Here is a 57671-nt window from a genome sequence, read left to right as displayed (position 1 = left end):
TGACTAAAGATAAGAACCTGACGGCAGACCCGAACGATCCGACCGGACTGTTCAGCGTACAAACCGGCGAAATCCGCTCCCGCGGCTTTGAGCTGGAGGCGAAGGCGGCGGTCAATGCCAATATCAACCTGACCGCGGCATACAGCTATACCGATGCCGAATACACTCACGACACCGTCTTCGAAGGCAAGCGTCCGGCGGAAGTGCCGCGTAATATGGCGTCACTGTGGGCGGATTACACCTTCCACGAAACCGCGCTTAGCGGGCTGACGATTGGCGCGGGCGCGCGTTATATCGGTTCGACGGTCAGCTACTACAAAAATGACACCAGCACCGGTAAGAAAAATGACTCCTTCAATGTGGCCGGTTATGCGCTGATGGATGCGACGGTGAAATACGATCTGGCGCGCTTTGGTCTGCCGGGATCCTCGGTCGGCGTCAACGTCAACAACCTGTTTGACCGCGAATATGTCTCCAGCTGCTATAGCGAGTACGCATGCTACTGGGGAGCGGAACGTCAGGTTGTTGCTACCGCAACCTTCCGCTTCTAACTACTCACGGGCGCGGTTCGCCGCGCCCAATATCAGGTTGTTGCTATGCAGGAACAGACTCCGCACTCTGAGACGACGTTTGCGTTAAATCGCGTGACCTTTCGCGTGCCTGGCCGCACGCTGCTTCATCCCCTCTCGTTGACCTTCCCGGCAGGAAAAGTCACTGGCCTGATTGGCCATAACGGTTCCGGCAAATCCACGTTACTCAAAATGCTTGGCCGCCATCAGCCGCCTTCCGAGGGCGATGTGCTGCTTGACGGCCAGCCGCTGGACAGCTGGAGCAGCAAGGCGTTTGCCCGCAAAGTGGCCTATCTGCCGCAACAACTGCCGGCGGCGGAAGGGATGACGGTGCGCGAACTGGTGGCGATTGGCCGCTATCCGTGGCACGGCGCGCTGGGGCGCTTCGGCGTGGCGGATCGCGAAAAAGTAGAAGAGGCCATTGCGCTGGTGGGGCTGAAACCGCTGGCGCATCGGCTGGTGGACAGCCTTTCCGGCGGCGAACGCCAGCGCGCGTGGATCGCCATGCTGGTGGCGCAGGATAGCCGCTGTCTGCTGCTCGATGAACCGACGTCGGCGCTGGATATCGCCCACCAGGTCGATGTGCTGGCGCTGGTGCATCGTCTCAGCCAGCAGCGTGGCCTGACGGTGATCGCGGTCCTGCACGATATTAATATGGCCGCCCGCTATTGCGATTATCTGGTGGCGCTGCGCGGCGGCGAAATGATCGCCCAGGGGACGCCGGCGGAACTGATGCGCAGCGAAACGCTGGAACAAATCTACGGCATCCCGATGGGGATCCTGCCGCATCCGGCGGGCGCAGCGCCGGTAAGTTTTGTCTATTGATGGAAAATTCGAACTTCTTCTCACGCCGACGCCTGTTGACGGCAATGGCGCTGTCGCCGCTGCTGTGGCAGATGCGCGGCGCGCAGGCGGCGAACGTTGACCCGCAGCGCGTCGTCGCGCTGGAGTGGCTACCGGCCGAGCTGCTGCTGGCGCTCGGCGTTACGCCCTACGGCGTAGCCGATATTCCCAACTACAACCTGTGGGTCAATGAGCCGGCGTTACCCGCTTCGGTGATTGATGTCGGCCTGCGCACTGAACCCAATCTTGAATTACTGACGCAGATGAAACCGTCGTTTATCGTCTGGTCGGCAGGCTATGGCCCGTCGCCGGAAAAGCTGGCGCGCATTGCGCCCGGTCGCGGCTTCACCTTCAGCGACGGCAAACGGCCGCTGGCGATGGCCCAGCGTTCGCTGCTGGAAATGGCCGACCTGCTGGGTAAGCAACAGCAGGCGAAGCGTCATCTGGCGGAGTTCGACGCGTTGATGGAAAGCCTGCGTCCGCGATTTGCCGAGCGTGGCGATCGCCCGCTGCTGATGATTTCGCTACTTGATGCTCGCCATGTGCTGGTCTTCGGCGAGAACTGCCTGTTCCAGGAAGTGCTCGATCGTTTTGGCATCAAAAACGCCTGGCGCGGTGAAGCGGCATTCTGGGGCAGTATCACCGTAGGCATCGATCGGCTGGCGGAATTTAAAGAGGCCGATGTTATCTGTTTCGATCACGGCAACGATCGGGAGATGGCCCAGATGATGGCGACCCCGCTGTGGCAGGCGATGCCTTTCGTGCGCGCGGGGCGTTTCCAGCGTCTTCCGGCGGTGTGGTTCTATGGCGCGACGCTGTCGGCGATGCATTTCGCCCGCGTACTGGCCGATGCGCAGGGGAGGGCGGTATGAAGGCGCGTTTCTCGCCGTTAGCCATTATCCTGTTGGTCGTGTTGCTGGTTGCCGCTTTCGCGCTGAGCATCATCAACCTTCAGGTTGCTTTACCTTACGCGCAGTGGCGTCAGGCGCTGTGGCAGCCGGATAGCGATAATATCGCCCAGATGCTGTTCCATTACAGCTTGCTGCCGAGGCTGGCTGTATCGTTGCTGGTCGGTGCCGGACTGGGGCTCGTCGGCGTACTGTTCCAGCAGGTGCTGCGTAACCCGCTGGCGGAGCCGACCACGCTCGGCGTTGCCACCGGCGCGCAGCTCGGAATGACGGTGACGACGCTATGGGCGATCCCCGGCGTGCTGGCGTCGCAGTTTGCCGCGCTGGCAGGCGCTTGTCTGGTCGGCGCGCTGGTGTTCGGCGTTTCGTGGGGCAAACGTCTGTCGCCGGTGACGCTGATTCTGGCCGGTCTGGTGGTGAGTCTCTATTGCGGCGCGGTCAATCAGCTGATGGTGATTTTCCATCACGACCAGCTGCAAAGCATGTTCCTGTGGAGTACCGGGACGTTGACGCAGACCGACTGGAGCGTGGCGCAGCGCCTGTGGCCGCAGCTGCTTGGCGGCGCAATATTGACGCTGCTGTTGCTACGCCCGTTAACGTTGATGGGGCTGGATGATGGCGTGGCGCGAAATCTCGGGCTGGCGCTTTCTCTGGCGCGCCTTGGCGTCTTGACTCTGGCGATAGTAATAAGCGCGCTGCTGGTCAACGCGGTCGGTATTATCGGCTTTATCGGTCTGTTCGCGCCGCTGCTGGCGAAAATGCTCGGCGCCCGCCGCCTGCTATCGCGACTGGTACTGGCGGCGCTACTTGGCGCGCTGATCCTGTGGCTTTCCGACCAAATTATTCTCTGGCTCAGCCGGGTATGGCGGGAAGTGTCGACCGGGTCAGTCACCGCGCTGATTGGCGCGCCTTTATTACTGTGGCTACTGCCGCGGCTGCGTAGTATCAGCGCGCCGGTGATGAACGGCGGCGATAAGGCGTTGATTGAGCGCCGCAACGTGCAGTGGTTCGCGCTGGGCGGACTGGCGCTGATGTTGTTGGCGGTAACCGCCGCGCTGACCTTTGGCCGTGATGCGCAGGGGTGGCAATGGGCCAGCGGCGATCTGCTGGAGCAATTAATGCCATGGCGCTGGCCGCGGGTGCTCTCGGCGCTGTTCGCCGGGGTGATGCTGGCCGTCGCGGGTTGCATTATTCAACGCCTGACCGGTAATCCGATGGCCAGCCCGGAAGTGCTGGGTATCAGCTCTGGCGCGGCGTTCGGCGTGGTGTTGATGCTATTCTTCGTACCAGGCAACGCTTTTGTCTGGCTGCTGCCAGCCGGCAGTCTTGGCGCGGCGGCGACGCTGCTGGTCATCCTGGTCGCCGCCGGGCGCGGGGGGTTCTCGCCGCACCGGATGCTGCTGGCGGGGATGGCGCTGAGCACCGCTTTCACCATGCTATTGATGATGCTACAGGCCAGCGGCGATCCGCGAATGGCGCAGATCCTGACGTGGATGTCCGGTTCGACCTATAGCGCGACGCCGGAGATGGTGCTGCGTAGCGGGGTGGTAATGTTGGCGCTATTGGCGCTGGCGCCGCTCTGCCGCCGCTGGCTGACCATCCTGCCGCTCGGCGGCGAGGCGGCGCGGGCGGTGGGGATGGCATTAACGCCGTCGCGTATCGGGTTGCTGCTGCTGGCGGCGAGCCTGACGGCGACGGCGACGCTAACCATTGGGCCGTTAAGTTTCGTTGGTTTAATGGCGCCGCATATTGCGAGGATGATGGGCTTTCGTCGGACGATGCCGCATATGGTCATTTCCGGACTAACTGGCGGGATGCTGCTGGTGTTCGCCGACTGGTGCGGGCGAATGATCATGTTCCCCTACCAAATCCCGGCGGGGCTGTTATCGACGTTTATCGGCGCGCCGTACTTTATCTATTTGCTGAGAAAGCAGAGCCGCTAACGATCCCGAATGGCCTCAACATCCCCGGTGGCGCTAGCGCTTACCGGGGCTACAAGGCTGCGCGATTTGCTAGCCCGGACAAGGCGCAATGCGCCGCCTCCGGGAAAATCCCCGGTGGCGCCAGCGCTTACCGGGGCTACAAGGCTGTGCGATTTGGTAGCCCGGACAAGGCGCAATGCGCCGCCTCCGGGAAAATCCCCGGTGGCGCCAGCGCTTACCGGGGCTACAGTGCTGCTCGATTTGGTAGCCCGGACAAGGCGCAGCGCGCCGCCTCCGGGAAAATCCCTGCGCCACCAGGCATTCAAGTACCTTACAGTTTGGCAAACACCCGGCGTGCGGCGTCGATAGTGTTGTTGATATCCTCTTCGCTATGGGCGACGGACATAAAGCCGGCTTCAAACGCCGACGGGGCGAGGTAAACCCCTTCTTCCAGCATCAGGTGGAAGAAACGCTTGAATCGCTCAACATCGCACTTCACCACGTCCTGATAGCAGGTGACGGTTTCGGCATCGGTAAAGAAGATACCGAACATGCCGCCGACATTATTCACCACCAGCGGGATCCCGGTTTCGCGCGCCGCGTTCAGCAGGCCATCCGCCAGTTGATTGGTCAGCTCGGTCAGGGTTTCATGCACGCCCGGCTGCGCCACTTCGCTTAAGCAGGCGAAGCCTGCGGCCATGGCGATAGGGTTGCCTGACAGCGTACCGGCCTGGTACACCGGACCAGTCGGCGCCAGCGCGTCCATGACCTCGCGGCGACCACCGAAAGCGCCCACCGGCATACCGCCGCCGATGATTTTACCCAGACAGGTCAGATCCGGCTCCACGCCGTAATAGGACTGAGCGCCCGCCAGCGCGACGCGGAAGCCGGTCATCACTTCGTCAATAATCAGCAGCGCGCCAAACTCGTCGCACAGCGCGCGCAGGCCCGGCAGGAACTCCGGCTGTGGCGGAATGCAGTTCATATTGCCGGCCACCGGTTCGACGATGATACAGGCGATATCCTGCGGATACTGTTCAAACGCCGCGCGTACCGAGGCAAGATCGTTATAGGTGCAGGTCAGGGTATGCTTCGCGAAATCGGCCGGTACGCCCGGCGAGTTCGGCTGGCCGAGAGTCAGCGCGCCGGAACCGGCTTTCACCAGCAGGCAGTCGGCGTGACCGTGGTAGCATCCTTCGAACTTGATGATTTTGTCGCGGCCGGTGAAGCCGCGCGCCAGGCGAATGGCGCTCATGGTGGCTTCGGTGCCGGAGTTCACCATGCGCACCATATCCATGGTCGGTACCAGTTCAGTAACCAGTTCCGCCATTTTGACTTCCATTTCGGTTGGCGCGCCGAAGCTTAACCCGCGCTCTGCCGCTTCAATCACCGCGTTACGAATGGCCGGATGGTTGTGACCCAGCACCATTGGCCCCCAGGAACCGACATAATCGATATAAGCTTTACCATCGACATCGTACAGGTAGGCGCCATCCGCACGTTCAATAAACAGCGGGGTGCCGCCGACGCCCGTAAAGGCGCGGACCGGCGAGTTGACGCCGCCGGGGATAAGTTCGCGGGCGGCGTTATACAGATTTTCAGATTTGCTCATGGCCAGGATCCTGGTTCGTGAATAAAGTTATCGGGCTATTCTAAGTTATTCCATGAAGGTTATGAAAGTTTTGCCCAATTGAAACATTAAGCAGACGAAACAATTTTTTGACGACGCGCGGCGCGGAGGCGGCTAGAATGCCTCTCTTCTCATTTGTATTACCAATAAATGATAATGGCATGAAATCAGAAACTCCCTCTTTTGAAGCACATCAGTTTGTTCGCGTGCGCCGTAGCGATGCGGTCCGCCGGTTAATTCAACGCGATAAAACGCCGCTGGCGGTATTGTTGATGGCGGCGGTGGTCGGCACGCTGGCCGGGCTGGTGGGCGTGGCGTTTGAAAAGAGCGTGAACTGGGTACAGAACCAACGTATCGGGGCGCTGGTGCAGGTGGCGGACCACTGGTACCTCGTCTGGCCGCTGGCCTTCATCCTGTCGGCGCTGCTGGCGATGGTCGGCTATTTTCTGGTGCGCCGCTTTGCGCCGGAAGCCGGCGGTTCCGGGATCCCGGAAATCGAAGGCGCGCTGGAAGAGCTGCGTCCGGTACGCTGGTGGCGCGTGCTGCCGGTAAAATTCATCGGCGGCATGGGGACGCTGGGCGCCGGGATGGTGCTGGGGCGCGAAGGGCCGATGGTACAGCTTGGCGGTAATATCGGGCGCATGGTGGTGGATGTGTTTCGTCTGCGTAGCCCGGAAGCACGGCATACGCTGTTGGCCACCGGTGCGGCATCGGGCCTCTCCGCTGCCTTCAACGCGCCGCTGGCGGGCATTCTGTTTATCATCGAAGAGATGCGCCCGCAGTTCCGCTACAACCTGATTTCGATTAAAGCCGTGTTTACCGGCGTGATCATGTCGAGCATCGTGTTCCGTATTTTTAACGGCGAAGGGGCGATTATCGAAGTCGGCAAGCTGAGCAATGCGCCGGTGAATACCCTGTGGTTGTACCTGGTGCTGGGCATGATTTTCGGCTGTTTCGGGCCATTGTTTAATACCCTGGTGCTGCGGACGCAGGATATGTTCCAGCGCCTCCACGGCGGCAATATCAAAAAATGGGTGTTGATTGGCGGGCTTATCGGCGGGCTGTGCGGCCTGCTGGGTCTGATGCAGCCGACCGCGGTGGGCGGCGGTTTTAACCTTATCCCGATCGCCGCTGCCGGCAACTTCTCGGTTGGGCTGCTGCTGTTCATTTTTATTGCCCGCGTCATCACCACGCTGCTGTGCTTCTCTTCCGGCGCGCCGGGGGGGATTTTTGCCCCGATGCTGGCGCTCGGCACGCTGCTGGGGACGGCATTCGGCATGGCTGCCATTCCGCTGTTTCCGTCCTATCATCTGGATGCCGGTACCTTCGCTATCGCAGGGATGGGGGCGCTGCTGGCGGCTTCGGTGCGCGCACCGCTCACCGGGATTGTGCTGGTGCTGGAGATGACCGATAACTATCAGCTCATTTTGCCAATGATTATTACCTGCCTTGGGGCAACACTATTGGCACAGTTCCTCGGCGGTAAACCTTTGTATTCGACCATTCTGCAGCGTACCCTGGCAAAGCAGAAGGCCGAAGAGGCGGCGAAAGCGCAGCAGGTACCCCGGGAGAATACTTGAACGATTTACCAGGGTATTAGATAATGGCTCAAAAGGTCCGGTTATTCTTTAATCGGCCGGAAGTATCAATGGGAGCAAAAAATGAGTGATGACGTAGCGTTGCCGCTGGAGTTCACCGAAGCCGCAGCGAACAAAGTAAAACATCTGATTGCGGATGAAGACAATCCGAACCTGAAACTGCGCGTGTACATCACCGGCGGCGGTTGCAGCGGTTTCCAGTATGGCTTCACCTTTGACGATCAGGTTAACGAAGGCGATATGACCATCGAGAAACAGGGCGTCGGCCTGGTGGTTGACCCAATGAGCCTGCAGTATCTGGTTGGCGGCGCCGTCGATTATACCGAAGGCCTGGAAGGGTCACGTTTCATCGTGACTAACCCGAACGCGAAAAGCACCTGCGGCTGCGGCTCCTCGTTCAGCGTTTAACGCAAGCGACTCAAGCCCTCTTCCACAAAGAGAGCGGCAAACACGAAAAACGGTAACCTCAGGGTTACCGTTTTGCTTTTATGACCGTCCGTTATCATCCAACGCAAAGGTCGGCAGCTTCAGGTGCCAGCGAATCGCCGCCAGGCGTATCCCCAGCGTCACCACCATGCCTAACATCGCCGAGTTTTCCAGCGACAGCTGAAAGGTGTAGTGCGCCGTTGCGTGCACGATACCGCCGACAATGCAGGCGGTGGCGTAGATTTCGGTGCGCAGAATCATCGGTACTTCTCGCGCCAGCACGTCGCGGATAATCCCTCCGCCGACGCCGGTGACCACGCCCATACAGATAGCCACCAGCGGGCCGGTATGGGCAATAAAGGCTTTATTCACGCCGATGCCGACAAACACCGCCAGGCCGACGGCATCCAGTACCGGCAGTACCCATTTCGGCATGCGCCGCGGTTGGCGGACCAGCAGAATCGTTAACATACTGGTGACCATCGCCACGACCAGATCGGTAGGGTCCTTAACCCAGAACACCGGGCCGTTGGCCAGCGCCATATCGCGAATCGTCCCGCCGCCCACGGCGGTCACTACGCCTAATACCAGCACGCCGAAAGGGTCCATGCGTAATTTCCCCGCCAGCAATACGCCGGAGATAGCAAATACGGCTGTGCCAATAATATCCAGCCAATAGACAAGCATCGTCAGTTCCCGCTAAAAGCCTGCTGCCAGGCGGTTATTTTACCTGCTCAAGCGCAGTACAGAGTTGTTTTGCGGCAAGGATAATACGTGGGCCCGCGCGTTCAAACCAGTCGCTATGTAAGGCGATGAGCGAAATTGTGAGCTGATTTTGCCAATAGCGGTCCACGGCGGGAATTTTATCCGGATCGCCGGTGATGACGATTGCCTGCGGATGCCGTGACAGCACCTGTTCGCGGCTAACCTGCGGCCAGGGAACGCGGCTGGCGGCAAAAATATTTTCTCCGCCGCACAGGCGTAATACTTGATTCTGGATCGAGGCGCTGTTGCTGGTGAACAGCGGGTTGGCGCCAAACTGCAGAAATACGCGTTTTTTCGGCGCGTTGGCATAGCGGGCTTTTAGCGCCTCGTAATCGTCTTGCATCGCCTGCGCAGCCTGCCGGGCTGTTTCCGGCTGCGGGCTCCACGGCGCAAGCATCTGCAAAGCATGGATGATTTGCTCAATCGAACCGGTTTCAACCCAGATAACCTTGATTCCCAGCGAGCTGAGCTGATTCACCTGGCGTTCGGCATTGCCGCCGCGCCACGCCAGTACCAGATCGGGTTTCAGGGCGACGATACGTTCAAGGTTCATTCCCTGCCAGCTGGCGACTTGTTCGATTTTAGCCGCGGCGGGAGGGTAATCGGAATAACTGCTGACGCCGACCGGCGTAATGCCGGCAGCAAAGGCCAATTCAGTGTTGGCCGGGGAGAGCGTCACCACCCGCGGCGCGGCGAAAAGCCACGCCGGGGCGAGCAACAGCAGGGCGGTTAACGCCTTCTGTAACGACTTAGCCACGCGCCAGGTTCTGCACCAGATTTTCCACCATCAGGGTGGACTGCTTGGCGGCGACGGCGAGGAACTCGTCGAAGCTGAGATGCGACTGCTGGTCAGCGACGTCAGAGATTGCGCGCACCACCACAAAAGGAATGCTGAAGTTATGGCAGACGTGGGCGATGGCGGTGGCTTCCATTTCAACGGCAACGGCCTGCGGGAAGTTATGGCGAATTTTCGCCAGCCCTACCGAGCCGTTGATGAAAGCGTCGCCGCTGACGATCAGCCCGCGAACGGCGTTGAGGTTCAGCGCTTTGATGCAGGTTTCCGCCGCGGCAACCAGTTTGTCGTCAGCTTTGAAACCGGCCGGACAGCCCGGCAGTTGGCCGTATTCGTAGCCAAACGCGGTGACGTCGGCATCATGGTAGCGCGCTTCGTCAGAGACCACGATGTCGCCGACTTTCAGCGTCGGCGCCAGCCCGCCGGCGGAACCGGTATTGATAATCACATCCGGCTTGCAGCGCTCCAGCAACAGGGTGGCACCCATGGCGGCGGCCACTTTACCAATGCCGGATTTCAGCAGAGCAACCTCGGTACCGTGAAGTTGGCCGGTATAGATTTCGCTACCGCCGATAGAGATAGTCTGGCGGTTCTCGATTTTGTCGCGCAGAAGGGTAACTTCTTCTTCCATGGCGCCAATAATGCCAATTTTCATAGATTTACTCGCGATGTGTCAGGATTAGCTGCATAGTCTATCATGCGCTTAAGGGGAAGCGTATTGCTCGCGCGGGAGAGGCTATGGCAAATATTGATTTTCGCAACAAGATTCACTGGCGTCGGCGCTACCGTTCGCCGCAGGGGGTAGAGACGGAACGCGAGATCCTGCGGGTGTTTGAAAGCGATCGCGGACGCATTATCAATTCACCGGCCATCCGCCGCCTGCAGCAAAAAACCCAGGTCTTTCCACTTGAGCGCAATGCGGCGGTCCGCACCCGGCTCACCCATTCGCTCGAAGTCCAGCAGGTCGGGCGCTACATCGCCAAAGAGGTATTAAGCCGTCTAAAGGAGCAAAAGCTGCTGGAACGCTACGGACTGGATGAACTGAGCGGCCCGTTTGAAAGCGTCGTGGAGATGGCCTGCCTGATGCACGATATCGGCAATCCGCCATTTGGCCATTTTGGCGAAGCGGCAATTAACGATTGGTTCAGCAAACGGCTGGCGCCGAAAGATGCCGCCAGCCAGCCGTTAAGTCAGGATCGCTGCCAGGTTGACGCGCTGCGTCTGCACGATGGCGAAGGGTTGCTCAACGAACTGCGGCGTAAAGTGCGTCAGGATTTGTGCTGCTTTGAAGGCAATGCGCAGGGGATCCGTCTGGTGCACACGCTGATGCGTATGAACCTGACCTGGACCCAGGTCGGCTGCATTCTGAAATATACGCGACCGGCGTGGTGGCGGGGAGAGACGCCAGCCAGCCATAGCTATTTAATGAAAAAGCCTGGTTATTATTTAGCCGAAGAAGAGTATATCGCGCGGCTGCGTAAAGAATTGGATCTGGCGCCTTACAATCGCTTTCCATTAACGTGGATTATGGAAGCTGCCGATGATATCTCATATTGCGTTGCTGACCTCGAAGATGCGGTAGAAAAACGGATATTCAGCGCGGAACAATTGTATCAGCATCTGTATGACGCATGGGGTGCTCATGAAAAAGGATCGTTGTTCGCTCAAGTCGTAGAAAATGCCTGGGAGAAATCGCGCGCTAATTCACTCAGCCGCAGCACTGAAGATCAGTTCTTTATGTATTTACGGGTCAATACGCTGAATAAACTGGTGCCTTATGCGGCGCATCGATTTATCGAAAACTTACCGGCCATTTTTAGCGGCGACTTTAATCACGCGCTGTTAGAGGATGATAGCGATTGTAGTCAGCTACTTGAACTTTATAAAAACGTCGCCATAAAACAGGTGTTTAGCCATCCTGATGTTGAACAGCTGGAATTACAGGGTTACCGCGTTATCAGCGGGCTGCTTGATATCTACGAGCCGCTACTGAAATTATCGCTGGAGGAGTTCAGCCAATTGGTGGAACAAGAGCGGGTACGCAGTTTACCTATTGCCTCGAGGTTGTTCCAGAAACTCTCGACCCGACATCGGTTGGCCTATGTGGAGGCGGTAAATAAGCTTTCGCGCGATACCGAAGAATATCCCGTGCTGGAGTATTATTACCGCTGTCGATTGATTCAGGACTATATCAGCGGAATGACGGATTTGTATGCGTGGGATGAATATCGCCGTCTGATGGCGGTGGAATAAGTCTGAGTTTTGTAAAGACGGACAATAAATTTTTACTTTTACCGAAACTTAACTCTGGAACTTCGCGCTATAAAATGACTCTGAGAGTGCGTACACAGCAACTTTTTCGTTATCCGAAATTTGAAATTGAGATTGAAACCTATGAAAAAAACCACGTTAGCAATGAGTGCTCTGGCTCTGAGTTTAGGTCTGGCGTTGTCCCCGCTCTCTGCGAGCGCGGCTGAAACGGCTTCCTCGGCGACCACTGCGCAGCAGATGCCGAGCCTGGCGCCGATGCTGGAAAAAGTGATGCCGTCGGTGGTGAGCATCAACGTTGAAGGCAGCACGACTGTTAACACGCCGCGGATGCCGCGTAACTTCCAGCAGTTCTTCGGTGACAACTCGCCGTTCTGCCAGGACGGTTCGCCATTCCAGAGCTCCCCATTCTGTCAGGGCGGCGGCCAGGGCGCGCCTGGCGATAATGCGCAGCAGCAGAAATTTATGGCGCTCGGTTCCGGGGTCATCATTGATGCGGCCAAAGGCTACGTAGTGACCAACAACCACGTGGTCGATAATGCCACCACGATTAAAGTTCAACTGAGCGATGGTCGTAAGTTTGACGCGAAAGTCGTAGGTAAAGATCCGCGCTCCGATATCGCGCTGATTCAAATTCAGGATCCGAAAAACCTGACGGCGATTAAGCTTGCCGACTCTGACGCGCTGCGCGTCGGCGACTACACCGTGGCGATCGGTAACCCGTTCGGCCTCGGCGAAACCGTGACTTCCGGTATCGTCTCCGCATTGGGCCGCAGCGGCCTGAACGTGGAAAACTATGAAAACTTTATCCAGACCGATGCGGCTATTAACCGCGGTAACTCCGGCGGCGCGCTGGTGAATCTCAACGGTGAGTTGATCGGTATCAACACCGCGATCCTTGCTCCGGACGGCGGCAACATCGGTATCGGTTTTGCTATTCCGAGCAATATGGTGAAAAACCTGACCGAGCAGATGGTCAAGTTTGGCCAGGTGAAACGCGGCGAACTGGGGATCATGGGTACCGAGCTGAACTCCGAGCTGGCGAAGGCGATGAAAGTCGATGCCCAGCGCGGCGCGTTCGTAAGCCAGGTGATGCCGGGCTCGGCGGCGGCGAAAGCGGGTATTAAAGCCGGCGACGTGATTACTACCCTCAACGGTAAGGCGATCAGTAGCTTTGCGGCGCTGCGTGCGCAGGTTGGTACGATGCCTATCGGCAGCAAAGTCGAGCTGGGACTGCTGCGCGACGGCAAGCCGGTTAACGTTACCGTTGAACTACAGCAGAGCAACCAGAACCAGGTTGACTCCAGCAGCATCTTTAACGGTATTGAAGGCGCGGAAATGAGCAATAAAGGCCAGGATAAAGGCGTCGTGGTGAGCAACGTGAAAGCGGGCACCCCGGCGGCGCAAATTGGTCTGAAGAAAGGTGACATTATTGTCGGCGCTAACCAGCAGCCGGTGAAAAACATCGCCGACCTGCGCAAAATCTTCGACGCGAAACCGTCCGTGCTGGCGCTGAATATTCAGCGTGGTGATACTTCTATCTATCTGCTGATGCAGTAACTGATACTAGCGTGAATGCCCCTTCCCGGTAAGGGAAGGGGGCTTTTTTATTCTGCCCGCCGGTTCTGTGATTCCCGCCACAACTCCATACTTCTTTGTCATGCTTTGTGCATATGCACAGTGCGTCCTCTTCGTCACTCTTTTATGCTGATGCCCTGCTCAGGGGAGGGGTTTATGGCTGGCTGGCATCTTGATACCAAAATGGCGCAGGATATCGTGGCGCGTACGATGCGCATCATTGATACCAATATTAACGTAATGGATGCCCGCGGGCGCATTATCGGCAGCGGCGATCGCGAGCGTATTGGTGAATTGCACGAAGGCGCGCTGCTGGTGCTGTCGCAGGGACGGGTGGTTGATATCGATGATGCGGTTGCTCGCCATCTGCACGGCGTGCGCCAGGGGATCAACCTGCCACTGCGTCTCGAAGGGGAAATCGTCGGCGTAATCGGGTTAACCGGCGAGCCCGAATCGCTGCGCAAGTACGGTGAGCTGGTGTGTATGACCGCTGAGATGATGCTCGAGCAGTCGCGGCTGATGCATTTGCTGGCCCAGGATAGCCGCCTGCGTGAAGAACTGGTTATGAACCTGATTCAGGCGGAAGAGAATACCCCGGCGCTGAACGAATGGGCGCAGCGACTGGGTATCGATCTCAATCAACCGCGGGTGGTGGCGATGATTGAGGTCGATAGCGGTCAGCTCGGCGTCGATAGCGCGATGGCGGAGCTGCAGCAGCTGCAGACGGCGCTGACCACGCCGGATCGCAACAACCTGGTGGCGATTGTCTCGTTGACCGAAATGGTGGTGCTGAAACCGGCGTTAAACGCCTTTGGCCGCTGGGATGCCGACGACCACTGCAGACGCGTTGAGCAACTGATTGCCCGTATGAAAGAGAATGGCCAACTGCAGTTCCGCGTTGCGTTAGGCAATTTCTTCACCGGCCCCGGCAGTATTGCGCGTTCTTACCGGACCGCGCGTACGACAATGATGGTTGGTAAGCAGCGGATGCCGGAGAGCCGCTGCTATTTTTATCAGGATCTGATGCTGCCTGTGCTGCTGGATAGTCTACGGGGCGGCTGGCAGGCTAACGAGCTGGCGCGCCCGCTGACGCGGCTAAAGGCGATGGATAACAATGGTCTGCTACGGCGTACTCTGCAGGCGTGGTTTCGCCATAACGTGCAGCCGCTGGCGACCTCAAAGGCGTTGTTTATTCATCGTAATACGCTGGAGTATCGGCTCAATCGGATTTCGGAACTGACCGGGTTAGACCTCGGTAGTTTTGACGACCGCTTGTTGCTGTACATTGCGCTGCAGCTGGATGAGCAACGCTAAAACTCCCGCCGCAGGCGGCGGGAGAGGAAATGGCGGGCTACAGGCGCTGTAGTCCGCGAGCGGTCACTTGCCAGGTAACAGTATTGGGCTGGTGCCAGCTATTGCCATTGAGCGGATTAATAATGACGGAGCGATTCCCCGCTTCGGCATGGAAGACTTCAATGGTATAGCCCTCATCCAGGATAGCGGTATCAATATAGTCGCCAAGCTGCGACGATCCTTTAATCGACTGGCGATACACCACCGAACCACGCGTATTGTAGATATTGACCGTGGCGTAAGTGGTCGTGAAGTGCTTGTTCGGCACCACTGGACTCGCGGTAAAGGTCAACGCGCCGCTGCCAATATCCATCTCCATCGCGGCAAAGCAAACATCACCATCGCCAAGCAGTTGCCAGCTGAAGCTATCGCCATACAGTGCGGTGGCATCCTGAGTGTCCTCTTCTGTATCAGCGGCTTCCTCATCCGGTTCATCAGGCGCGAGCGCAAAGGCTTCGAGGCCCGTTTTCACCACGCGCCAGCGGTTGTGCTGCTTAAGGGGAACGGCGTTTTGGCTCGTGCCATTCGTGGCGCTGGAGCGGAATGGTTCATCATGGAAAATATCGATGATCATTCCCTCTGCGAGGGCGATAGTTTCACTGTTTGCCAGATTGCTGGTGGCGCCGGCGTAGCTGCGTTGATAAACAACCGTATCGTCCGCGCCGGTAACCATAATGCTGGCGTAGGTATGGGAGGTGTAATACGAGTGCGGCGTGCCGGCGCGCGTGGCGACCGTCATCGCACGTTGTTGATTATCAATAACGATCTGGCAAAACTCGTTATTGTCCTGACCGCGGAGATTGAGGGTTACGCTCTTGCCCGTCAACTCCCCCGGATCGCTATTATCCTGAGGCAGGACATCGGCATAGGTTTTCCGCAAGCTGCTGCGTTGGGGTTCTTCAATATGGGGGAGCATCAGCCAGAGGTCGTTTTTACAGACGCACTCTTCCTGCGCGAGCAGCGAGGGCTGAGTACGGATCGCCTGAGCGTTATGCTCGAAAATAGCCTGTAAATCAGCCGCCGGATTATTATTGAGGATAAAGTTATACACGCCATTATCATCAATGCGTATCAGCTGGTATTTCTCGCGAGCGACTAACGTTAAATATCCGAGAGAGGCTTTCAGCCGTCCAGGCTCCACGTGAGTGATGTATAGGTGATAGTGGGGGCTGAATGGAATGACCACTTTTCCGGTAGCGCAATTGGTGCCGGTCATTTTGCGTTCAAATACTTTTTCCCCACTGGCGGAAAGTACGTTTACTGCGGCATACAACGCGCCTGGGTAGTAGGTGTGCGGCGTGGCGCTGGTGACATTAAGAATAAGCTGCTGATTTTCGTAGTCGATATCAAGGCGCGCGAAAGGCGCATCATTCAGCCCTAAAAAGGTGATCGTCACGTTACGTTCGCTGGTATCGTTTTGCCGAGCGTAGTTAACGGCAACCGCATTGGCGCCTTCTTTTACGGTGATATAGTTGATATCCGGGCGATATTTTTGCGAACGACCTTTAGGCAGTACGAGCTGGTATACACCCATTGGCATGTTATTCAGGACAAAAGTGTCACCATCAACAATCAGTGAATAATGCGTACCGCAATTATCCTGAATAGTCAGCGTTTGTCCGTAAATTTGTTGCAGCTGATCGATATTCAACGTCAGGGTCAGGTTACCCGTTTTGTTCAATTTCGCCAGTTCGCTGTTATCCACCAGCCAGAAGAAGGAATCCAGCCCTAACTGCTGGCGCGCGCTATCCCATTCGCTTTGTGGCAGAAAGCGATACAGTGGATAGAGCGGTTTTGTCGTCAGCGAGACGATATTTTCCCGGGTGGCATGTTTCAGCGTTAAGCCGCAGAGCTCGATAAACGGCGTGACATCATATCCAGCGGTAGCGGCAATAGCGGTTGCCAGCATATCGGCAAGCTGATGATCGGTCGGCTGGAAGCCCTCGCTATTGGCGAGTTGGCGATAATTCTGGTTAAAGACGCGGAAGGATGCGACACCAGCTTTCAATAACATCAGCATCAGGAATTGCAGGCGAGGACGTAAACCCCAGCTGGTGACCGGCGTCTGCTCGGTAATGTAGTTTACCAACTGCGCTTCCTGGGCGGCCAGCTTGCCATAGTTGTACAGCCAGCCATCGGTATACAGATGATTATCCTGACCCAGCGTGAGCTGCTGATAGAAAGAGGCGTAAATGTTGTTCCACACTTCGCTGACCGACAGCGTGGAGTCCTGCATAAATTTACCCTGATAACCGTGGCCAATTTCATGCAGGATAACCCACTGCGTGGCAACGTTATCCAGCCAGCCTTCGCCAACGGTTGCGGCGCTCTGTGCGCACCAGTTGGTATTATAATAAGCTGAACCGACGCCATGTTTATCCGCCCGCAAAAAGTAGCGGTTGGCAACGTTCTGATTCCATTGCGAATCGGGATTATCGCTTAGCCCGGCCCAATCGTTATAGCTGGTGAAAAGGTGGTTATAAAAACGGTGTAACGACGCTAATCCCGCTTTCATCGCATTGTCGCGGTCGGCATAAGGCAGCAGCAGGTTGATAACATCCAGATCCACCAGTGCGAACGACGATTTATTATTCTCCCAGTCGAGGAAAAACGTCTCTTCAGACTGTCCTGATTTCCAGCTGGGGAGCGGTTTCGTCGCCGCAGGTTGTTGGTAAATCACGGAGAACTCGCAGGGGCTGTCGGTAAACAACGTATCGACAAACGGCACAGAATCGACGGTGGTGCTAATCGTTGTCCAGGAGGTGGTCAGAGCGCTGGTTTTCTCCAGAGCGCTATCATCACACATCAGGCGCAGGGTCGAGATGCCGTTACTGAGGTCCGTTTGCCGAATTTTCAGCACCGTATTGGCGGGCAGAATAAAGCCAAGCGCCTGACGATCGTGTTTTCGTCCTTTTTCAAAGCCTGCGTTATCCAGCCAGGTTGCGGATTGCAGGGTATAACATTTTTGTTCAATTTCCTGTGTCATAGAGCTATCTCCTTTTTCGCGGAAACTGAACATAAACGAAATAAAATAGTAAGTAATTCATATGGATAGAGTTGTGATGTGAAATGATATCAGTGAGGGATAACTGAGGTTTGCTGATGGCGAAGATGATCTATGGCTGAGGAAATAGAGGTTGCGGCAGGGTAAGAGGGCCAGTAGCTGGCCCGTAGCAGTCTGGGTTATTTACGCGTTAGCTTTTCCAGATCGGCTTCAATTTCGCTGATCTTATTGGTGACAACGCTTTCCAGATGGCGTAAATCGTCAAGGATCTTACGCTTGAGGTCGATTTCGGTACGGTCGCGCTGGCAGAGCTGGTCCAGCTCGTCGATCACATAGCGCAGGTTTGGGCTTATCTCCTGCACTTCTTTGTAACCCTGACCGACGCCGTCGGCGACCACGGTTTTACGCTGGCGTGGGTATTTAAACTTCACGCTTTTGGCGAAGAACTCGCCCTTATCTTTCTGGAAATAGATCTTCAGGATGTCGTTGTTAGCTTCCTGGCGCAGGCTATAGCGATCGATTTCATCAGGATTGGTAATGCCAAGACTTTTCAGATTATCGTACATAACGGTACCTTTGATATCATCATAACCATTGAATAATTAACGAAAAAATCCATCTTCGCCAGCGTCAGATATAAAAAAAGCGGGATATCTCCCGCTTTTTGTTCTGCTTAGTCGATGGTACGCAGCAGTTCGTTGATGCCGACCTTACCGCGGGTCTTCGCATCAACCTTTTTCACGATCACCGCACAGTACAGGCTGTATTTGCCATCTTTCGACGGCAGGTTGCCGGAAACGACAACCGAGCCCGCCGGCACGCGGCCGTAATGGACTTCGCCGGTTTCGCGATCGTAAATTTTGGTGCTCTGGCCGATGTACACGCCCATGGAGATCACCGCGCCTTCTTCAACGATAACGCCTTCAACGATTTCAGAGCGCGCGCCGATGAAGCAGTTATCTTCGATGATGGTCGGGTTAGCCTGCAGCGGTTCGAGAACGCCGCCGATGCCGACGCCGCCGGACAGGTGAACGTTTTTACCGATCTGCGCGCAAGAACCGACGGTGGCCCAGGTATCAACCATGGTGCCTTCATCAACGTAAGCGCCGATGTTGACGTAGGACGGCATCAGCACGGTATTGCGTGCGATGAACGCGCCCTGGCGAACGGCCGCCGGCGGCACTACGCGGAAGCCTTCTTTCTGGAAGCGCGCTTCGTCGTAGTCGGCGAATTTCATCGGAACTTTATCGAAGTAGCGGCTTTCCGCACCATCGATAACCTGGTTATCGTTAATACGGAAAGAGAGCAGTACCGCTTTCTTCAGCCATTGATGCGTCACCCATTGACCATCGATCTTCTCAGCGACGCGCAGCGCGCCGGAATCCAGCAGGGCAATAACCTGGTTCACCGCTTCGCGGGTGACGGTATCCACATTTGCCGGCGTGATGTCGGCGCGACGCTCAAAGGCGGACTCAATAACGTTCTGTAACTGCTGCATTGTTTCTTTCCATTCACTTAAAAAAAATACGTTACCCTTTATCGTTTGGATTGAGGGCCTCTGTCAACCGTTGTTGCACTTCTTGTTGCAGCTCATTATTAAGGGCACGCCGGTCGGCGGTGGCGATTATAAATAAATCTTCTACTCGCTCACCAATTGTCGTAATTCGCGCTCCGTGAAGCGATATTCCGAGGTCGGCGAACACCTGACCGACGCGGGCGAGCAGCCCCGGCTGATCGAGCGCAATGAGCTCAAGAAATGATTTCCGGTCGGTGTGGGTCGGCAGGAAATTCACCTCAGTAGCGACAGAAAAGTGACGCAGTTTCGCCGCCTGACGACGCGGGGCCGGCGGCTCCCAGCTGCGCTGCGTTATCGTCTGCTCCAGACCGTGGCGAATCGCCTCGTGGCGATCGGCGGAAAGCGGGCTGCCGTCGGGTTCAAGGACAATAAAGGTATCCATCGCCATGCCGTCGCGGGTAGTAAATATCTGCGCATCATGAACGCTGAGGTTGCGGCGGTCCAGTTCGCCGCAGACGGCGGCGAACAGGTAAGGGCGGTCCGGGCTCCAGATGAAGATCTCGGTGCCGCCGCGGGTGGCCCGCGAACTCAGCAGGATCATCGGTTTACTGAGATCGTGTTTCAGCAGGTTGCGGGCGTGCCAGGCGAGCTGATTCGGCGTATGCCGCACAAAGTAGTTCGCCCGGCAGCGGTTCCAGATCTGATGCAGCGCCTCTTCATTGATATTGTCCATGCGCAACAGCGCCAGCGCCTGCAGCTGATGGTGGCGTACGCGTTCGCGCATATCCGGCGTGCTCTGCATACCGCGACGCAGCTGTTTTTCGGTGGCGAAATAGAGCTCGCGTAGCAGGCTTTGCTTCCAGCTATTCCACAGCGTTTCGTTGGTGGCGCAGATATCGGCGACGGTCAGGCATACCAGATAGCGCAGGCGATTTTCCGTCTGTACCTCTTCGGCGAACTGTTTAATTACCTCCGGGTCCTGAATGTCGCGGCGCTGGGCGGTTACCGACATCAATAGATGCTGGCGTACCAGCCAGGCGACCAGCTGCGTCTCCCGCGAATTGAGCCCGTGGAGCTCGGCGAATTTCAGCACGTCTTCGGCGCCGAGAATCGAATGGTCGCCGCCGCGGCCTTTAGCGATATCGTGAAACAGGGCGGCGATGAGGATAAGTTCAGGATGGGCCAGCCGCGGCCACAGCTCAACGCACAACGGATGGCGGCTGCGGGTCTCTTCTTTCGCGAAGCTTTCCAGTTTTAACAAGACGCGTATGGTGTGTTCGTCGACGGTATAGGCGTGAAACAGGTCGAACTGCATCTGACCGACAATATGCGACCACTGCGGCATATAGGCCCACAGCACGCTGTGGCGATGCATCGGCAGCAGACCACGACTCACCGCGCCCTGATGACGGAGCATGCTGAGGAAGAGGGTTCGTGCCTCCGGGATATAGCACAGCGGCTGCGTCAGGTGGCGGCGCGCGTGGCGCAGGTGGCGCAGGGTGGTGGAGTAAATACCGGTGATGCTGCTGTTACGCACCATGATAAAGAACATCCGCAGAATCGCCTGCGGCTCGCGAATAAACAGGGTGTCGTCGCGCAGGTCTATCAGAGTACCGCGCAGTTGGAAATCATCATCAATAGGCCGCGGCTTTTCATTCTCGGTGAGAGCGAGGATCGCCTCATCAAACAGCTGCAGCAGCATATTGTTGAGTTCGCTTACCCGACGGGTAACGCGGAAGAAATCCTTCATCATATGTTCGATCGGCTGATTGCCTTCGCCTTCATAGCCGAGGCGATGGGCGACATTCAGCTGACGATCGAAAAGCAGGCGGTTATCGTAGCGATTCACTTCAAGATGCAGGGCAAAACGGATGCGCCAGAGCTGGTGCAGGCACTCGTTAAGCTCATTGCGCTCGGCTTCGGTGAGGAAGCCGAAACCGACCATTTCATCAAGCGAGGTTGCGCCGAAGTGGCGGCGAGCCACCCACTGCAGGGTATGTATATCGCGCAGGCCGCCGGGGCTGCTTTTGACGTCCGGCTCCAGGTTGTAACTGGTGCCGTGGTAGCGCTGGTGGCGGACATTCTGCTCTTCAACCTTGGCGGCGAAGAACTTCTCCGACGGCCAGAAGCCGTCGCTAAAAATATGTTTTTGCAGTTCAAGGAACAGCGCGACGTCGCCGATCAGCAGGCGGGATTCGATTAAGTTGGTGGCGACGGTGAGATCCGAAAGCCCTTCTAGCAGACACTCTTCGAGGGTGCGCACGCTATGGCCCACCTCCAGCTTGACGTCCCACAATAGCGTCAGCAGTTCGCCGACCTTTTGCGCCTGCTCGTCCGGCAGCTTTTTACGGCTCAGAATCAGCAGGTCGACGTCGGAGAGCGGGTGCAGCTCGCCGCGCCCATAGCCGCCGACGGCTACCAGCGCCATATCGCTCTGCGCGCCAAAACCGTAGTCGACCCACAGCCGCTGCAGCAACTGGTCGATAAACTCGGTGCGCGCCGCTATCAGCCGTTCCGCGGCGATACCGCGATCGAAAGCCTCGCCCAGCCAGTATTGGAAGGTATCGAGATGCGTCTTGATGGCGGCACAGTTCAGATCGCCCTGCGGCCAGCTCACGGGATGTTCCGGCGGGATGGGCAGAAGAGGGGAGGCTGTGTCAGGTAAAGAGTTGCTCATCGCGTCACCATAAGAAAAAACTATCTAATAAAAAAGCCGGCGGGCGCCGGCTTTTCATTATGCTTCGTGCGAGATTATCGCCGGGATGGTGTCATCCTTGCGTAGCGTCAGAATTTCGCAGCCGTTATCAGTTACCACAATAGTATGCTCATACTGCGCAGACAAGCTACGGTCTTTGGTTTTCACCGTCCAGCCGTCCTTCATGCTGCGGATCTCTTTCTTACCGGCGTTGACCATCGGTTCGATAGTGAAGGTCATACCCGGCTTGAGCACCACGTCGGTTTCCGGCGAATCATAGTGCAGTACCTGTGGTTCCTCGTGGAAGCCGCGGCCGATACCGTGGCCACAGTATTCACGTACCACGGAGAAACCTTCCGCTTCGACGAATTTCTGGATCGCCGCGCCGATCGCACGCAGGTTAATCCCCGGCTTGACCATCTTCAGCGCCAGATAGAGGCTTTCCTGGGTGATGCGGCACAGGCGCTCGCCGAGGATAGTCGGTTTGCCGACGATGAACATTTTTGAGGTATCGCCGTGGAATTCATCTTTAATCACGGTCACGTCGATATTGACGATGTCGCCGTCTTTCAGCAGTTTGCCGTCATCCGGGATGCCGTGGCACACCACTTCATTAATAGAGATACAGACCGATTTCGGGAAGCCGTGATAGCCGAGGCAGGCGGAGACCGCTTTCTGTTCATTAACAATGTAGTCGTTGCAGATGCGATCCAGTTCGCCGGTGCTGACGCCCGGTTTAACGTAGGGTTCGATCATTTCCAGCACTTCGGCGGCCAGGCGGCCGGCAACGCGCATTTTTTCGATGTCTTCAGATGTCTTGATAGAGATAGCCATGGAATATGTCCAGCAGTGTCGATTTTTTCGACAATAATAGATTAAGTCCTGTCAATGGTAACAGTCCGGGTACGCTGGTGCCAAATTGAGAATCATTAACAGCACGCGACGTCAACAAGAGTTGGTGTCTGGCCAGGTTTTGTGGTATAAAGCGCGCCGGACTTCCGTTCCATCTCAGATACACAAGGATGGACGTAAGCGACATACTCATATTGTGTAAATAACACACACGTATCGGCACATATTCCGGGGTGCCCTTTGGGGTCGGTAATATGGGATACGTGGAGGCATAACCCCAATTTAATCTATAGAGGTTTTAAACATGGCAACTGTTTCCATGCGCGACATGCTCAAGGCTGGTGTTCACTTCGGTCACCAGACCCGTTACTGGAACCCGAAAATGAAGCCTTTCATCTTCGGCGCGCGTAACAAAGTTCACATCATCAACCTTGAGAAAACTGTACCGATGTTCAACGAAGCTCTGGCTGAGCTGAACAAAATCTCTGCCCGTAAAGGCAAGATCCTGTTCGTTGGTACTAAGCGCGCTGCAAGCGAAGCGGTAAAAGAAGCTGCTAACAGCTGCGACCAGTTCTTCGTGAACCATCGCTGGCTGGGCGGTATGCTGACTAACTGGAAAACCGTTCGTCAGTCCATCAAACGTCTGAAAGACCTGGAAACTCAGTCCCAGGACGGTACTTTCGAGAAGCTGACCAAGAAAGAAGCGCTGATGCGCACTCGTGAGCTGGACAAGCTGGAAAACAGCCTGGGCGGTATCAAAGACATGGGCGGCCTGCCGGACGCACTGTTCGTTATCGACGCTGACCACGAGCACATCGCTATCAAAGAAGCAAACAACCTGGGTATCCCGGTATTTGCTATCGTTGATACCAACTCTGATCCGGACGGCGTAGACTTCGTTATCCCGGGTAACGACGATGCAATCCGCGCAGTTAGCCTGTACCTGGGCGCTGTTGCTGCTACCGTTCGTGAAGGTCGCTCTCAGGACCTGGCTTCTCAGGCGGAAGAAAGCTTCGTAGAAGCTGAATAATAAGGTTTAAGCCCTTATTAGTACCGTGTATGAATAGGGGCCAATTTTAGGCCCCTTTTTTCAATTTATGCTGTTTGGCCGCAGGCCGGGCAGTTTCCACATCTCCCGAGGATTTTAGAATGGCTGAAATTACCGCTTCCCTGGTAAAAGAGCTGCGCGAACGTACTGGCGCAGGCATGATGGATTGCAAAAAAGCACTGACTGAAGCTAATGGCGACATCGAGCTGGCAATCGAAAACATGCGTAAATCCGGCGCGATCAAAGCGGCGAAAAAAGCAGGCAACGTTGCTGCTGACGGCGTGATCAAAACCAAAATCGACGGCAACTACGGTTACATTCTGGAAGTTAACTGCCAGACTGACTTCGTTGCTAAAGATGGTGGTTTCCAGGCATTTGCTGACAAAGTACTGGACGCCGCTGTTGCTGGTAAAATCTCCGACGTTGAAGTTCTGAAAGCGCAGTTCGAAGAAGAACGTGTTGCCCTGGTTGCTAAAATCGGCGAGAACATCAACATCCGTCGTATCGCTATCCTGGAAGGCGACGTTCTGGGCAGCTACCAGCACGGTGCTCGCATCGGCGTTCTGGTTGCCGCTAAAGGCGCTGACGAAGAGCTGGTTAAGCAGCTGGCAATGCACGTTGCTGCAAGCAAGCCGGAATTCGTTAAGCCGGAAGACGTTTCTGCTGAAGTAGTAGAAAAAGAGTACCAGGTTCAGCTGGACATCGCGATGCAGTCCGGTAAGCCGAAAGAAATCGCAGAGAAAATGGTTGAAGGCCGCATGAAGAAATTCACCGGCGAAGTTTCTCTGACTGGTCAGCCTTTCGTTATGGAACCGAGCAAATCTGTTGGTCAGCTGCTGAAAGAGCACAACGCCGACGTTACTGGCTTCATCCGCTTTGAAGTGGGCGAAGGCATCGAGAAAGTTGAGACTGACTTTGCAGCAGAAGTTGCTGCGATGTCCAAGCAGTCTTAATTTTTAAAAAAAGGAGCCGCCTGAGGGCGGCTTCTTTTTGCGCCTCTCTTGTAAAATCAGCCAATCGCTTATAGTGACTGCGCTGAACGATGACATACAATGTCGTCAGAATTAACTCATCTCAATCGTTGACAGTCTCAGGAAAGAAACATGGCTACCAATGCAAAACCCGTCTACAAACGTATTCTGCTGAAGTTAAGTGGCGAAGCTCTGCAGGGTTCAGAAGGCTTCGGTATTGATGCAAGCATACTTGACCGTATGGCTCAGGAAATCAAAGAACTGGTTGAACTGGGTATTCAGGTTGGCGTAGTGATTGGTGGCGGTAACCTGTTCCGTGGTGCTGGTCTGGCGAAAGCGGGTATGAACCGCGTTGTGGGCGACCACATGGGCATGCTGGCAACGGTCATGAACGGTCTGGCAATGCGTGATGCGCTCCATCGCGCCTATGTGAACGCTCGCCTGATGTCCGCAATCCCGCTGAACGGCGTGTGCGACAACTACAGCTGGGCGGAGGCGATTAGCCTGCTGCGTAACAATCGCGTGGTGATCCTCTCCGCGGGTACCGGCAACCCATTCTTTACCACCGACTCCGCAGCCTGCCTGCGCGGTATTGAAATCGAAGCCGACGTGGTACTGAAAGCGACCAAGGTTGACGGTGTGTTTACCGCTGACCCGGCGAAAGATCCTTCCGCTACCATGTACGATCAGCTCACCTACAGCGAAGTGCTGGATAAAGAGCTGAAAGTGATGGATCTTGCCGCCTTTACCCTGGCGCGCGACCACAAACTGCCGATTCGCGTATTTAACATGAACAAGCCAGGCGCGCTGCGTCGCGTGGTCATGGGCGAAAAAGAAGGCACATTGATTACGGAATAATTCCCGTCGGCGCTAATTCCGGGTAATATTCCGCTTTACTTTAGCGGGGAAGTTGCCCGGTTAATAGAATTAATCCGGACTATACTTAGCTCACTTTTGCAGTGGGCGACCGTGTGGTCTGTCTGAGACAAGTTTTCAAGGATTCGTAACGTGATTAGCGATATCAGAAAAGATGCTGAAGTACGCATGGAAAAATGCGTAGAAGCATTCAAAAACCAAATCAGCAAAATTCGCACGGGCCGTGCTTCTCCAAGCCTGCTGGATGGCATCATCGTGGAATACTACGGCACGCCGACCCCGCTGCGCCAGCTGGCAAGCGTTACGGTAGAAGATTCCCGTACGCTGAAAATCAACGTCTTCGACCGCTCCATGAGCCCGGCCGTTGAAAAAGCGATTATGGCGTCTGACCTGGGTCTGAACCCGAGCTCTGCGGGTAGCGATATCCGCGTTCCGCTGCCGCCGTTGACTGAAGAACGTCGTAAAGATCTGACTAAGATCGTGCGTGGCGAAGCTGAGCAGGCGCGTGTTGCCGTGCGTAACGTTCGTCGTGACGCGAACGACAAAGTTAAAGCTCTGCTCAAAGAGAAAGAGATCAGCGAAGATGACGATCGCCGTTCTCAGGACGACGTGCAGAAAATGACTGACGCCGCCATTAAGAAAGTTGATGCGGCGCTGGCAGAGAAAGAAGCGGAACTGATGCAGTTCTGATTTTCTGCCGCTACGCAGGCCCAGGGCATTCGGGGCTGCGTAAAGTCTGAAACGCCGTACAGAAGACCGTACGCTCAATATTTGGGATTGCGTTAAAATAGCTGGCCTTGTAGCCTTCCGGTTTATACCGAAGGTCATTCGCCGCCGTTTTAGCCCCGAGAATTGATGCGTAAAGGGCTTGCTGGCGGCGTTTTGCTTTTTATCCTGTCACAATTCTTCTGGACGTCTCATGAAGCAATTAACCGTTCTCGGTTCGACCGGTTCAATCGGCTGCAGCACGCTGGACGTGGTGCGCCATAATCCCGAAAGCTTTTCCGTCGCCGCGCTGGTCGCGGGGAAAAATGTCGACCGTATGGTTGAACAATGTCTGGAATTTTCCCCCCGATTCGCGGTGATGGATGACGCGCAAAGCGCTGAGCGTTTACGTACGCTGCTGCGCGAACAGGGCTGCCGCACGGAAGTGCTGAGCGGCAAGCAGGCGGCGGCCGACGTCGCGGCGCTGGATGAGGTCGATCAGGTGATGGCGGCCATCGTTGGCGCGGCAGGCCTGGCGCCGACGCTGGCGGCAATTCGCGCCGGCAAAACGGTATTGCTGGCGAACAAAGAGTCTCTGGTGACCTGCGGCCGCCTGTTTATGGATGCGGTTCAGCAGTATGGCGCTCGCCTGTTGCCGGTTGATAGCGAACATAACGCGATTTTTCAGAGTATGCCGGAAACAATTCAAAATCATCTGGGATACGCTGACCTGACGCAGAACGGCGTCTCGTCGATTCTGCTGACCGGTTCCGGTGGTCCTTTCCGGGAAACGGCGATTTCAGAGCTGGCGGCAATGACGCCGGATCAGGCTTGCCGCCATCCGAACTGGTCAATGGGACGCAAAATTTCCGTTGATTCCGCCACGATGATGAATAAAGGGCTGGAGTACATCGAAGCCCGCTGGCTGTTTAATGCTTCTGCTCGGCAGATGGAAGTCATAATTCATCCGCAATCGGTGATTCACTCCATGGTTCGCTATCAAGACGGCAGCGTGCTGGCGCAATTGGGCGAGCCGGATATGCGCACGCCGATCGCCCATACCATGGGCTGGCCGCAGCGCCTGAACTCTGGCGTTAAACCGCTGGATTTCTGCCAGTTGAGCAACCTGAGCTTCTCGGCGCCGGATTACGATCGCTATCCGTGCCTCAAGCTGGCGATGGACGCTTTTGATGTCGGCCAGGCGGCGACGACGGCGTTGAATGCCGCTAACGAAGTCTCAGTGGCGGCGTTTCTGAATAGTGAAATCCGCTTTACCGATATTGCGGCGGTGAACCAGGCAGTGCTGGATAGTATGGCGCTCAATGAACCGCAAAGTATTGATGAAGTGGTTGCAATTGATGCCGAAGCGCGCGTCGCCGCACAGCGACAACTTCGATAACACATGGCGCAGGGGAGCCCCTACAACGCATTGTGATATTTGTGGGCGCTGGGCTTCAGTGATATAGTCTGCGCCACCCGATCGTTGCATTTTGTTGTGAAAGATTACGGTGGCCGTGGCAAGACACGGCTTTTTTGCGTAAAGCTTTTGGTTGTTCTCTGCGATTGGCTGTAGCTCCGGCGCCGGATAAAAATGCGTATTCAGCGCTGCCCGGCGGCGTGTGTGATGTGGCTTAGCTAATCCTTATTATGGACTTAAAACGCGTTATGTTGTCTGCTAATCAAACTGTCAGCAAAATGTCGCCTGCACATGGTTGTCGCCATGTCGCCATTATCATGGACGGCAACGGTCGTTGGGCGAAACAACAAGGTAAAATTCGCGCCTTTGGCCATAAAGCTGGAGCGAAATCTGTTCGTCGCGCGGTCTCCTTCGCGGCGAATAATGGTATTGAAGCATTAACGCTTTACGCATTCAGTAGTGAAAACTGGAACCGTCCGGCGCAGGAAGTGAGCGCGCTGATGGAACTGTTTGTCTGGGCGCTGGATAGCGAAGTCAAAAGCCTGCATCGTCACAATGTCCGCCTGCGGATTATCGGCGAGACGACGCGCTTTAATGCTCGGCTGCAGGAGCGTATCCGTAAGGCGGAAGCGCTAACGGCAAACAATACCGGGTTAACGCTGAATATCGCCGCTAATTACGGCGGCCGCTGGGATATTGTCCAGGGCGCGCGTCAACTGGCCGAACAGGTACAAAACGGGTTGTTAAAACCTGAAGAGATCACGGAAGAGATGCTTAGCCAGCGGGTGTGTATGCATGAACTGGCTCCCGTTGATTTAGTTATTAGGACCGGGGGAGAGCACCGAATAAGTAACTTTTTGATTTGGCAAATTGCCTATGCCGAACTTTACTTTACGGATGTTCTTTGGCCCGATTTTGCTGAACAGGACTTTGAAGGTGCACTCCATGCATTCGTTAGTCGAGAGCGTCGTTTTGGCGGCACAGAAGAGCCGGGTGGCAGTCATGCCTGATGGGGGTCACTTTTGCTGAAGTATCGCCTGATTTCCGCTTTCGTTTTAATTCCCGTCGTTATTGCGGCGCTTTTTCTATTGCCGCCCGCGGGTTTTGCCATCGTCACCCTGGTCGTTTGTATGCTCGCCGCGTGGGAGTGGGGGCAATTAAGCGGTTTTACCTCAACGACGCAGCGCGTGTGGCTTGCGGTACTTTGCGGCCTGCTGCTGGCGCTGATGCTCTTTATGTTGCCTGAATACCACTATGACGCGCATCAACCGATGGTTGAAGGATCGTTATGGGCCTCATTTGGCTGGTGGATTGTCGCGCTGTTGCTGGTGCTCTCTTATCCGGCCTCGGCGGCGCTGTGGCGTCATTCCAAAGCGTTACGTCTGATCTTCGGCCTGCTGACTATCGTCCCGTTTTTCTGGGGCATGCTGGCGCTGCGCGCATGGCATTATGCCGATAACCACTACAGCGGCGCGGTGTGGCTGCTGTACGTCATGATTCTGGTGTGGGGCGCGGATTCCGGCGCCTACATGTTTGGTAAAATGTTCGGTAAGCATAAGCTGGCGCCGAAGGTTTCTCCGGGTAAAACCTGGCAGGGTTTCTTCGGCGGCCTGTTGACGGCAGCTGTTATCTCCTGGGCTTATGGCGTGTGGGCTCATCTGGATGTCACCCCAACCGTGTTGCTGATCTGCTCGGTGGTGGCGGCGCTGGCTTCAGTGCTGGGTGATTTGACGGAAAGTATGTTTAAGCGTGAAGCCGGCATCAAGGATAGCGGGCATCTGATCCCTGGACATGGCGGTATTTTAGACCGTATCGACAGCCTGACGGCTGCGGTACCGGTGTTCGCTTGTCTGCTGTTGTTAGTCTTCAGGACGATTTGACGGAAGGTTTTATGCTGAGCGTTCTCTGGAATTTGGCCGCTTTTATTATTGCGCTTGGCGTACTGATCACCGTGCACGAGTTCGGCCATTTCTGGGTGGCTCGTCGCTGCGGCGTGCGCGTTGAACGATTCTCCATTGGTTTTGGTAAAGCGCTGTGGCGCCGCGTGGATAAGCAGGGGACCGAGTTTGTTATCGCGCTGATCCCGCTCGGCGGTTATGTGAAGATGCTCGACGAACGCGTCGAACCGGTGGCGCCGGAAATGCGTCACTACGCTTTCAATAATAAAACCGTCGGTCAGCGCGCGGCCATCATCGCCGCAGGCCCTATTGCCAACTTCATTTTTGCCATCTTTGCCTACTGGCTGGTGTTTATCATCGGCGTCCCTGGCGTGCGTCCGGTTGTTGATGAAATATCGCCCAATTCCATCGCTGCGCAAGCACAAATTGCAAAAGGAATGGAACTTAAAGCGATAGATGGCATCGAAACGCCTGATTGGGATGCAGTACGTATGGCGTTAGTCGCGAAGATTGGCGACCAACAAACAATACTTACCGTCGCCCCTTTCGGGACGAACCAACGTCAGGATAAAATTCTCGATCTGCGGCACTGGGCGTTTGAGCCGGATAAGCAAGATCCGGTGACCTCGTTAGGCATCAAGCCGCGTAGCGCGCAGATTGATACCGCGCTGGCTGAGGTTCAATCTCAGTCGGCCGCGCAGAAAGCAGGTTTGCAAGCGGGAGACAGGATCGTTAAAGTCGATGGTCAACCGTTAACGCAGTGGATGACGTTTGTTAATCTGGTGCGTGATAATCCGGGCAAGGCGCTGGCTCTGGAGGTCGACAGACAAGGTACGCCGCTGTCGTTGACCCTGACTCCGGATACGAAGTCGGTGAAAGGCAAGGCTGAAGGGTTTGCAGGGGTAGTGCCAAAAGTTATCCCGCTACCTGATGAATACAAGACAGTGCGTCAGTACGGGCCGTTTGCCGCCATCGCCGAAGCCACGGATAAAACCTGGCAACTGATGTCGTTAACGGTCAGGATGCTGGGCAAATTGATAACCGGTGATGTCAAACTGAACAACCTCAGTGGGCCGATTTCTATCGCTCAGGGGGCTGGAATGTCAGCGGAATTTGGGTTGATTTACTATCTGATGTTCCTTGCGCTGATTAGCGTGAACCTTGGAATAATCAACTTGTTCCCGTTACCCGTCCTCGACGGGGGGCATCTGCTGTTTTTGGCGATTGAAAAGCTGAAGGGCGGGCCGGTATCCGAGCGAGTTCAAGACTTTAGTTATCGCATTGGCTCAATACTGCTGGTGCTGTTAATGGGGCTTGCACTTTTCAATGATTTCTCTCGGTTGTAAGAGAGTTTGTTAGGAAGAACGCATAATAACGATGGCGATGAAAAAGTTGCTCATAGCGTCGCTGCTGTTTAGCAGCGCGACTGTATACGGTGCTGAAGGGTTCGTGGTGAAGGACATTCATTTCGAAGGCTTGCAGCGTGTCGCTGTTGGTGCGGCCCTCCTCAGCATGCCAGTGCGTCCTGGCGATACGGTGACCGATGATGATATCAGTAACACCATTCGCGCTCTGTTTGCCACTGGCAACTTTGAGGACGTCCGCGTCCTGCGCGATGGTGATACCCTGCTGGTGCAGGTGAAAGAGCGCCCAACAATTGCGAGCATTACCTTCTCCGGCAACAAGTCGGTGAAGGATGACATGCTCAAGCAAAACCTTGAGGCATCCGGCGTTCGCGTTGGGGAATCTCTCGATCGCACCAAGCTTGCCGATATCGAAAAAGGGCTGGAAGATTTCTACTACAGCGTCGGTAAATATAGCGCCAGCGTAAAAGCTGTCGTAACGCCGCTGCCGCGTAACCGCGTCGACCTGAAACTGGTGTTCCAGGAAGGCGTCTCGGCGAAAATCCAGCAGATTAACATTGTCGGTAACCACGCGTTCACCACTGACGAACTGATCTCTCACTTCCAACTGCGCGATGAAGTGCCGTGGTGGAACGTGGTCGGCGATCGCAAATACCAGAAACAGAAACTGGCGGGCGACCTTGAAACCCTGCGCAGCTACTATCTGGATCGCGGTTACGCGCGTTTCAACATCGATTCGACGCAGGTTAGCCTGACGCCGGACAAGAAAGGCATCTACATCACCGTTAACATCACCGAAGGCGAGCAGTACAAGCTCTCTGGCGTGCAGATAACGGGCGATCTGGCGGGCCATTCTGCGGAAATCGAATCGCTGACCAAAATTGAGCCGGGCGAGCTGTATAACGGCACCAAAGTGACCAAAATGGAGAATGACATTAAGAAACTCCTCGGTCGCTATGGTTACGCTTATCCGCGCGTCCAGTCGCAGCCGGAAATCAACGACACGGATAAAACCGTGAAGCTGCACATTAACGTTGATGCTGGTAACCGTTACTACGTGCGTAAAATTCGCTTCGAAGGTAACGACACCTCCAAAGATTCCGTTCTGCGCCGCGAAATGCGCCAGATGGAAGGGGCGTGGCTGGGCAGCGACCTGGTTGACCAGGGTAAAGACCGTCTTAACCGTTTAGGTTATTTCGAAACCGTCGATACCGATACCCAGCGCGTGCCGGGTAGCCCGGATCAGGTCGATGTCGTTTACAAGGTGAAAGAGCGTAACACCGGTAGCCTGAACTTCGGTATCGGTTACGGTACCGAAAGCGGCGTCAGCTTCCAGGCGGGCGTACAGCAGGATAACTGGTTAGGTACCGGCTACTCCGTTGGCATCAACGGGACCAAGAACGACTACCAGACCTACGCTGAACTGTCGGTCACCAACCCGTACTTCACCGTAGACGGCGTGAGCCTCGGCGGCCGCCTCTTCTATAACGACTTTGATGCGAATGACGCGGATCTGTCTGACTATACCAACAAAAGCTATGGTACAGACGTCACCCTCGGCTTCCCGATCAACGAATACAACTCGCTGCGCGCAGGCTTAGGTTACGTTCATAACTCCCTGTCCAACATGCAGCCGCAGGTGGCGATGGATCGTTACCTTGACTCTGTAGGTTCAGACAGCACCGGCAGCTTTACCGCGAATGACTTCACCTTTAACTACGGCTGGACCTATAACAAGCTGGACCGTGGTTACTTCCCGACGGAAGGTTCGCGCGTCAACCTGAACGGCAAAGTGACCATTCCGGGGTCTGACAACGAATACTACAAAGCGACGTTGGATACCGCGACGTACGTGCCGATCGATGACGATCACCAGTGGGTTGTGCTGGGACGTACCCGACTGGGCTATGGCGACGGTATCGGCAGCAAAGAGATGCCGTTCTATGAAAACTTCTACGCCGGTGGTTCAAGTACCGTGCGTGGCTTCCAGTCGAACACCATCGGTCCGAAAGCGGTCTATAAATCCGGGGCTTATGCCGGAGATAATAACGACTACGAAGAATGTTCCAACTCTGACGGTTCATACTGTAAATCAGACGATGCGGTCGGCGGTAACGCCATGGCGGTCGCCAGTCTTGAGCTGATTACCCCGACGCCGTTTATCAGTGATAAATACGCGAACTCGGTACGTACCTCCATTTTCTGGGATATGGGTACCGTATGGGATACAAACTGGGAAAATACTGCGGCGACTCGAGCAGCAGGCGTGCCTGACTACAGCGATCCGAACAACATTCGTATGTCTGCGGGTATCGCGGTACAGTGGATGTCGCCGTTGGGGCCGTTGGTCTTCTCCTACGCCCAACCGTTTAAAAAGTACGATGGAGACAAAGCCGAGCAGTTCCAGTTTAACATTGGTAAAACCTGGTAATTGTTGGCAACAACGGAATGTAAGTGCAGTATAGCGCTGACTGTAGGCGATAGCGGATGCTATCGCCTGGCCACGCAAATAACGGTACCCCTGGGTACTCATGGGATGGTAAGGAGTCAATTGTGAAAAAGTGGTTATTAGCTGCAGGTCTGGGTTTAGCAATGGTAACTTCCGCTCAGGCGGCAGATAAAATTGCAATGGTTAACATGAACAACCTGTTCCAACAGGTAGCCCAGAAAACTGGCGTTTCCAACACGCTGGAAAACGAGTTCAAAGGCCGCGCTAGCGAACTGCAGCGTATGGAAGGCGATCTGCAGTCCAAAATGCAGCGTCTGCAGTCTATGAAACCGGGCGCAGATCGTAGCAAGCTGGAAAAAGACGTGATGTCTCAGCGTCAGTCCTTCGCGCAGAAAGCACAGGCTTTTGAGCAGGATCGCGCACGTCGTTCCAACGAAGAACGTGGCAAACTGGTTACCCGTATCCAGACCGCCGTTCAGAGCGTAGCGAAAGATCAGAGCATCGATCTTGTTGTTGACTCTAATGCCGTGGCATACAACAGCAGCGATGTTAAAGACATCACCGCTGATGTACTGAAACAGGTTAAATAAGTAATGCCTTCAATTCGACTGGCTGACTTAGCACAGCAGTTGGATGCAGAGTTACACGGTGATGGCGATATCGTCATCACCGGCGTTGCGTCCATGCAGAGCGCTAAAGCAGGCCAAATTACTTTCATGGTAAATCCTAAATACCGTGAACACCTGGCCGCTTGCCAGGCCTCCGCCGTTGTGATGACGCCGGACGATTTACCCTTTGCCCATAGCGCCGCGCTGGTAGTGCGTAATCCCTACCTGACCTACGCGCGCATGGCTCAAATTTTAGATACCACGCCGCAGCCGGCGAAAGACATCGCGCCAAGCGCGGTGATCGATCCCACGGCGAAGCTGGGTAACAACGTCTCCGTTGGCGCGAACGCCGTTATCGAATCCGGCGTGGTGCTGGGCGATAACGTGGTTATCGGCGCGGGCTGCTTCGTTGGCAAAAATAGTAAAATCGGCGCCGGCTCGCGTTTGTGGGCTAACGTTGCTGTTTACCATGAGATTGAGATCGGTGAAAATTGCCTGATCCAGTCCAGTACGGTGATCGGCGCGGACGGTTTCGGTTACGCTAACGATCGCGGTAACTGGGTGAAGATCCCGCAGCTTGGTCGCGTTATTATTGGCGATCGCGTGGAGATCGGCGCCTGTACCACTATCGATCGCGGCGCGCTGGACGATACCGTGATCGGTAACGGCGTTATCATTGATAACCAGTGTCAGATTGCGCATAACGTGGTGATTGGCGACAATACCGCCGTCGCTGGCGGCGTGATTATGGCCGGCAGCCTGAAAATTGGCCGTTACTGCATGATTGGCGGCGCCAGCGTAATTAACGGCCATATGGAAATCTGCGATAAAGTCACCGTTACCGGGATGGGGATGGTTATGCGTCCTATCTCTGAACCTGGCGTCTATTCCTCAGGTATTCCGCTACAGCCGAACAAGGCGTGGCGTAAAACCGCGGCGCTGGTGATGAATATTGACGAGATGAGCAAGCGCCTGAAAGCCGTTGAGCGCAAGGTTAATCAACAAGACTAATTTCTCATTTGGTCACGTACATTCCCGGCCTGTTGCATTCGTTAATAAGATTGCCGCAGGCCGTGTTATTATTGCCTTTTAGTATATTTAGACAGGAAGAGTATTTTGACTACTGACACTCATACTCTGCACATTGAAGAGATTCTGGAACTTCTGCCTCACCGTTACCCGTTCCTGCTGGTAGACCGCGTGCTGGATTTTGAAGAAGGTCGTTTTCTGCGCGCAGTAAAAAATGTTTCCGTAAACGAGCCGTTTTTCCAGGGGCATTTCCCTGGTAAGCCGATTTTACCTGGCGTTCTGATTCTGGAAGCGATGGCGCAGGCCACCGGTATTCTGGCATTTAAAAGCGTTGGAAAACTTGAGCCGGGCGAGCTGTACTACTTCGCGGGTATCGATGAAGCGCGTTTCAAACGTCCGGTAGTACCAGGCGATCAGATGATTATGGAAGTCACTTTCGAGAAAACCCGCCGCGGCCTGACCCGTTTCAAAGGCGTTGCGCTGGTTGACGGTAAAGTGGTTTGCGAAGCGACGATGATGTGTGCGCGTAGCCGGGAGGCCTGATACGTGATTGATAAAACCGCCTTTATTCATCCTACCGCCATTGTAGAAGAAGGTGCCGTTATTGGCGCTAACGTTCACATTGGTCCGTTTTGTATCGTGGGCGCCAACGTCGAAATTGGCGAGGGCACCGTACTGAAGTCTCATGTCGTTGTGAATGGCCACACTAAAATTGGTCGCGACAATGAGATCTATCAGTTCGCTTCTATCGGCGAAGTTAACCAGGATCTGAAATATGCTGGCGAGCCGACCCGAGTGGAAATTGGCGATCGCAACCGCATTCGCGAAAGCGTGACCATTCATCGCGGTACAGTACAGGGCGGTGGATTAACGAAGGTGGGCAGCGATAACCTGCTGATGATCAACGCCCACGTGGCGCATGATTGCACGCTTGGCGACCGCTGTATTCTGGCCAACAACGCGACGCTGGCCGGTCACGTATCTCTGGATGATTTCGTCATCATCGGCGGCATGACTGCAGTACATCAGTTCTGCATCATCGGCGCGCACGTAATGGTTGGCGGCTGCTCCGGCGTCGCTCAGGACGTTCCGCCGTTCGTGATTGCCCAGGGCAACCACGCCACGCCGTTTGGCGTCAACATCGAAGGGCTGAAACGCCGCGGCTTTAGCCGTGAAGCGATTACCGCGATTCGTAACGCCTATAAACTGCTGTACCGCAGCGGCAAAACGCTGGACGAAGCCAAACCGGAAATTGCCGAACTGGCGGCTCAGCACCCTGAAGTTCAGCCGTTTGTCGATTTCTTCGCCCGTTCAACTCGCGGCTTGATTCGTTAATGGCCGAACAGCGTCCCCTGACGATTGCCCTGGTCGCCGGAGAAACTTCCGGCGATATTCTTGGCGCTGGTCTCATTCGCGCCCTCAAAGCTCGCATCCCTGATGCGCGCTTTGTCGGCGTGGCGGGGCCGCTGATGCAGGCGGAAGGATGCGAAGCCTGGTACGAAATGGAAGAGCTGGCGGTGATGGGCATTGTTGAAGTGCTTGGTCGCCTGCGCCGCTTACTGCATATTCGCGCCGATTTAACGCGCCGCTTCGGCGAGCTGCGTCCCGATGTCTTCGTTGGCATCGACGCCCCTGATTTCAATATTACCCTCGAAGGTAATCTGAAAAAGCAGGGCATCAAAACCATTCATTACGTCAGCCCGTCCGTTTGGGCATGGCGACAAAAACGCGTTTTCAAAATTGGCAGATCCACCGATCTGGTCCTGGCATTCCTGCCTTTCGAAAAAGCGTTTTACGACAAATTTAACGTCCCCTGCCGCTTTATCGGCCATACCATGGCGGATGCGATGCCGCTGGATCCTGATAAAGGCGCGGCGCGCGATCGTCTGGGCATCCCGCATGATGTTCACTGTCTGGCTTTACTGCCCGGTAGCCGCGGCGCGGAGGTCGAAATGCTCAGCGCCGACTTCCTGAAAACCGCGCAGCTTCTGCGTAACACCTATCCCGACCTGCAGGTCGTGGTGCCGCTGGTCAACGCCAAACGGCGGGAACAGTTTGAGCGAATTAAAGCTGAAACGGCGCCCGACATGACGGTGCATATGCTGGATGGTCAGGCACGCGATGCGATGATCGCCAGCGATGCCGCGCTGCTGGCCTCGGGGACGGCGGCGCTGGAGTGCATGCTGGCGAAATGCCCGATGGTCGTTGGCTACCGCATGAAGCCGTTTACCTTCTGGCTGGCGAAGCGGCTGGTGAAAACCGATTATGTCTCCTTGCCAAATCTGCTGGCCGGGCGCGAGCTGGTGAAAGAGCTGCTGCAGGATGAATGCGAGCCGCAGGCGCTGGCCGCCGCGTTGAAGCCGCTGCTGGCCGACGGCAAAACCAGCCACGATATGCATGATACTTTCCGCGCGCTGCATCAGCAGATCCGCTGCAACGCGGATGAGCAGGCGGCGGACGCAGTACTGGAGTTAGCAAAATGATGGAGTTCGTCTATCCACATACCCATCTGGTCGCCGGCGTCGATGAGGTTGGCCGTGGGCCGCTGGTCGGCGCAGTGGTCACTGCGGCGGTGATCCTTGATCCGCGTAAGCCGATCGTAGGCCTCAACGACTCTAAAAAATTAAGCGAAAAGCGCCGCCTGGCGCTGTTCGATGAAATCAAAGATAAAGCGCTGTGCTGGAGCCTGGGTCGCGCCGAGCCGCATGAAATCGACGAGCTGAACATCCTGCACGCCACGATGCTGGCAATGCAGCGCGCCGTCGCTGGCCTGAGTATTACCCCCGAGTTCGTGCTTATCGATGGCAACCGCTGTCCATCGCTACCGATGCCGTCGCAGGCGGTGGTGAAAGGCGATAGCCGGGTGGCGGAAATCAGCGCAGCGTCTATTCTGGCTAAAGTCACTCGCGACGCCGAAATGGCTACGCTGGATATCGCATTTCCGCAATACGGCTTTGCCCAGCACAAAGGCTATCCTACCGTTGTACATCTGCAAAAGCTGCAGGAACACGGCGCAACAGAGCACCACCGGCGTAGCTTCGGCCCGGTGAAACGCGCGCTGGGTCTGGCGTCCAACTAAGTCACTGGGATCTAAAGATGTCTGAACCACGTTTCGTACACCTGCGGGTGCACAGCGACTATTCCATGATCGATGGGCTGGCGAAAACCGGGCCGCTGGTGAAAAAGGCGGCCGCTTTGGGCATGCCTGCGCTGGCGATCACCGATTTTACCAACCTCTGCGGTCTGGTTAAGTTCTACGGAACGGGCCATGGCGCCGGGATTAAGCCCATTGTCGGCGCTGACTTCCATGTTCAGTGCGATCTGCTGGGCGATGAATTCACCGAACTGACGGTTTTAGCGGCCAACAATACCGGCTATCAGAATCTGACTCTGCTCATTTCTCGCGCCTATCAGCGCGGCTATGGCGCGCTGGGGCCGTGGATCGATCGCGACTGGCTGGTTGAGCATCAGGAAGGGCTGATTCTGCTGTCCGGCGGCCGTAAAGGCGATGTTGGCGTCAGCCTGATCCGCGGAAATATGCCGCTGGTCGAGCAGTGTCTCGCCTTCTATGAACAACATTTCCCGGATCGCTACTATCTGGAGCTGATCCGTACCGGTCGTCAGGACGAAGAAAGCTATCTTCACGCCGCGGTTCAACTGGCGGAGGAGCATGGTTTGCCGGTAGTGGCGACCAACGATGTGCGTTTCCTGGAAACCGGCGACTTCGACGCCCATGAAATTCGCGTCGCCATTCACGATGGCTTCACCCTCGACGATCCGAAGCGACCGCGCAACTACTCGCCGCAGCAATATATGCGTAGCGAAGAGGAGATGTGCGAGCTATTTGCCGATATCCCGGAAGCGCTGGAAAACACCGTTGAGATCGCCAAACGCTGCAACGTTACCGTGCGCCTTGGCGAATACTTCCTGCCGCAGTTCCCGACCGGCGACATGACCACCGAAGACTTCCTGGTAATGAAGTCGAAAGAGGGGCTGGAGGAACGTCTCGAATTCCTGTTCCCGGATCCCGAAGAGCGCGCTAAGCGTCGCCCGGAATATGACCAACGTCTGGATGTCGAACTGCAGGTTATCAACCAGATGGGGTTCCCGGGCTACTTCCTGATCGTCATGGAATTTATCCAGTGGTCGAAGGATAACGGCGTGCCGGTAGGGCCGGGACGTGGTTCCGGCGCCGGCTCGCTGGTGGCCTACGCGCTGAAAATTACCGACCTTGACCCGCTGGAGTTTGACCTGCTGTTCGAACGTTTCCTTAACCCGGAACGTGTGTCGATGCCCGACTTCGACGTCGACTTCTGCATGGAGAAACGCGACCAGGTTATTGAGCACGTTGCGGATATGTATGGCCGCGACGCGGTATCGCAGATTATCACCTTCGGTACCATGGCGGCGAAGGCGGTTATTCGCGACGTGGGCCGCGTGTTGGGTCACCCGTACGGCTTTGTTGACCGTATCTCCAAGCTGGTGCCGCCGGATCCTGGCATGACGCTGGCGAAAGCCTTTGAAGCGGAACCACAGCTGCCGGAAATCTACGAAGCGGACGAAGAAGTTAAAGCGCTGATTGATATGGCGCGTAAGCTGGAAGGCGTGACGCGTAACGCCGGTAAGCACGCGGGCGGCGTGGTTATCGCGCCGACCAAAATCACCGATTTCGCGCCGCTGTACTGCGATGAACAGGGGCTACACCCGGTTACCCAGTTTGATAAGAACGACGTCGAATACGCCGGGCTGGTAAAATTCGACTTCCTCGGCCTGCGTACGCTGACCATCATCAACTGGGCGCTGGAGATGATCAACAAGCGGCGGGCGAAGAACGGCGAAGGGCCGCTGGACATCGCCGCGATCCCGCTGGATGACAAGAAAAGCTTCGACATGCTGCAGCGCTCGGAAACCACCGCGGTCTTCCAGCTTGAATCGCGCGGCATGAAAGATCTGATTAAGCGTCTACAGCCCGACTGCTTCGAAGATATGATCGCGCTGGTGGCGCTGTTCCGTCCGGGCCCGCTGCAGTCGGGGATGGTAGATAACTTTATCGACCGTAAGCACGGCCGTGAAGAGATTTCCTACCCGGACGTGCAGTGGCAGCACGAATGTCTGAAACCTGTACTGGAGCCGACTTACGGCATCATCCTGTACCAGGAACAGGTCATGCAGATAGCCCAGGAGCTCTCCGGTTATACCCTCGGCGGCGCGGATATGCTGCGTCGTGCGATGGGTAAGAAAAAGCCGGAAGAGATGGCCAAGCAGCGCGGCACCTTCGAAGAAGGGGCGAAAAAGCGCGGCGTTGACGGCGAACTGGCGATGAAAATCTTTGACCTGGTGGAAAAATTCGCCGGTTACGGATTTAACAAGTCTCACTCCGCCGCCTATGCGCTGGTCTCCTACCAGACGCTGTGGCTGAAGGCGCACTATCCGGCCGAGTTTATGGCGGCGGTGATGACCGCCGATATGGACAACACCGAGAAGGTGGTGGGTCTGGTCGATGAATGCTGGCGGATGGGCCTGAAAATCCTGCCGCCGGACATCAACTCCGGCCTGTATCATTTCCACGTCAATGATGACGGGGAAATCGTGTATGGTATCGGCGCCATTAAAGGCGTCGGTGAAGGCCCGATTGAAGCGATCATCGAAGCGCGTAACAATGGCGGCTATTTCCGCGAGCTGTTTGATCTGTGCGCCCGTACCGATATTAAAAAGCTCAATCGCCGGGTGCTGGAAAAGCTGATTATGTCCGGGGCGTTCGACCGCCTCGGCCCGCATCGCGCGGCGCTGATGAACTCGCTCAACGATGCGCTGAAAGCCGCCGATCAGCACGCCAAAGCCGAAGCCATTGGCCAGGCGGATATGTTCGGCGTGCTGGCGGAAGAGCCGGAACAAATTGAGCAATCCTACGCCAGCTGCCAGCCGTGGCCGGAGCAGGTGGTGCTGGATGGTGAAAGGGAAACGCTGGGGCTGTATCTGACCGGCCACCCGATTAACCAATACCTGAAAGAGATCGAACGCTACGTTGGCGGCGTGAGACTCAAAGACATGCACCCGACCGATCGTGGTAAAGTGACCACGGCGGCGGGTCTGGTTATTGCTGCGCGGGTAATGGTCACCAAGCGCGGCAATCGTATCGGCATCTGTACGCTGGATGACCGTTCCGGGCGTCTGGAGGTGATGTTATTCACCGACGCGCTGGATAAATACCAGCAGTTGCTGGAAAAAGACCGCATACTTATCGTCAGCGGACAGGTCAGCTTTGATGACTTCAGCGGGGGCCTTAAAATGACCGCCCGTGAAGTCATGGATATTGACGAAGCCCGGGAAAAATATGCTCGCGGGCTTGCTATCTCGCTGACGGACAGGCAAATTGATGACCAGCTTTTAAACCGACTCCGTCAGTCTCTGGAACCCCACCGTTCGGGAACCATTCCAGTACACCTCTATTATCAGAGGGCGGATGCGCGCGCGCGGTTGCGTTTTGGCGCAACATGGCGCGTCTCTCCGAGCGATCGTTTACTCAACGATCTGCGTGGCCTTATCGGCTCGGAGCAGGTGGAACTGGAGTTTGACTAATACAGGAATACTATGAGTCTGAATTTCCTAGATTTTGAACAGCCTATCGCAGAGCTGGAAGCGAAAATCGATTCCCTGACTGCAGTAAGCCGTCAGGATGAGAAACTGGATATTAACATCGATGAAGAAGTGCATCGTCTGCGCGAAAAAAGCGTAGAGCTGACGCGCAAAATCTTCGCCGATCTTGGCGCATGGCAAGTAGCCCAGCTGGCGCGCCATCCACGTCGTCCCTATACCCTGGATTATGTCCGCCTGGCTTTCGACGAGTTTGACGAGCTGGCAGGCGATCGCGCCTACGCTGACGATAAAGCTATCGTTGGCGGTATTGCGCGTCTTGATGGTCGCCCGGTGATGATCATCGGCCATCAGAAAGGCCGTGAGACCAAAGAGAAGATCCGTCGTAACTTTGGTATGCCGGCGCCGGAAGGCTACCGCAAAGCGCTGCGCCTGATGGAAATGGCTGAGCGTTTCAAAATGCCGATCATTACCTTCATCGACACCCCTGGCGCCTATCCGGGCGTTGGCGCGGAAGAGCGCGGCCAGTCGGAAGCGATTGCCCGCAACCTGCGTGAAATGTCGCGTCTGAGCGTGCCGGTTATCTGCACCGTCATCGGCGAAGGCGGCTCCGGCGGCGCGCTGGCGATTGGCGTAGGTGATAAGGTCAACATGCTGCAGTACAGTACCTATTCGGTTATCTCGCCGGAAGGCTGCGCGTCTATTCTGTGGAAAAGCGCGGATAAAGCGCCGCTGGCCGCGGAAGCGATGGGTATCGTTGCGCCGCGCCTCAAAGAGCTGAAGCTGATTGATTCCATCATTCCGGAACCGCTGGGCGGCGCCCACCGTAACCCGGAAGCGATGGCGGCGAGCCTGAAGGCACAGCTGTTGGCCGACCTGGCTGACCTGGATACTCTCAGCGAAGAAGAGCTGCGTAACCGCCGCTATCAGCGTCTGATGAGCTACGGCTACGCCTGATTATTCAGCTCATTATTTTCTCTAAGGGGCCGGATTTCCGGCCCCTTTTTTTATCATTTTTTTACTGAGGCAAGATGATGCGCCAATGAGGTGATGTGATTAGCCGATGATGTCCTTTTCCCGCGACACTGCGCTAACTGCCGGGGACAACGCCTGGGCAGACCGTTCACAAGGAAAAGGAGAATAATATTATGGCAATTCATAAAACTGTCGCCTTGAGCGCCGTGGCCGCAGGGATCATGTTAAGTCTGAGCGCCGCACAGGCCGCGCCGCTGCTCAGCGCCACTGAAGCCACCACCATGACAGCCAGCGAGCTGGCGGCGAAAGAAAAAGCATTAACCGATTTTCCATTAATGGATGCGGTGAAGTCTTCCATTCGTACCCTCGATAACGCTTCAGTCGAAAAGATTGAGCCTGGCAGGGCGGCTAACCCGGAAAACGTTAAACGCGTCGAAGGCATGCTCAGCGAGCAGGATTGGGATTATCTGTTCCCGATGCGCGCGCCGGAATATACCTACAGCAACTTCCTGAAGGCGATCGGTAAATTCCCGGCGGTCTGCGGCACCTACACCGATGGCCGCGATAGCGACGCGATCTGCCGTAAATCGCTGGCCACCATGTTTGCCCACTTCGCCCAGGAAACCGGCGGCCACGAAAGCTGGCGCGATATCCCGGAATGGCGGCAGGCGCTGGTCTATCTGCGCGAAGTTGGCTGGACCGAAGGACAAAAAGGCGGCTATAACGGCGAATGTAACCCGGATGTCTGGCAGGGACAGACCTGGCCTTGCGGTAAAGATGCCGATGGCGATTTCCTCAGCTACTTTGGCCGAGGGGCTAAACAGCTCTCCTATAACTACAACTACGGCCCGTTCTCCGAGGCAATGTATGGCGACGTCCGCCCGCTGCTGGATAAACCTGAGCTGGTGGCGGACTCATGGATGAACCTCGCCAGCGCGGTCTTTTTCTTTGTTTATCCGCAGCCGCCGAAACCTTCCATGCTGCACGTCATTGACGGCACCTGGCAGCCGAACGACCGTGATAAGAGTAATGGCCTGGTGCCGGGGTTTGGCGTGAGCATCCAGATCATCAACGGCGGCGTCGAGTGCGGCGGCGCTACGGAAAACGCCCAGTCGCTTAACCGTATTGCCTATTACAAAGAGTTCGCCAACTACCTAAAAGTGCCTATTGCCGATGATGAAGTGCTGGGTTGTAAGAACATGAAGCAGTTTGATGAAGGCGGAGCCGGCGCGCTGCCCATCTACTGGGAACAGGATTGGGGATGGGATCCGAACAGCGCAGACGGCAAAACCAATGCCTGCCAGCTGGTGAGCTATCAGACACCGTACAGCGCGTTCAAAGAGGGGGATTACAGCAAATGCGTTCAGCATTACTTCAACGTGACCGTGGTTGATGATGCGGGCAGCGATGGCGCGTCTGATAAGACAGATGACACGACACCAGCGCCTCAAGTGAACGTCGCGCCGGTGGCGCGTATTGCCGGCCCGGTGGGCGCTGTTGAAGCTGGCAGCCTGGTGTCGCTGAGCGGGGAAGGGTCTACCGATGCTAACGGCGACAAGCTGAACTATCTCTGGATGTCGCAGGATGGACAGACGTTAAGCGGCGCGGATAAAGCGGTGATCAATTTCAGCGCCCCACAGAGCGATAAAGATGCCCAGTATGTGGTTAGCCTGACCGTTAGCGATGGCAGTTTATCCAGTACGGCCACCTATACTCTCAATGTGAAGGCGAAGGCGGCGGATGAAGCGAAGGATGAGCCGGCTGGCGACAGCGGCGCCATCAGTTATCCGGCGTGGAGCGCCAGCCAGAGCTGGAAACCGGGTGATATCGTCAATAACCACGGCGCGCTTTTCCAGTGCAAGCCCTTCCCGGAAGGGGCATGGTGCAACGTGGCGCCAACCTACTACGAACCGGGCGCAGGTCTGGCCTGGGGGGATGCATGGAAGGCGCTGTAATTATCGTTTTACTCTGATTCAGGACTAAGATAAATCCGCCAGTGCTAAGCACTGGCGCGATTGATATTATGCTTACCTTAGGTAAATCCAGGAGGAAAGCGTGAATATCATCGCCATCATGGGGCCCCACGGCGTCTACCATAAAGACGAACCGATCAAAGAGCTGGAAGCCGCTCTGCAGAAGCAAGGATTCCAGACTATCTGGCCGCAAAACAGCGCCGACCTGCTGCAGTTTATCGAACACAACCCGCGCATCTGCGGCGTGATCTTCGACTGGGATGAGTACAGCGTTGATTTATGTAGCGATATCAATCGTCTGAACGAATACCTGCCGCTGTATGCTTTTATTAATACGCACTCGACGATGGACGTCAGCAGCCAGGACCTGCGCATGGCGCTATGGTTCTTTGAATATGCGCTGGGGCTGGCGGAAGATATCGCTACTCGTATTCGTCAGTATACCAACGAGTATCTGGACAACATCACGCCGCCATTTACCAAAGCGTTATTTAACTATGTGCAGGAGGGGAAATATACCTTTTGCACTCCCGGACACATGGCGGGAACCGCCTACCAGAAAAGCCCGGTCGGCTGCCTGTTTTATGATTTCTTCGGCGGTAATACGCTGAAGGCCGATGTTTCTATCTCCGTTACCGAACTGGGGTCGCTGCTGGACCATACCGGCCCGCATCTGGAAGCGGAAGAGTATATCGCCCGCGCCTTTGGCGCCGAGCAGAGCTACATGGTGACCAACGGTACCTCGACTTCAAATAAAATTGTCGGCATGTATTCGGCGCCTGCCGGCAGTACGCTGCTTATCGATCGTAACTGTCATAAATCGCTGGCGCATCTGCTGATGATGAGCGATATCGTGCCGCTATGGCTAAAACCGACGCGTAACGCGCTGGGGATCCTCGGCGGTATTCCGAAACGGGAATTTACCCGCGACAGCGTCCAGCGCAAAGTAGAGACAACTCGCGGCGCGCAGTGGCCGGTGCATGCGGTGATCACCAACTCCACCTATGACGGCCTGTTGTATAACACCACCTGGATTAAACAGACTCTCGACGTGCCGTCGATCCACTTTGATTCCGCCTGGGTGCCTTATACCCACTTCCACCCGATTTATCAGGGCAAAAGCGGCATGAGCGGCGACCGCGTACCGGGGAAAGTGATCTTCGAAACCCAGTCGACGCATAAAATGCTGGCGGCGCTGTCGCAGGCGTCGCTTATCCATATTAAAGGCAGCTACGATGAAGATACCTTCAACGAGGCCTTTATGATGCATACCTCTACCTCGCCAAGCTATCCGATCGTCGCCTCGATAGAAACCGCGGCGGCGATGCTGCGCGGTAACTCCGGAAAACGCCTGATTCAGCGCTCCATCGAGCGTGCGCTGCACTTCCGTAAGGAGGTGCAGCGCCTGCATGAAGAGGCCGACGGCTGGTTCTTTGATATCTGGCAACCGGAAGAGGTTGAGGAGGCGCAATGCTGGCCGGTTTCGCCGGGAGAAACGTGGCACGGTTTCCAGGACGCCGATGCCGACCATATGTTCCTCGATCCGGTCAAAGTTACCATTCTTACGCCGGGGATGGACGAGCAGGGCAATATGGCGGAAGAGGGGATCCCGGCGGCGCTGGTGGCGAAATTCCTCGACGAGCGCGGCGTGGTGGTGGAGAAAACCGGGCCGTACAATCTGCTGTTCTTGTTCAGTATCGGTATTGATAAAACCCGGGCGATGGGCCTGCTGCGCGGCCTGACCGAGTTTAAACGCGCCTACGATCTCAACCTGCGGGTGAAAAATATGTTGCCGGATCTCTATGCCGAGGATCCGGACTTCTACCGCAATATGCGCATCCAGGATCTGGCGCAGGGTATCCACCGCCTGATCCGCCAGCATCAGCTCTCACAACTGATGCTGCGGGCCTTTGACGTGCTGCCGGAGATGAAAATGACTCCGCATCAGGCCTGGCAGCGACAGATTAAGGGCGAAGTAGAAACCATCGAACTGGAGAATCTGGTGGGGCGTATTTCGGCAAACATGATCCTGCCGTATCCGCCTGGCGTGCCGCTGCTGATGCCGGGCGAGATGATCACCGAAGAGAGCCGCGCGGTGCTCGACTTCCTGTTGATGCTCTGTTCGATCGGTCGCCACTACCCAGGTTTTGAAACCGATATCCACGGGGCCAAACGCGACGAAGACGGCGTCTACCGTGTACGAGTCTTAAAAAATAATTAGGGGCTTGCGCGGCGGCGGGCGGCGCGAGTAACGTGTTGGGCTTCAACAGGAGGAGAGCAACCATGCTGGGTTTAAAACGAGTTCACCATATTGCCATCATCGCGACAGATTACGCGAAGAGCAAAGCGTTCTATTGCGACATCCTCGGGTTTACGCTGCAGAGCGAGTTCTACCGCGCCGAGCGTGATTCGTGGAAGGGCGACCTGGCGCTGAACGGCGAGTATGTCATCGAGCTGTTTTCGTTCCCGTTCCCTCCTGCGCGCCCCAGCCGTCCGGAGGCCTGTGGTCTGCGCCACCTGGCGTTTAGCGTCGACGATATTGATGCCGCGGTTGCGCATCTGCAGGCGCACGGCGTCGCCTGCGAGGCTATCCGCATCGATCCGTTTACCGATAAGCGCTTCACCTTCTTCAACGATCCCGACGGCCTGCCGCTGGAGATTTACCAACAGTAATACTTGCCAGAACCAGCCCTGGCGCGTAACGTGCCGGGCTATCTCTTCTTAGCTGCGTACGCACGATCATGACGCCGGATATTGCCTCATCGCTTCGACCACATCGTCAGTTTCTGCTGGCCTTCAGCGGCGGCCTGGACTCAACCGTCCTGCTGCACCGACTGGTACGCTGGCGCCAGCGCGAGCCAGCGATTCAGCTGCGCGCGATTCACATTCACCACGGCCTGAGCGCCAACGCTGACCATTGGGTTGAGCATTGCGAACAGATTTGCCAGCAATGGCAGGTACCGTTACAGGTGGTGCGCGTGACGCTGGCGGATGAGGGGTTGGGGATCGAAGCGCATGCTCGCCAGGCGCGCTATCAGGCTTTCCGTGAGGCGCTGTTGCCAGGCGAGGCGTTATTGACGGCACAACATCTCGACGACCAATGCGAGACCTTCCTGCTGGCGCTCAAACGCGGTAGCGGCCCGACCGGCTTGTCGGCGATGGCCGCCAGTAGCGAGTTCGCTGGCGGAAAATTGCTGCGTCCGCTGCTCAATGAGAGCCGTGAATCCCTGCATCAATGGGCGCTGACTCATCAACTGCGGTGGATTGAAGACGAGAGTAATCAGGACGATGCGTACGATCGTAACTTTCTGCGTCTGCGGGTGGTACCGCTGCTGAGCGAGCGCTGGCCGCATTTTGCCGAGGCTGTCGCCCGCAGTGCCAGCTTATGTGGCGAACAGGAACAGTTGCTCGATGAGATGCTGTCGGCAGAACTTGCCGCGCTGGTTGATGAGCGTGGTTCTCTGGCGATAGAACCGCTGAGCGCGATGAGCGCGCCGCGTCGCGCGGCGTTGCTGCGCCGCTGGCTGGCTTCCCAACAGGCGCCGATGCCGTCGCGCGAAATGCCGGAGCGCATCTGGCAGGAAGTGGCGCTGGCGCGTGAAGACGCCGCGCCTTGCCTGCGGTTAGGCGGTTTTGCCGTCCGGCGCTACCAGCAGCGCCTGTTTTGGGTCAAGCATCTGGCAAGCCTGGCGGAACGGGAAATACCCTGGGGCGATGCGGCTAAAGCGCTGACGCTACCGGAAGCGCTGGGAGAACTGGCATTGCAGTCCGGCGGGCCGATACGCGCGCCACGCGCGGATGAGCCGGTATCGATACGTTTTCGCGCCAGCGGTAATCTGCACATTGTTGGGCGTCAGGGCGGCCGTAAGCTTAAGAAAATCTGGCAGGAAATGGCGGTCGCGCCCTGGCGTCGCGACGCCACGCCGCTGCTGTTTTATGGCGAAACCTTGATTGCCGCAGCCGATGGGCTGTTTGTCACCAGAGAGGGGCAAGTACAGGAAGGCGAAGGGTTACAGCTGATATGGCGGAAAACGGGCGGCTAAGCCGCCCGGTGGGCTTCAGGATTCGCTGACCACCACGGTGCCGATTTCCGGGTGGCTGAAACTGGCGATTTTATCCAGGCGTAGCTCGCGGACGTTACCGGCAAGTTCTACCACCAGATACTCGACATTTTTACGCGAGATAAGATCGCTCGCTTTGGCCTGTAGCTGTTCACCATCTTTCAGGGCCAGCGCCAGCACCAGGTGATGCTGGCAGGCAAGTTCGAGGTTGTCATAATCATCGCAGTTAATGGGTTGATAAGTATCATTCATTGACATAATCGCTCACCAATAAGTTTGCCGCCGCATAAGCGGCCTTTTCCCTGACTGACTCCGAAAGGGCCTGATCCGCCGCAACCTCATTTAATACTTTCAACACGCAGCCCAGCGCATCCGGGATATACCCTAAGTCTCCGCTGGCTATTTCCGCATACCGCTTGCGTATTAACTCACAATATTGATCCACATGCCCTCCTGTCAGCGTTCTGACTTAACCGTGGGATGCAAGTTTAAGCCTACGAAGATAAACTCTGTTTAGCAAGGTGACTATACCATAGTCATCTAAGCAATATCAGCAGGATGAAAGGAGTACCTGCGATTGCCGACAGCCTTTTGTCGCCAGTTTCGCTACAATGTACGCCATTTTTTTCAGGAGTTTATTCATGGCGCTGAAAGCGACGATTTATAAAGCTGTGGTTAATGTTGCCGATTTAGATCGCAACCAGTTTCTGGATGCTAACCTGACGCTGGCGCAACATCCCTCAGAAACCCAGGAGCGTATGATGCTGCGTCTGCTGGCGTGGATTAAATATGCCAACGAACGTCTGCAGTTTACCCGCGGGTTGTCCTCGGATGATGAACCGGAGCTGTGGCAGTTGAACGACCATTTGGGTGTTGATCTGTGGATTGAGCTGGGGCTGCCGGACGAGAAGCGCCTCAAGAAAGCCTGCTCGCGGGCGCAGGAGGTGGCGCTGTTTGCCTATAATAGCCGGGCGGCTGAAATCTGGTGGCAGCAAAATCAGAACAAGCTTGCGGCGTATCCGAAGCTGACTATCTGGTATCTTGATGATACGCAGCTGGCGCAGCTAAGTGCTTTTGCCGATCGCACTATGACGCTGCAGGCAACCCTGCAGGACGGCGGTATCTGGTTATCCGACGATCGGAATAATCTGGAAATTCATTTAACGGCCTGGCAGCAGCCGGCATGATAACGATTAGCCGCAGCGTTTCCATCCCGGATGAGGAGATCTCGCTTACCGGGGTCCGCGCACAGGGGGCGGGCGGTCAGCATGTGAATAAGGCCTCGACGGCGATTCACTTACGTTTTGATATTAAAGCATCGAGCCTGCCTGAGTTTTATAAAGAACGCCTGCTCGCCGCCAGTCACCACTTAATTTCTGCTGACGGTGTGGTTATCATTAAGGCTCAGGAATATCGTAGCCAGGAGATGAACCGCGAAGCGGCGATCTCGCGACTGGTTACGCTGATAAAAGAATTAACCGCAGTGCAAAAAAGCCGCCGGGAGACGCGACCGACTCGGGCGTCAAAAGAGCGACGACTTGCCTCCAAGGCGCAAAAGTCCTCAGTCAAAGCGCTGCGTGGGAAGGTTCGCCATTGAGCGGCGTGGCGGACGGGTGGAATGGATTATAAGGAATTCACAGTGAAGAAAATTGTATTTTCGCTCGCAGCGGCCTGTTCGCTCTTTGCGCTATTTGGCTGCAATCATCGCGCTGAGGTGGAGACGGTTCAGCCGGCGGCGATGGAAGAGCTGAAACCGATGCAGCAAAGCTGGCGCGGTATTTTGCCTTGCGCGGATTGCGAAGGGATTGAGACCTCTTTGTTCCTTGAGAAAGATGGCACCTGGGTTATGAACGAACGTTATCAGGGCGTTAGTCGCGAGCCGTCATCTTTCGCTTCATATGGTACCTGGGCGCGTACCGCCGATAAACTGGTATTGACCAACAGCAAAGGCGAGAAATCTTACTATCGGGCGAAAGGCGACAAGCTGGAAATGCTCGATCGCGACGGCAACCCGATTAAATCAACGCTGAATTATACGCTTGAGCCTGTGAAGGCCAGCCTGCCGACGACGCCAATGGCGATGCGCGGGATGTATTTCTATATGGCGGATGCGGCAACCTTTACCGATTGCGTGACCGGTAAAACGATCGCGGTCGCGAATAACGCCCAGCTTGAGCGCGATTATGCCGCCGCGCGCGGAACCGATACTCGTCCGGTGCTGCTGGTGGTTGAAGGACATTTCACCCTTGAAGCAAACCCGGATACCGGCGAGATGATGAAAACGCTAATGACGGATAAAGACAGTAAATTTATTCCGGGTAAAGACTGCGGTAATTAATTCTTGCAGTTGCTATAAAAAAGGCCTCGCTATTGCGAGGCCTTTTAGCTTTTAAGGGGAAATTAACCCTTAATCTGCTGCACCAGGTAATTCACGATATCCCCGGTCTTAATCAGCTGCTTCTCGCCGTTGCGACGATGTTTGTATTCGATATCATCGTTGTCGAGGTTACGGTCGCCGAGCACGATGGTGTGAGGAATACCGATCAGCTCCATATCGGCGAACATCACGCCCGGACGCTCTTTACGGTCGTCCATCAGCACGTCGATGCCATGCGCACGCAGCTCGACGTACAGCTTCTCGGCCAGCTCCTGCACGCGATAGGACTTGTGCATGTTCATCGGCAGAATAGCGACCTGGAACGGCGCGATGGCGTCCGGCCAGATAATCCCGCGATCGTCAAAGTTCTGCTCAATAGCGGCGGCCACCACGCGGGTCACCCCAATACCGTAGCAACCCATGGTCAGAATCTGGTTACGGCCATCTTCGCCCTGCACCGCGGCATTCATTGCCTGAGAGTACTTGGTGCCCAGCTGGAAGATGTGGCCGACTTCGATACCGCGTTTGATAAGCAGGGTACCTTTGCCGTCCGGGCTCGGGTCGCCGGCAACGACATTACGAATATCAGCAACTTCCGGAGTCGCGACGTCGCGATCCCAGTTAATGCCGAAATAGTGTTTGCCATCGATGTTAGCGCCGGCGGCGAAATCGCTCATTGCCGCGACGGTACGGTCGATAACCACCGGAATCGGCATGTTAACCGGACCGAGAGAACCAGGTCCCGCGTTAACGATAGCGCGGATCTCTTCTTCGCTGGCGAAGGTCAGCGGGCTCGCGACCTGCGGCAGTTTTTCCGCTTTCACTTCGTTGAGCTCGTGATCGCCGCGTACCAGCAGGGCGACCAGCGGGTAGCTGCTATCTTCCACCGCTTTCACCAGCAGGGTCTTCACGGTTTTTTCGATTGGCAGATTGAACTGCTCAACCAGCTCGGCGATGGTTTTCGCGTTCGGCGTGTCTACCAGCGTCATTTCTTGCGTCGCGGCGGCGCGCGGCTCTTTCGGCGCGACGGCTTCGGCAAACTCAATGTTCGCCGCGTAGTCGGAGCTATCAGAGAAGATCACGTCATCTTCGCCGCTCTGCGCCAGCACCTGGAACTCATGAGAAGCGCTACCGCCGATCGAACCGGTGTCAGCCTGTACCGCGCGGAAATCCAGCCCCATACGGCTGAAGATTTTGCTGTAAGCGGTATACATCGCGTCGTAGGTTTCCTGCAGCGATTCCTGAGAGGTATGGAAAGAGTAAGCATCTTTCATCAGGAACTCACGGGAGCGCATCACGCCGAAACGCGGGCGGACTTCATCGCGGAACTTGGTCTGAATCTGATAGAAGTTCAGCGGCAGCTGTTTATAAGAGTTCAGCTCGTTGCGAATCAGGTCGGTAATGACCTCTTCGTGAGTCGGGCCGAGAACGAACGGGCGATCGCCACGATCGGCAATGCGCAGCAGCTCAGGGCCATATTGCTCCCAGCGACCGCTCTCCTGCCACAGTTCAGAAGGCTGAACTACCGGCATTAACACCTCGATAGCACCGGCGTTGTTCATCTCTTCACGCACGATGTTCTCGACTTTTTTCAGAACGCGCACGCCGGTCGGCAGCCAGGTGTACAACCCTGAGGCCAGCTTGCGGATCATCCCGGCGCGCAGCATCAGCTGATGGCTGATGACTTCGGCGTCGGCAGGTGTCTCCTTCAGAGTGGAGAGCAGATATTGGCTAGTACGCATGTTGTTACGGTTCCATTTGGACGATCGGAACAGGCTGGAGAGCCAGCCTGAAACAAAAAAAGTGGTTTAGTTTACCAGTGTGGCAAAGATGCCAAAAGAGAGGAAAATAAAATTAGCGCGGTTCGAGAGAAAAGACTTCAAAACCGTAGGGGATTACCCGCCAGCGCACGTTGAAATCGAGCAGCCAGACGGCGTAGGTTTTCCCTGCTTCTTCCTCTTTACGATAAGCCGGACGCGGATCCTGCGCCAGTACTTCACGGATAAACGCTTTGATATGCGGGTAGCGTTTTTCCAGCGTCAGTAACTGTGCTTCTATTTCCGGCGTAAAGCTGACATTCATGCCTGCCAGCGGCGCCTGCTGCGCATAGCTGGCGCTGGCGTCCGGCAGGGCTTCGGCAAAGGGAAGATAAGGTTTGATATCAACCACCGGCGTACCGTCCACGAGATCGAGGCTGCCAAGTTCCAGTATCACCTGATCCTTCTGGCAGCGAACGCCTTTTAGTTCAACCAGCGACATGCCGATAGGGTTGGGGCGAAACGTCGAGCGGGTTGCAAAGACGCCCATGCGTGCGTTGCCGCCAAGGCGGGGAGGGCGCACGGTCGGACGCCAGCCGCCAGCCATGGTCTGATGAAAGACAAACAGGACCCACAGATGGCTGAAGTTTTCCAGCCCACGCACGGCGTCAGCCTGGTTATAAGGCGCGAGCAGATGCAGCTCTCCGCTGCCGTGTTCAACCAGGCCTGGCTGGCGAGGAACGGCAAACTTCTCTTTATACGGCGAGCGGATGACGCCTATCTGCGCGAACTGAAATGCACTCATTGTGCCGAGACGTTAAGCGCTGAACCCAGGCAAACGGCCTGACGGTAGCAGCCTGGCGTACCGCTGGTCACTTCGCAGCTGTGCAGCAGCACGGCGTTGGCCTTCATTTTGGCCGCGTTGATTTGCATGCGTTTACGGGCGGTCGGGATATTCGGCGGGGAGTCCTGGTTTGAAGCCTGGCATGATTCGCCGCTCACTTCACCCAGATCGCGGAAGGGTTTGCCTACCAGCGCGGCGGCATCGGTATAGATTCTGACCGGCGCGGGACGTGAGACTTTTGGTTTAGCCGTTTCCGTCTGGACTGGCGTGGTTGCGGTGCTTTTAACAGGCTCAACGGGGGATCTGCTTAGCATAGAACAACCGCTTAACATGAGTGCTAACAAACAGACCGGTAAAGCACGCATAGTATTTCCTCAATGAATTATAAACAGGGCGCTATTGAATCAGGTGCTTGCATAAATGACAAGACGGGCATAAAGCCCGTCCTGAATGATATTACGCTGAAAGCAGATTACCAGCCTTTCACTGCGCCGCCGTTAAAGATTTTGTTAGCGGCTTCGTAAACTTCATCGCTTTGGTAAGCCTGAACAAATTTCTTAACATTTTCCGCGTCTTTATTATCTTCGCGGGCGACGATCAGGTTTACGTACGGCGAGTTTTTGTCTTCAACGAAGATACCGTCTTTCGCCGGCGTCAGGCCAATCTGGCTGGCGTAAGTGGTGTTGATGACCGCCAGAGCGATCTGCGCGTCGTCCAGAGAACGCGGCAGCTGCGGCGCTTCCAGCTCAACAATCTTCAGGTTTTTCGGGTTCTCAACCACGTCCAGAGACGTCGGCAGCAGACCTACGCCTTCTTTCAGTTTAATCAGGCCCACTTGCTGCAGCAGCAGCAGGGAACGGCCGAGGTTGGTCGGATCGTTCGGAACGGCAATCTGTGAGCCCGGCTGCAGTTCGTCCAGAGATTTGATTTTCTTCGAGTAGCCAGCGATCGGATAGACGAAGGTGTTGCCGACGGAAACCAGTTTATAACCGCGGTCTTTAATCTGCTGATCGAGATACGGTTTGTGCTGGAAGGCGTTAACGTCGATGTCGCCTTTGCTCAGCGCTTCGTTCGGCAACACGTAGTCGTTGAAGGTCACCAGCTCAACGTCGAGGCCATACTTCTCTTTTGCCACTTTCTGCGCGACTTCAGCAACCTGCTGTTCCGCGCCGACGATTACGCCGACTTTAATATGGTTAGGATCTTTTTCATCCTGACCGCAACCCACCAGAGCCAGAGAACCGATTAATGCGCCAACTGCCGCAAAGGTTTTGAAATTAAAGGCCATGTTATTTCCTTCCTGTAAGAATTAGTGTTGTGTGTCAATAACGTTATTTGTGAGTCACAGCCCGGACGATACGATCGCCTGAGAATTGAATTAAATAAACCAGAATAACCAGCAATACCAGCACGGTATTCATTACCGTCGCGTTATAGCCGATGTAGCCGTACTGATAGCCAATCTGACCCAGACCACCGGCACCCACCGCACCGCCCATCGCAGAATAGCCCACGAGGGTAATAAGCGTGATGGTAGCGGCGTTCACCAGACCCGGTAATGCTTCAGGTAGCAGGACCTTACGCACGATCTGCAGCGGCGTTGCGCCCATCGCGCGTGAGGCTTCGATAAGCCCGGTCGGGATCTCGAGCAGCGCGTTTTCCACCATACGTGCGATAAACGGCGCGGCGCCGACCGTTAACGGCACAATCGCTGCCTGCAGGCCGATTGAGGTACCAACGATCACGCGGGTAAACGGAATCATCCACACCAGCAGAATAATGAATGGAATCGAGCGGAAGATATTAACCAGCGCCGATAGAGTACGATACAGTCGGGCGTTGGCGGCAATCTGCCCCGGACGGGTAACGTACAGCAGTACCCCGACCGGCAAGCCGAGCACAAAGCCAAAGAAGCCGGAGACAAACGTCATAGCCAGCGTTTCCCACACGCCGCGAACCAGCAGCCAGATCATTGGTTCAGACATATCCCAGTACCTCTACTTTTACATGATGTTCCTGCAGCCAGGCGATCGCCGCCTGGGTATCTTCCGGTGTGCCGTGCATTTCGGTCAGCATGATGCCGAACTTCACTCCGCCGGCGTAATCCATCTGCGCGCTAATAATGTTGTTATTCACATTAAAGCGGCGGGCGGTTTCCGACAGCAGCGGCGCATCGACGGAATGGCCGGTGAACTCCATACGCAGCATCGGCACGCTGTCAGGCAGCGGGGTGGGCTTCAGGCGTGCCTGATAGTCATCCGGAATATCCAGATGCAGGGTAGACTGAATGAACTGCTGAGCCAGCGGCGTCTTAGGATGCGAGAAGACTTCGCTCACGGTGTCCTGCTCGATCAGTTGACCATTACTAATGACCGCCACGCAGTCGCAGATACGTTTAACCACGTCCATTTCATGGGTGATCAACAGAATGGTCAGCCCCAGACGACGGTTGATGTCTTTTAACAGTTCGAGGATCGAACGGGTCGTTGCCGGGTCGAGCGCGCTGGTGGCTTCATCGCACAGCAGCACTTTTGGGTTACTGGCCAGCGCGCGGGCAATCGCCACGCGCTGTTTCTGGCCACCGGAGAGGTTTGCCGGATAGCTGTCGTGCTTATCGCCAAGACCAACCAGGTCAAGCAGTTCATTAACGCGGCGTTTGATTTCCGCCGGCGGCGTGTTGTCCAGCTCAAGCGGCAGCGCCACGTTGCCGAAAACGGTACGTGAAGCAAGCAAGTTAAAGTGCTGGAAGATCATGCCAATCTGACGGCGCGCGCGAGTCAGTTCTTTTTCAGTCAGCGCGGTGAGTTCCTGGTTATCAACCTGCACGCTGCCTTCGGTTGGGCGTTCCAGCAGGTTAACGCAGCGAATCAGCGTACTTTTACCTGCGCCGGAAGCGCCGATCACGCCGTAAATTTGCCCGGCAGGGACATGCAGGCTGACATTGTTCAGCGCCTGTATGGTGCGGTTCCCCTGCTGGAACACTTTGGTAATATTCGAAAGTTTAATCATCAGTTATTTATTATCGTTTAGCCGTTTGCCGTGGCATTTTCTTCTGCCGTGTGCAGGCGATGCCTGTCAATGAAATGGATGTTAAGGCATCCAGACGTCTAAATCAATCTGACTCTTTATAATGAGCACTTTCTTGCATGGCGAAACATGCGATACTAACGGCATTAGCCTTTATCAGGAGCAAACCGGTGGCAAAGTCTGTACCCGCAATTTTTCTCGACCGTGACGGCACGATTAATATCGATCATGGTTACGTCCACGAAATCGACAACTTTGAGTTTATCGACGGCGTCATTGATGCCATGCGTGAACTAAAGGCGATGGGATTTGCGTTAGTGCTGGTGACCAACCAGTCAGGCATCGCGCGCGGTAAATTCACGGAAGCGCAATTTGAGACCCTCACCGAATGGATGGACTGGTCGCTGGCAGACCGCGGCGTGGATCTCGATGGTATCTATTATTGTCCGCATCACCCGCAGGGGAGCGTTGAAGAGTTCCGCCAGACCTGCGATTGCCGCAAGCCGCATCCGGGGATGCTCATTTCCGCACGCGATTTCCTGCATATTGATATGGCTGCTTCTTATATGGTGGGCGATAAACTCGAAGACATGCAGGCGGCTGCAGCGGCGAATGTCGGAACGAAAGTGCTGGTGCGTACCGGTAAGCCGGTTACCGCAGAAGCGGAAAGCGCCGCGGATTGGGTGCTAAATAGCCTGGCGGACCTGCCTGCGGCTATCAAAAAGCAGCAAAAATAAGCGTTACGTATAAAAGATGAGCGGTTGAAATAAAAATGTATTTTTCCGCTTGTCATTCCCGGCGGGCTCCCTATAATGCGCCTCCATCGACACGGCGGATGTGAATCACTTCACACAAACAGCCGGTTCGGTTGAAGAGAAAAATCCTGAAATTCAGGGTTGACTCTGAAAGAGGAAAGCGTAATATACGCCACCTCGCGACAGAGCGCTAAAGCGCGTCGCAACTGCTCTTTAACAATTT

51 protein-coding genes (1 of these 51 running past the window's edge) are annotated in these 57671 nt (G+C 55.8%); 34 read left to right on the top strand and 17 right to left on the bottom strand.

The genetic code is table 11. The annotated features are described in order from the left end of the window. The 4 genes in view from fhuA to fhuB are tightly spaced (at most 45 nt apart) and all read left to right on the top strand, a layout consistent with a single transcriptional unit that may run on beyond the window. Positions 1–551, top strand: the final stretch of a protein-coding gene (fhuA, locus tag PGR23_RS18245) for a ferrichrome porin FhuA (RefSeq protein ID WP_045390109.1). Its footprint begins 1660 nt before the window's first position; the window shows 551 of its 2211 coding nt (coding positions 1661–2211); its start codon lies off the left edge, out of view; it ends in the stop codon at positions 549–551. A 45-nt stretch (positions 552–596) separates the two neighbouring features. Continuing rightward, the gene (gene fhuC / locus PGR23_RS18240) at positions 597–1394 is read left to right on the top strand and encodes a Fe3+-hydroxamate ABC transporter ATP-binding protein FhuC (RefSeq protein WP_045390112.1); all 798 of its coding nucleotides are present in this window, start codon (positions 597–599) and stop codon (positions 1392–1394) included. Further along, a complete protein-coding gene (gene fhuD / locus PGR23_RS18235) occupies positions 1394–2284 on the top strand; it encodes a Fe(3+)-hydroxamate ABC transporter substrate-binding protein FhuD (RefSeq protein ID WP_045390115.1) in 891 nt (296 codons plus the stop codon). Before fhuC ends, fhuD begins: the two co-directional genes overlap by 1 nt. Further along, positions 2281–4263: a Fe(3+)-hydroxamate ABC transporter permease FhuB gene (gene fhuB / locus PGR23_RS18230; RefSeq protein WP_213797814.1), complete on the top strand. Its 1983-nt coding sequence runs from the start codon at positions 2281–2283 to the stop codon at positions 4261–4263. The genes fhuD and fhuB overlap by 4 nt, the downstream gene beginning before the upstream one ends. A gap of 310 nt (positions 4264–4573) precedes the next feature. On the opposite strand, the gene hemL is transcribed toward fhuB, so the two are convergent. Further along, a complete protein-coding gene (hemL, locus tag PGR23_RS18225) occupies positions 4574–5854 on the bottom strand; it encodes a glutamate-1-semialdehyde 2,1-aminomutase (RefSeq protein WP_045376565.1) in 1281 nt (426 codons plus the stop codon). A gap of 179 nt (positions 5855–6033) precedes the next feature. Between hemL and clcA the strand changes: the two genes are divergently transcribed. Both clcA and erpA read left to right on the top strand, forming a co-directional pair. Then, positions 6034–7452 carry a H(+)/Cl(-) exchange transporter ClcA gene (clcA, locus tag PGR23_RS18220; RefSeq protein ID WP_072251481.1) on the top strand — a complete coding sequence of 473 codons (1419 nt, stop codon included), beginning with the start codon at positions 6034–6036 and terminating at the stop codon, positions 7450–7452. A gap of 81 nt (positions 7453–7533) precedes the next feature. Next, positions 7534–7878, top strand: a complete 345-nt coding sequence (erpA, locus tag PGR23_RS18215; protein WP_008807363.1) for an iron-sulfur cluster insertion protein ErpA — start codon at positions 7534–7536, stop codon at positions 7876–7878. A 78-nt stretch (positions 7879–7956) separates the two neighbouring features. Here the strand turns inward: erpA and PGR23_RS18210 are convergent, their stop codons facing one another. The 3 genes from PGR23_RS18210 to mtnN are packed head-to-tail and all read right to left on the bottom strand — an operon-like array spanning position 7957 to position 10109. Next, positions 7957–8583, bottom strand: a complete 627-nt coding sequence (locus tag PGR23_RS18210) for a TRIC cation channel family protein (RefSeq protein ID WP_032709911.1) — start codon at positions 8581–8583, stop codon at positions 7957–7959. A 34-nt stretch (positions 8584–8617) separates the two neighbouring features. Continuing rightward, positions 8618–9418, bottom strand: a complete 801-nt coding sequence (gene btuF / locus PGR23_RS18205) for a vitamin B12 ABC transporter substrate-binding protein BtuF (protein ID WP_045390123.1) — start codon at positions 9416–9418, stop codon at positions 8618–8620. Further along, positions 9411–10109 (bottom strand): 5'-methylthioadenosine/S-adenosylhomocysteine nucleosidase, encoded by a 699-nt coding sequence (mtnN, locus tag PGR23_RS18200; RefSeq protein WP_396279909.1) that lies wholly within the window; start codon positions 10107–10109, stop codon positions 9411–9413. The genes btuF and mtnN overlap by 8 nt, the downstream gene beginning before the upstream one ends. 83 nt (positions 10110–10192) lie before the next feature. Between mtnN and dgt the strand changes: the two genes are divergently transcribed. The 3 genes from dgt (at position 10193) to PGR23_RS18185 (ending at position 14614) form a co-directional block, all read left to right on the top strand. Beyond that, positions 10193–11707: a dGTPase gene (dgt, locus tag PGR23_RS18195; protein ID WP_045390125.1), complete on the top strand. Its 1515-nt coding sequence runs from the start codon at positions 10193–10195 to the stop codon at positions 11705–11707. A 141-nt stretch (positions 11708–11848) separates the two neighbouring features. Beyond that, positions 11849–13282, top strand: coding sequence for a serine endoprotease DegP (degP, locus tag PGR23_RS18190; protein ID WP_045390127.1), 1434 nt, complete (start codon positions 11849–11851; stop codon positions 13280–13282). Between the two features lie 174 nt (positions 13283–13456). Continuing rightward, the gene (locus PGR23_RS18185) at positions 13457–14614 is read left to right on the top strand and encodes a CdaR family transcriptional regulator (protein ID WP_045390129.1); all 1158 of its coding nucleotides are present in this window, start codon (positions 13457–13459) and stop codon (positions 14612–14614) included. 37 nt (positions 14615–14651) lie between these two features. On the opposite strand, the gene PGR23_RS18180 is transcribed toward PGR23_RS18185, so the two are convergent. The 5 genes from PGR23_RS18180 to map all read right to left on the bottom strand — a co-directional run bounded on the left by PGR23_RS18180 (position 14652) and on the right by map (position 22702). Next, entirely contained in the window at positions 14652–17639 is a 2988-nt protein-coding gene (locus PGR23_RS18180) for a putative mucin/carbohydrate-binding domain-containing protein (RefSeq protein ID WP_396279908.1), read from the bottom strand. Between the two features lie 197 nt (positions 17640–17836). Further along, positions 17837–18223 carry a DUF3461 family protein gene (locus tag PGR23_RS18175; RefSeq protein WP_015368173.1) on the bottom strand — a complete coding sequence of 129 codons (387 nt, stop codon included), beginning with the start codon at positions 18221–18223 and terminating at the stop codon, positions 17837–17839. 107 nt (positions 18224–18330) lie between these two features. After that, complete coding sequence (dapD, locus tag PGR23_RS18170) at positions 18331–19155, bottom strand: 2,3,4,5-tetrahydropyridine-2,6-dicarboxylate N-succinyltransferase (protein WP_015368172.1); 825 nt, start codon at positions 19153–19155, stop codon at positions 18331–18333. Positions 19156–19186: 31 nt separating this feature from the next. Beyond that, complete coding sequence (gene glnD / locus PGR23_RS18165) at positions 19187–21850, bottom strand: bifunctional uridylyltransferase/uridylyl-removing protein GlnD (protein WP_396279907.1); 2664 nt, start codon at positions 21848–21850, stop codon at positions 19187–19189. 57 nt (positions 21851–21907) lie between these two features. Then, positions 21908–22702: a type I methionyl aminopeptidase gene (map, locus tag PGR23_RS18160; RefSeq protein ID WP_045390135.1), complete on the bottom strand. Its 795-nt coding sequence runs from the start codon at positions 22700–22702 to the stop codon at positions 21908–21910. Between the two features lie 322 nt (positions 22703–23024). Here map and rpsB point away from each other — a divergent pair, with 322 nt between their 5' ends. From rpsB to tilS, 21 genes are all read left to right on the top strand, one after another. Next, on the top strand, positions 23025–23750 hold the full coding sequence (rpsB, locus tag PGR23_RS18155) for a 30S ribosomal protein S2 (protein ID WP_004858107.1): 726 nt from the start codon (positions 23025–23027) through the stop codon (positions 23748–23750). A gap of 119 nt (positions 23751–23869) precedes the next feature. Next, positions 23870–24721, top strand: coding sequence for a translation elongation factor Ts (gene tsf / locus PGR23_RS18150; RefSeq protein ID WP_015368168.1), 852 nt, complete (start codon positions 23870–23872; stop codon positions 24719–24721). 150 nt (positions 24722–24871) lie between these two features. Next, the gene (gene pyrH / locus PGR23_RS18145) at positions 24872–25597 is read left to right on the top strand and encodes a UMP kinase (RefSeq protein ID WP_004098747.1); all 726 of its coding nucleotides are present in this window, start codon (positions 24872–24874) and stop codon (positions 25595–25597) included. Between the two features lie 150 nt (positions 25598–25747). Then, positions 25748–26305 carry a ribosome recycling factor gene (gene frr, locus PGR23_RS18140; protein ID WP_015368165.1) on the top strand — a complete coding sequence of 186 codons (558 nt, stop codon included), beginning with the start codon at positions 25748–25750 and terminating at the stop codon, positions 26303–26305. 229 nt (positions 26306–26534) lie between these two features. Next, on the top strand, positions 26535–27719 hold the full coding sequence (ispC, locus tag PGR23_RS18135; protein ID WP_045390136.1) for a 1-deoxy-D-xylulose-5-phosphate reductoisomerase: 1185 nt from the start codon (positions 26535–26537) through the stop codon (positions 27717–27719). A 266-nt stretch (positions 27720–27985) separates the two neighbouring features. Beyond that, positions 27986–28747, top strand: coding sequence for a (2E,6E)-farnesyl-diphosphate-specific ditrans,polycis-undecaprenyl-diphosphate synthase (gene ispU / locus PGR23_RS18130; protein WP_045390181.1), 762 nt, complete (start codon positions 27986–27988; stop codon positions 28745–28747). Between the two features lie 12 nt (positions 28748–28759). Next, on the top strand, positions 28760–29617 hold the full coding sequence (gene cdsA, locus PGR23_RS18125; RefSeq protein ID WP_045390139.1) for a phosphatidate cytidylyltransferase: 858 nt from the start codon (positions 28760–28762) through the stop codon (positions 29615–29617). Between the two features lie 11 nt (positions 29618–29628). Beyond that, complete coding sequence (gene rseP, locus PGR23_RS18120) at positions 29629–30981, top strand: sigma E protease regulator RseP (RefSeq protein WP_049059793.1); 1353 nt, start codon at positions 29629–29631, stop codon at positions 30979–30981. A gap of 31 nt (positions 30982–31012) precedes the next feature. Continuing rightward, positions 31013–33430 carry an outer membrane protein assembly factor BamA gene (gene bamA / locus PGR23_RS18115; RefSeq protein ID WP_045390143.1) on the top strand — a complete coding sequence of 806 codons (2418 nt, stop codon included), beginning with the start codon at positions 31013–31015 and terminating at the stop codon, positions 33428–33430. Between the two features lie 122 nt (positions 33431–33552). After that, positions 33553–34038 (top strand): molecular chaperone Skp, encoded by a 486-nt coding sequence (gene skp, locus PGR23_RS18110; protein ID WP_045390145.1) that lies wholly within the window; start codon positions 33553–33555, stop codon positions 34036–34038. 3 nt (positions 34039–34041) lie between these two features. Continuing rightward, on the top strand, positions 34042–35067 hold the full coding sequence (lpxD, locus tag PGR23_RS18105) for a UDP-3-O-(3-hydroxymyristoyl)glucosamine N-acyltransferase (protein ID WP_045390147.1): 1026 nt from the start codon (positions 34042–34044) through the stop codon (positions 35065–35067). Between the two features lie 105 nt (positions 35068–35172). Next, positions 35173–35628, top strand: coding sequence for a 3-hydroxyacyl-ACP dehydratase FabZ (gene fabZ, locus PGR23_RS18100; RefSeq protein WP_004145858.1), 456 nt, complete (start codon positions 35173–35175; stop codon positions 35626–35628). Positions 35629–35631: 3 nt separating this feature from the next. Continuing rightward, positions 35632–36420: an acyl-ACP--UDP-N-acetylglucosamine O-acyltransferase gene (lpxA, locus tag PGR23_RS18095; RefSeq protein WP_015368155.1), complete on the top strand. Its 789-nt coding sequence runs from the start codon at positions 35632–35634 to the stop codon at positions 36418–36420. Then, the gene (gene lpxB / locus PGR23_RS18090; RefSeq protein ID WP_289576268.1) at positions 36420–37568 is read left to right on the top strand and encodes a lipid-A-disaccharide synthase; all 1149 of its coding nucleotides are present in this window, start codon (positions 36420–36422) and stop codon (positions 37566–37568) included. Before lpxA ends, lpxB begins: the two co-directional genes overlap by 1 nt. Next, positions 37565–38164: a ribonuclease HII gene (gene rnhB, locus PGR23_RS18085; protein ID WP_015368153.1), complete on the top strand. Its 600-nt coding sequence runs from the start codon at positions 37565–37567 to the stop codon at positions 38162–38164. The genes lpxB and rnhB overlap by 4 nt, the downstream gene beginning before the upstream one ends. Positions 38165–38181: 17 nt before the next feature. Further along, on the top strand, positions 38182–41664 hold the full coding sequence (gene dnaE, locus PGR23_RS18080) for a DNA polymerase III subunit alpha (protein WP_045390151.1): 3483 nt from the start codon (positions 38182–38184) through the stop codon (positions 41662–41664). 12 nt (positions 41665–41676) lie between these two features. Continuing rightward, positions 41677–42636 carry an acetyl-CoA carboxylase carboxyl transferase subunit alpha gene (accA, locus tag PGR23_RS18075; RefSeq protein WP_045390153.1) on the top strand — a complete coding sequence of 320 codons (960 nt, stop codon included), beginning with the start codon at positions 41677–41679 and terminating at the stop codon, positions 42634–42636. A 191-nt stretch (positions 42637–42827) separates the two neighbouring features. Continuing rightward, positions 42828–44609, top strand: a complete 1782-nt coding sequence (locus PGR23_RS18070; RefSeq protein WP_047046998.1) for a chitinase — start codon at positions 42828–42830, stop codon at positions 44607–44609. A gap of 100 nt (positions 44610–44709) precedes the next feature. Further along, the gene (locus tag PGR23_RS18065) at positions 44710–46848 is read left to right on the top strand and encodes a lysine decarboxylase LdcC (RefSeq protein ID WP_047047001.1); all 2139 of its coding nucleotides are present in this window, start codon (positions 44710–44712) and stop codon (positions 46846–46848) included. A gap of 62 nt (positions 46849–46910) precedes the next feature. Continuing rightward, entirely contained in the window at positions 46911–47300 is a 390-nt protein-coding gene (locus PGR23_RS18060; protein WP_015704453.1) for a VOC family protein, read from the top strand. Positions 47301–47368: 68 nt separating this feature from the next. Next, on the top strand, positions 47369–48670 hold the full coding sequence (gene tilS, locus PGR23_RS18055) for a tRNA lysidine(34) synthetase TilS (RefSeq protein WP_047047003.1): 1302 nt from the start codon (positions 47369–47371) through the stop codon (positions 48668–48670). 15 nt (positions 48671–48685) lie between these two features. On the opposite strand, the gene rof is transcribed toward tilS, so the two are convergent. Next, on the bottom strand, positions 48686–48946 hold the full coding sequence (gene rof / locus PGR23_RS18050) for a Rho-binding antiterminator (protein WP_045390162.1): 261 nt from the start codon (positions 48944–48946) through the stop codon (positions 48686–48688). After that, positions 48933–49133, bottom strand: a complete 201-nt coding sequence (locus PGR23_RS18045; protein ID WP_015368145.1) for a YaeP family protein — start codon at positions 49131–49133, stop codon at positions 48933–48935. Before PGR23_RS18045 ends, rof begins: the two co-directional genes overlap by 14 nt. A gap of 196 nt (positions 49134–49329) precedes the next feature. Between PGR23_RS18045 and PGR23_RS18040 the strand changes: the two genes are divergently transcribed. Genes PGR23_RS18040 through nlpE form a run of 3 tightly spaced genes read left to right on the top strand, consistent with a single transcriptional unit; the run spans position 49330 to position 51026 of the window. Continuing rightward, complete coding sequence (locus PGR23_RS18040; protein WP_045390165.1) at positions 49330–49875, top strand: YaeQ family protein; 546 nt, start codon at positions 49330–49332, stop codon at positions 49873–49875. Continuing rightward, positions 49872–50285: an alternative ribosome rescue aminoacyl-tRNA hydrolase ArfB gene (gene arfB / locus PGR23_RS18035; RefSeq protein WP_045390167.1), complete on the top strand. Its 414-nt coding sequence runs from the start codon at positions 49872–49874 to the stop codon at positions 50283–50285. The genes PGR23_RS18040 and arfB overlap by 4 nt, the downstream gene beginning before the upstream one ends. A gap of 42 nt (positions 50286–50327) precedes the next feature. Next, positions 50328–51026 (top strand): envelope stress response activation lipoprotein NlpE, encoded by a 699-nt coding sequence (nlpE, locus tag PGR23_RS18030; protein ID WP_072251482.1) that lies wholly within the window; start codon positions 50328–50330, stop codon positions 51024–51026. A gap of 62 nt (positions 51027–51088) precedes the next feature. Here the strand turns inward: nlpE and proS are convergent, their stop codons facing one another. From proS to metN, 6 genes are all read right to left on the bottom strand, one after another. Then, positions 51089–52807 carry a proline--tRNA ligase gene (gene proS / locus PGR23_RS18025; protein ID WP_047047007.1) on the bottom strand — a complete coding sequence of 573 codons (1719 nt, stop codon included), beginning with the start codon at positions 52805–52807 and terminating at the stop codon, positions 51089–51091. A gap of 112 nt (positions 52808–52919) precedes the next feature. Then, the gene (gene tsaA, locus PGR23_RS18020) at positions 52920–53627 is read right to left on the bottom strand and encodes a tRNA (N6-threonylcarbamoyladenosine(37)-N6)-methyltransferase TrmO (RefSeq protein WP_047047010.1); all 708 of its coding nucleotides are present in this window, start codon (positions 53625–53627) and stop codon (positions 52920–52922) included. Next, positions 53624–54031, bottom strand: a complete 408-nt coding sequence (rcsF, locus tag PGR23_RS18015; RefSeq protein ID WP_015704458.1) for an Rcs stress response system protein RcsF — start codon at positions 54029–54031, stop codon at positions 53624–53626. Before rcsF ends, tsaA begins: the two co-directional genes overlap by 4 nt. A 107-nt stretch (positions 54032–54138) precedes the next feature. Beyond that, on the bottom strand, positions 54139–54954 hold the full coding sequence (metQ, locus tag PGR23_RS18010) for a methionine ABC transporter substrate-binding lipoprotein MetQ (protein WP_015368138.1): 816 nt from the start codon (positions 54952–54954) through the stop codon (positions 54139–54141). Between the two features lie 43 nt (positions 54955–54997). Next, positions 54998–55651 carry a methionine ABC transporter permease MetI gene (locus PGR23_RS18005; protein WP_045390177.1) on the bottom strand — a complete coding sequence of 218 codons (654 nt, stop codon included), beginning with the start codon at positions 55649–55651 and terminating at the stop codon, positions 54998–55000. Continuing rightward, the gene (metN, locus tag PGR23_RS18000; protein WP_045390179.1) at positions 55644–56675 is read right to left on the bottom strand and encodes a methionine ABC transporter ATP-binding protein MetN; all 1032 of its coding nucleotides are present in this window, start codon (positions 56673–56675) and stop codon (positions 55644–55646) included. The genes PGR23_RS18005 and metN overlap by 8 nt, the downstream gene beginning before the upstream one ends. A 188-nt stretch (positions 56676–56863) precedes the next feature. Between metN and gmhB the strand changes: the two genes are divergently transcribed. Beyond that, positions 56864–57430: a D-glycero-beta-D-manno-heptose 1,7-bisphosphate 7-phosphatase gene (gene gmhB / locus PGR23_RS17995; protein ID WP_045376647.1), complete on the top strand. Its 567-nt coding sequence runs from the start codon at positions 56864–56866 to the stop codon at positions 57428–57430. Positions 57431–57671: the final 241 nt, after the last annotated feature.

Origin of the sequence: Klebsiella sp. 141162, from assembly GCF_050600755.1 — a bacterium.
GTDB lineage: Bacteria > Pseudomonadota > Gammaproteobacteria > Enterobacterales > Enterobacteriaceae > Klebsiella > Klebsiella aerogenes.
The sequence above is the reverse complement of the archived record's forward strand: the minus strand, read 5'-3'. Positions and strand labels throughout refer to the sequence as shown.

Excerpts from the sequence above, each read along its gene's own strand:
- fhuC (WP_045390112.1), top strand. The coding sequence starts at position 597 with ATGCAGGAACAGACTCCGCACTCTGAGACGACGTTTGCGTTAAATCGC.
- fhuD (WP_045390115.1), top strand. The coding sequence starts at position 1,394 with ATGGAAAATTCGAACTTCTTCTCACGCCGACGCCTGTTGACGGCAATG.
- fhuB (WP_213797814.1), top strand. The coding sequence starts at position 2,281 with ATGAAGGCGCGTTTCTCGCCGTTAGCCATTATCCTGTTGGTCGTGTTG.
- hemL (WP_045376565.1), bottom strand. The coding sequence starts at position 5,854 with ATGAGCAAATCTGAAAATCTGTATAACGCCGCCCGCGAACTTATCCCC.
- clcA (WP_072251481.1), top strand. The coding sequence starts at position 6,034 with ATGAAATCAGAAACTCCCTCTTTTGAAGCACATCAGTTTGTTCGCGTG.
- erpA (WP_008807363.1), top strand. The coding sequence starts at position 7,534 with ATGAGTGATGACGTAGCGTTGCCGCTGGAGTTCACCGAAGCCGCAGCG.
- PGR23_RS18210 (WP_032709911.1), bottom strand. The coding sequence starts at position 8,583 with ATGCTTGTCTATTGGCTGGATATTATTGGCACAGCCGTATTTGCTATC.
- mtnN (WP_396279909.1), bottom strand. The coding sequence starts at position 10,109 with ATGAAAATTGGCATTATTGGCGCCATGGAAGAAGAAGTTACCCTTCTG.
- dgt (WP_045390125.1), top strand. The coding sequence starts at position 10,193 with ATGGCAAATATTGATTTTCGCAACAAGATTCACTGGCGTCGGCGCTAC.
- degP (WP_045390127.1), top strand. The coding sequence starts at position 11,849 with ATGAAAAAAACCACGTTAGCAATGAGTGCTCTGGCTCTGAGTTTAGGT.
- PGR23_RS18185 (WP_045390129.1), top strand. The coding sequence starts at position 13,457 with ATGGCTGGCTGGCATCTTGATACCAAAATGGCGCAGGATATCGTGGCG.
- PGR23_RS18180 (WP_396279908.1), bottom strand. The coding sequence starts at position 17,639 with ATGACACAGGAAATTGAACAAAAATGTTATACCCTGCAATCCGCAACC.
- PGR23_RS18175 (WP_015368173.1), bottom strand. The coding sequence starts at position 18,223 with ATGTACGATAATCTGAAAAGTCTTGGCATTACCAATCCTGATGAAATC.
- dapD (WP_015368172.1), bottom strand. The coding sequence starts at position 19,155 with ATGCAGCAGTTACAGAACGTTATTGAGTCCGCCTTTGAGCGTCGCGCC.
- glnD (WP_396279907.1), bottom strand. The coding sequence starts at position 21,850 with ATGAGCAACTCTTTACCTGACACAGCCTCCCCTCTTCTGCCCATCCCG.
- map (WP_045390135.1), bottom strand. The coding sequence starts at position 22,702 with ATGGCTATCTCTATCAAGACATCTGAAGACATCGAAAAAATGCGCGTT.
- rpsB (WP_004858107.1), top strand. The coding sequence starts at position 23,025 with ATGGCAACTGTTTCCATGCGCGACATGCTCAAGGCTGGTGTTCACTTC.
- tsf (WP_015368168.1), top strand. The coding sequence starts at position 23,870 with ATGGCTGAAATTACCGCTTCCCTGGTAAAAGAGCTGCGCGAACGTACT.
- pyrH (WP_004098747.1), top strand. The coding sequence starts at position 24,872 with ATGGCTACCAATGCAAAACCCGTCTACAAACGTATTCTGCTGAAGTTA.
- ispC (WP_045390136.1), top strand. The coding sequence starts at position 26,535 with ATGAAGCAATTAACCGTTCTCGGTTCGACCGGTTCAATCGGCTGCAGC.
- ispU (WP_045390181.1), top strand. The coding sequence starts at position 27,986 with ATGTTGTCTGCTAATCAAACTGTCAGCAAAATGTCGCCTGCACATGGT.
- rseP (WP_049059793.1), top strand. The coding sequence starts at position 29,629 with ATGCTGAGCGTTCTCTGGAATTTGGCCGCTTTTATTATTGCGCTTGGC.
- bamA (WP_045390143.1), top strand. The coding sequence starts at position 31,013 with ATGGCGATGAAAAAGTTGCTCATAGCGTCGCTGCTGTTTAGCAGCGCG.
- lpxD (WP_045390147.1), top strand. The coding sequence starts at position 34,042 with ATGCCTTCAATTCGACTGGCTGACTTAGCACAGCAGTTGGATGCAGAG.
- lpxB (WP_289576268.1), top strand. The coding sequence starts at position 36,420 with ATGGCCGAACAGCGTCCCCTGACGATTGCCCTGGTCGCCGGAGAAACT.
- rnhB (WP_015368153.1), top strand. The coding sequence starts at position 37,565 with ATGATGGAGTTCGTCTATCCACATACCCATCTGGTCGCCGGCGTCGAT.
- dnaE (WP_045390151.1), top strand. The coding sequence starts at position 38,182 with ATGTCTGAACCACGTTTCGTACACCTGCGGGTGCACAGCGACTATTCC.
- accA (WP_045390153.1), top strand. The coding sequence starts at position 41,677 with ATGAGTCTGAATTTCCTAGATTTTGAACAGCCTATCGCAGAGCTGGAA.
- PGR23_RS18070 (WP_047046998.1), top strand. The coding sequence starts at position 42,828 with ATGGCAATTCATAAAACTGTCGCCTTGAGCGCCGTGGCCGCAGGGATC.
- PGR23_RS18060 (WP_015704453.1), top strand. The coding sequence starts at position 46,911 with ATGCTGGGTTTAAAACGAGTTCACCATATTGCCATCATCGCGACAGAT.
- tilS (WP_047047003.1), top strand. The coding sequence starts at position 47,369 with ATGACGCCGGATATTGCCTCATCGCTTCGACCACATCGTCAGTTTCTG.
- rof (WP_045390162.1), bottom strand. The coding sequence starts at position 48,946 with ATGTCAATGAATGATACTTATCAACCCATTAACTGCGATGATTATGAC.
- PGR23_RS18040 (WP_045390165.1), top strand. The coding sequence starts at position 49,330 with ATGGCGCTGAAAGCGACGATTTATAAAGCTGTGGTTAATGTTGCCGAT.
- arfB (WP_045390167.1), top strand. The coding sequence starts at position 49,872 with ATGATAACGATTAGCCGCAGCGTTTCCATCCCGGATGAGGAGATCTCG.
- proS (WP_047047007.1), bottom strand. The coding sequence starts at position 52,807 with ATGCGTACTAGCCAATATCTGCTCTCCACTCTGAAGGAGACACCTGCC.
- tsaA (WP_047047010.1), bottom strand. The coding sequence starts at position 53,627 with ATGAGTGCATTTCAGTTCGCGCAGATAGGCGTCATCCGCTCGCCGTAT.
- rcsF (WP_015704458.1), bottom strand. The coding sequence starts at position 54,031 with ATGCGTGCTTTACCGGTCTGTTTGTTAGCACTCATGTTAAGCGGTTGT.
- metQ (WP_015368138.1), bottom strand. The coding sequence starts at position 54,954 with ATGGCCTTTAATTTCAAAACCTTTGCGGCAGTTGGCGCATTAATCGGT.
- PGR23_RS18005 (WP_045390177.1), bottom strand. The coding sequence starts at position 55,651 with ATGTCTGAACCAATGATCTGGCTGCTGGTTCGCGGCGTGTGGGAAACG.
- metN (WP_045390179.1), bottom strand. The coding sequence starts at position 56,675 with ATGATTAAACTTTCGAATATTACCAAAGTGTTCCAGCAGGGGAACCGC.